At 62.4% G+C, this 57,671-nt stretch carries 48 protein-coding genes (1 of these 48 running past the window's edge); 35 read left to right on the top strand and 13 right to left on the bottom strand.

Annotated features, from left to right (window positions below):
• The 10 genes from PQR53_RS33785 to PQR53_RS33740 form a co-directional block, all read left to right on the top strand.
• Positions 1-25, top strand: the final stretch of a protein-coding gene (locus PQR53_RS33785) for a hypothetical protein (protein WP_408464099.1). 416 nt of this gene lie to the left of the window's left edge; 25 of the gene's 441 nt are visible here — the last part of the coding sequence; the start codon falls outside the window, past its left edge; the stop codon is at positions 23-25.
• A 204-nt stretch (positions 26-229) separates the two neighbouring features.
• A complete protein-coding gene (gene corA / locus PQR53_RS33780) occupies positions 230-1,207 on the top strand; it encodes a magnesium/cobalt transporter CorA (protein WP_408464096.1) in 978 nt (325 codons plus the stop codon).
• A gap of 180 nt (positions 1,208-1,387) precedes the next feature.
• A complete protein-coding gene (locus tag PQR53_RS33775; RefSeq protein ID WP_408464093.1) occupies positions 1,388-2,350 on the top strand; it encodes a sugar ABC transporter substrate-binding protein in 963 nt (320 codons plus the stop codon).
• 307 nt (positions 2,351-2,657) lie between these two features.
• Positions 2,658-3,698, top strand: a complete 1,041-nt coding sequence (locus PQR53_RS33770) for a LacI family DNA-binding transcriptional regulator (protein WP_408464090.1) — start codon at positions 2,658-2,660, stop codon at positions 3,696-3,698.
• A gap of 472 nt (positions 3,699-4,170) precedes the next feature.
• The gene (locus tag PQR53_RS33765; RefSeq protein ID WP_408464087.1) at positions 4,171-5,988 is read left to right on the top strand and encodes a methyl-accepting chemotaxis protein; all 1,818 of its coding nucleotides are present in this window, start codon (positions 4,171-4,173) and stop codon (positions 5,986-5,988) included.
• A gap of 476 nt (positions 5,989-6,464) precedes the next feature.
• Positions 6,465-7,226: a 2-keto-4-pentenoate hydratase gene (locus PQR53_RS33760; protein ID WP_408464084.1), complete on the top strand. Its 762-nt coding sequence runs from the start codon at positions 6,465-6,467 to the stop codon at positions 7,224-7,226.
• 860 nt (positions 7,227-8,086) lie between these two features.
• Entirely contained in the window at positions 8,087-10,009 is a 1,923-nt protein-coding gene (locus PQR53_RS33755) for a PrkA family serine protein kinase (RefSeq protein WP_179732384.1), read from the top strand.
• Positions 10,010-10,248: 239 nt separating this feature from the next.
• On the top strand, positions 10,249-11,520 hold the full coding sequence (locus PQR53_RS33750; RefSeq protein WP_408421825.1) for a YeaH/YhbH family protein: 1,272 nt from the start codon (positions 10,249-10,251) through the stop codon (positions 11,518-11,520).
• Entirely contained in the window at positions 11,517-13,232 is a 1,716-nt protein-coding gene (locus tag PQR53_RS33745; RefSeq protein ID WP_408464081.1) for a SpoVR family protein, read from the top strand. Before PQR53_RS33750 ends, PQR53_RS33745 begins: the two co-directional genes overlap by 4 nt.
• Before the next feature lie 1,180 nt (positions 13,233-14,412).
• On the top strand, positions 14,413-15,726 hold the full coding sequence (locus tag PQR53_RS33740) for an MFS family transporter (RefSeq protein ID WP_408464078.1): 1,314 nt from the start codon (positions 14,413-14,415) through the stop codon (positions 15,724-15,726).
• A gap of 130 nt (positions 15,727-15,856) precedes the next feature.
• On the opposite strand, the gene PQR53_RS33735 is transcribed toward PQR53_RS33740, so the two are convergent.
• Positions 15,857-16,078 carry a hypothetical protein gene (locus PQR53_RS33735; RefSeq protein WP_408334877.1) on the bottom strand — a complete coding sequence of 74 codons (222 nt, stop codon included), beginning with the start codon at positions 16,076-16,078 and terminating at the stop codon, positions 15,857-15,859.
• Between the two features lie 294 nt (positions 16,079-16,372).
• On the opposite strand from PQR53_RS33735, the gene PQR53_RS33730 reads away from it, so the two are divergent.
• The 3 genes from PQR53_RS33730 to PQR53_RS33720 all read left to right on the top strand — a co-directional run bounded on the left by PQR53_RS33730 (position 16,373) and on the right by PQR53_RS33720 (position 18,749).
• Entirely contained in the window at positions 16,373-17,194 is an 822-nt protein-coding gene (locus tag PQR53_RS33730) for an ABC transporter substrate-binding protein (protein ID WP_408464075.1), read from the top strand.
• A 98-nt stretch (positions 17,195-17,292) separates the two neighbouring features.
• Positions 17,293-18,018 carry an amino acid ABC transporter permease gene (locus PQR53_RS33725; protein ID WP_408464072.1) on the top strand — a complete coding sequence of 242 codons (726 nt, stop codon included), beginning with the start codon at positions 17,293-17,295 and terminating at the stop codon, positions 18,016-18,018.
• A 2-nt stretch (positions 18,019-18,020) separates the two neighbouring features.
• Entirely contained in the window at positions 18,021-18,749 is a 729-nt protein-coding gene (locus PQR53_RS33720; protein ID WP_408464069.1) for an amino acid ABC transporter permease, read from the top strand.
• 228 nt (positions 18,750-18,977) lie between these two features.
• On the opposite strand, the gene PQR53_RS33715 is transcribed toward PQR53_RS33720, so the two are convergent.
• Together PQR53_RS33715 and PQR53_RS33710 are read right to left on the bottom strand one after the other, a co-directional pair.
• Positions 18,978-19,973 (bottom strand): glycosyltransferase family 2 protein, encoded by a 996-nt coding sequence (locus PQR53_RS33715; protein ID WP_408464066.1) that lies wholly within the window; start codon positions 19,971-19,973, stop codon positions 18,978-18,980.
• Positions 19,974-20,274: 301 nt separating this feature from the next.
• Positions 20,275-20,454 (bottom strand): hypothetical protein, encoded by a 180-nt coding sequence (locus tag PQR53_RS33710; RefSeq protein WP_408464063.1) that lies wholly within the window; start codon positions 20,452-20,454, stop codon positions 20,275-20,277.
• Between the two features lie 501 nt (positions 20,455-20,955).
• Here PQR53_RS33710 and PQR53_RS33705 point away from each other — a divergent pair.
• From PQR53_RS33705 to PQR53_RS33690, 4 genes are all read left to right on the top strand, one after another.
• Positions 20,956-21,219 carry a hypothetical protein gene (locus PQR53_RS33705; protein ID WP_408464060.1) on the top strand — a complete coding sequence of 88 codons (264 nt, stop codon included), beginning with the start codon at positions 20,956-20,958 and terminating at the stop codon, positions 21,217-21,219.
• A gap of 461 nt (positions 21,220-21,680) precedes the next feature.
• Positions 21,681-21,932 carry a DUF1488 family protein gene (locus PQR53_RS33700; RefSeq protein WP_093644935.1) on the top strand — a complete coding sequence of 84 codons (252 nt, stop codon included), beginning with the start codon at positions 21,681-21,683 and terminating at the stop codon, positions 21,930-21,932.
• A 116-nt stretch (positions 21,933-22,048) separates the two neighbouring features.
• Entirely contained in the window at positions 22,049-22,312 is a 264-nt protein-coding gene (locus tag PQR53_RS33695) for a hypothetical protein (RefSeq protein WP_408464057.1), read from the top strand.
• A gap of 219 nt (positions 22,313-22,531) precedes the next feature.
• Positions 22,532-23,248, top strand: coding sequence for a Crp/Fnr family transcriptional regulator (locus PQR53_RS33690; RefSeq protein WP_408464054.1), 717 nt, complete (start codon positions 22,532-22,534; stop codon positions 23,246-23,248).
• 132 nt (positions 23,249-23,380) lie between these two features.
• Here the strand turns inward: PQR53_RS33690 and PQR53_RS33685 are convergent, their stop codons facing one another.
• Together PQR53_RS33685 and PQR53_RS33680 are read right to left on the bottom strand one after the other, a co-directional pair.
• A complete protein-coding gene (locus PQR53_RS33685; RefSeq protein ID WP_408464051.1) occupies positions 23,381-23,617 on the bottom strand; it encodes a hypothetical protein in 237 nt (78 codons plus the stop codon).
• A 160-nt stretch (positions 23,618-23,777) separates the two neighbouring features.
• Complete coding sequence (locus PQR53_RS33680) at positions 23,778-24,707, bottom strand: LysR family transcriptional regulator (RefSeq protein WP_408464048.1); 930 nt, start codon at positions 24,705-24,707, stop codon at positions 23,778-23,780.
• Positions 24,708-24,959: 252 nt separating this feature from the next.
• Between PQR53_RS33680 and PQR53_RS33675 the strand changes: the two genes are divergently transcribed.
• Positions 24,960-25,733, top strand: a complete 774-nt coding sequence (locus tag PQR53_RS33675) for an SDR family NAD(P)-dependent oxidoreductase (protein WP_408464045.1) — start codon at positions 24,960-24,962, stop codon at positions 25,731-25,733.
• Positions 25,734-25,839: 106 nt separating this feature from the next.
• Here the strand turns inward: PQR53_RS33675 and PQR53_RS33670 are convergent, their stop codons facing one another.
• Positions 25,840-27,240, bottom strand: coding sequence for a DHA2 family efflux MFS transporter permease subunit (locus PQR53_RS33670; RefSeq protein ID WP_408464042.1), 1,401 nt, complete (start codon positions 27,238-27,240; stop codon positions 25,840-25,842).
• A 162-nt stretch (positions 27,241-27,402) separates the two neighbouring features.
• Here PQR53_RS33670 and PQR53_RS33665 point away from each other — a divergent pair, with 162 nt between their 5' ends.
• Complete coding sequence (locus PQR53_RS33665; RefSeq protein WP_408464039.1) at positions 27,403-28,263, top strand: LysR family transcriptional regulator; 861 nt, start codon at positions 27,403-27,405, stop codon at positions 28,261-28,263.
• A 58-nt stretch (positions 28,264-28,321) separates the two neighbouring features.
• On the opposite strand, the gene add is transcribed toward PQR53_RS33665, so the two are convergent.
• Positions 28,322-29,419: an adenosine deaminase gene (gene add, locus PQR53_RS33660; protein WP_408464036.1), complete on the bottom strand. Its 1,098-nt coding sequence runs from the start codon at positions 29,417-29,419 to the stop codon at positions 28,322-28,324.
• 116 nt (positions 29,420-29,535) lie between these two features.
• Complete coding sequence (locus tag PQR53_RS33655) at positions 29,536-30,882, bottom strand: NCS2 family permease (RefSeq protein WP_408464033.1); 1,347 nt, start codon at positions 30,880-30,882, stop codon at positions 29,536-29,538.
• 83 nt (positions 30,883-30,965) lie between these two features.
• Between PQR53_RS33655 and PQR53_RS33650 the strand changes: the two genes are divergently transcribed.
• Complete coding sequence (locus tag PQR53_RS33650) at positions 30,966-31,892, top strand: LysR family transcriptional regulator (protein WP_408464030.1); 927 nt, start codon at positions 30,966-30,968, stop codon at positions 31,890-31,892.
• Between the two features lie 78 nt (positions 31,893-31,970).
• Here PQR53_RS33650 and PQR53_RS33645 read toward each other — a convergent pair whose 3' ends face one another.
• The gene (locus PQR53_RS33645; RefSeq protein WP_408464190.1) at positions 31,971-33,029 is read right to left on the bottom strand and encodes a nucleoside hydrolase; all 1,059 of its coding nucleotides are present in this window, start codon (positions 33,027-33,029) and stop codon (positions 31,971-31,973) included.
• A gap of 56 nt (positions 33,030-33,085) precedes the next feature.
• Entirely contained in the window at positions 33,086-34,195 is a 1,110-nt protein-coding gene (locus tag PQR53_RS33640) for a porin (RefSeq protein WP_408464027.1), read from the bottom strand.
• 253 nt (positions 34,196-34,448) lie between these two features.
• Between PQR53_RS33640 and PQR53_RS33635 the strand changes: the two genes are divergently transcribed.
• Positions 34,449-35,498: an NAD(P)/FAD-dependent oxidoreductase gene (locus PQR53_RS33635; protein ID WP_408464024.1), complete on the top strand. Its 1,050-nt coding sequence runs from the start codon at positions 34,449-34,451 to the stop codon at positions 35,496-35,498.
• A 91-nt stretch (positions 35,499-35,589) separates the two neighbouring features.
• Here PQR53_RS33635 and PQR53_RS33630 read toward each other — a convergent pair whose 3' ends face one another.
• Complete coding sequence (locus PQR53_RS33630; RefSeq protein WP_408464021.1) at positions 35,590-35,826, bottom strand: hypothetical protein; 237 nt, start codon at positions 35,824-35,826, stop codon at positions 35,590-35,592.
• A 226-nt stretch (positions 35,827-36,052) separates the two neighbouring features.
• Here PQR53_RS33630 and coxB point away from each other — a divergent pair, with 226 nt between their 5' ends.
• The 8 genes from coxB (at position 36,053) to PQR53_RS33590 (ending at position 46,160) form a co-directional block, all read left to right on the top strand.
• A complete protein-coding gene (gene coxB, locus PQR53_RS33625) occupies positions 36,053-37,108 on the top strand; it encodes a cytochrome c oxidase subunit II (protein WP_408464018.1) in 1,056 nt (351 codons plus the stop codon).
• Between the two features lie 236 nt (positions 37,109-37,344).
• Complete coding sequence (gene ctaD, locus PQR53_RS33620) at positions 37,345-39,279, top strand: cytochrome c oxidase subunit I (protein WP_408464015.1); 1,935 nt, start codon at positions 37,345-37,347, stop codon at positions 39,277-39,279.
• A 1-nt stretch (position 39,280) separates the two neighbouring features.
• Positions 39,281-39,919, top strand: a complete 639-nt coding sequence (locus PQR53_RS33615; RefSeq protein ID WP_408464012.1) for a cytochrome c oxidase subunit 3 — start codon at positions 39,281-39,283, stop codon at positions 39,917-39,919.
• Positions 39,919-41,364: a cytochrome c gene (locus tag PQR53_RS33610; protein WP_408464009.1), complete on the top strand. Its 1,446-nt coding sequence runs from the start codon at positions 39,919-39,921 to the stop codon at positions 41,362-41,364. Before PQR53_RS33615 ends, PQR53_RS33610 begins: the two co-directional genes overlap by 1 nt.
• Positions 41,365-41,502: 138 nt before the next feature.
• Positions 41,503-43,476 carry a PAS domain-containing hybrid sensor histidine kinase/response regulator gene (locus PQR53_RS33605; RefSeq protein ID WP_408464006.1) on the top strand — a complete coding sequence of 658 codons (1,974 nt, stop codon included), beginning with the start codon at positions 41,503-41,505 and terminating at the stop codon, positions 43,474-43,476.
• A 183-nt stretch (positions 43,477-43,659) separates the two neighbouring features.
• Positions 43,660-44,880, top strand: coding sequence for an acyl-CoA dehydrogenase family protein (locus PQR53_RS33600; protein WP_408464003.1), 1,221 nt, complete (start codon positions 43,660-43,662; stop codon positions 44,878-44,880).
• Between the two features lie 24 nt (positions 44,881-44,904).
• Positions 44,905-45,510 carry a class I SAM-dependent methyltransferase gene (locus PQR53_RS33595; protein ID WP_408464001.1) on the top strand — a complete coding sequence of 202 codons (606 nt, stop codon included), beginning with the start codon at positions 44,905-44,907 and terminating at the stop codon, positions 45,508-45,510.
• On the top strand, positions 45,507-46,160 hold the full coding sequence (locus PQR53_RS33590; protein WP_408463998.1) for a glycosyltransferase family 2 protein: 654 nt from the start codon (positions 45,507-45,509) through the stop codon (positions 46,158-46,160). Before PQR53_RS33595 ends, PQR53_RS33590 begins: the two co-directional genes overlap by 4 nt.
• Before the next feature lie 44 nt (positions 46,161-46,204).
• Here the strand turns inward: PQR53_RS33590 and PQR53_RS33585 are convergent, their stop codons facing one another.
• Positions 46,205-47,602 (bottom strand): MFS transporter, encoded by a 1,398-nt coding sequence (locus PQR53_RS33585; protein WP_408463996.1) that lies wholly within the window; start codon positions 47,600-47,602, stop codon positions 46,205-46,207.
• A gap of 235 nt (positions 47,603-47,837) precedes the next feature.
• Here PQR53_RS33585 and PQR53_RS33580 point away from each other — a divergent pair, with 235 nt between their 5' ends.
• Positions 47,838-47,993, top strand: a complete 156-nt coding sequence (locus tag PQR53_RS33580) for a hypothetical protein (RefSeq protein ID WP_408463993.1) — start codon at positions 47,838-47,840, stop codon at positions 47,991-47,993.
• A 23-nt stretch (positions 47,994-48,016) separates the two neighbouring features.
• Here the strand turns inward: PQR53_RS33580 and PQR53_RS33575 are convergent, their stop codons facing one another.
• The gene (locus tag PQR53_RS33575) at positions 48,017-48,559 is read right to left on the bottom strand and encodes a PaaI family thioesterase (protein ID WP_408463990.1); all 543 of its coding nucleotides are present in this window, start codon (positions 48,557-48,559) and stop codon (positions 48,017-48,019) included.
• A 593-nt stretch (positions 48,560-49,152) separates the two neighbouring features.
• On the opposite strand from PQR53_RS33575, the gene mprF reads away from it, so the two are divergent.
• The 5 genes from mprF (at position 49,153) to PQR53_RS33550 (ending at position 57,364) form a co-directional block, all read left to right on the top strand.
• On the top strand, positions 49,153-51,705 hold the full coding sequence (mprF, locus tag PQR53_RS33570; protein ID WP_408464188.1) for a bifunctional lysylphosphatidylglycerol flippase/synthetase MprF: 2,553 nt from the start codon (positions 49,153-49,155) through the stop codon (positions 51,703-51,705).
• On the top strand, positions 51,702-52,967 hold the full coding sequence (locus PQR53_RS33565) for a virulence factor family protein (protein ID WP_408463988.1): 1,266 nt from the start codon (positions 51,702-51,704) through the stop codon (positions 52,965-52,967). The genes mprF and PQR53_RS33565 overlap by 4 nt, the downstream gene beginning before the upstream one ends.
• 355 nt (positions 52,968-53,322) lie before the next feature.
• Positions 53,323-55,017, top strand: coding sequence for an AMP-binding protein (locus PQR53_RS33560; RefSeq protein WP_408463985.1), 1,695 nt, complete (start codon positions 53,323-53,325; stop codon positions 55,015-55,017).
• Positions 55,018-55,263: 246 nt separating this feature from the next.
• A complete protein-coding gene (locus PQR53_RS33555) occupies positions 55,264-55,524 on the top strand; it encodes an acyl carrier protein (RefSeq protein ID WP_408463982.1) in 261 nt (86 codons plus the stop codon).
• A 22-nt stretch (positions 55,525-55,546) separates the two neighbouring features.
• On the top strand, positions 55,547-57,364 hold the full coding sequence (locus PQR53_RS33550; protein ID WP_408463979.1) for an esterase: 1,818 nt from the start codon (positions 55,547-55,549) through the stop codon (positions 57,362-57,364).
• The last annotated feature ends 307 nt before the right edge of the window (positions 57,365-57,671 follow it).

Genomic DNA, 57,671 nt, shown 5'->3' with positions numbered 1-57,671 from the left:
CGGGTTGCGCAGGGTTGCCCAATAACGCAGGCAAGGTCCGACAACGCCGGTCCGTGCCGAACCGGGCTCACCGTCACCACACGTAAGCTTTAACAATTGGATACATGACATTCACACATAGCCCTTACCATGACGGCTGTCAGGGTGTTCACTTATGCAGAAGACCCGCCGGCGGTCATACGCAACGTGCGACGTCTGCCGGCTTGTTCCGTTTTCAAGGTAATCCAACATGCTGATCAATTGCGCCGCCTATCAGGACGGCCGGAAACTGGCTGACATCGATATCGATAGCATCAGCGACTACGTGGCACGGCCCGAGTGCTTCGTCTGGGTCGCGCTGAAAGACCCTGCGCCGGAGGAGTTGGCCGTGATGAAACACGAGTTCGGCCTGCACGAACTCGCCATCGAGGACGCGCAATACGGCCATCAGCGTCCAAAAATCGAGGAGTATGGCGAGTCCCTCTTCGCCGTGATGCATACGGTCGAAATGGACGAACAGGGCGAACTGCTGATCGGCGAGGTCGACGTCTTCGTGGGGCACAACTACGTGCTGTCGGTGCGTCGCGGCACGCGCACGGGGTTCCAGAACGTGCGCGCCCGTTGCGAGCGCGAGCCGCAATTGCTCAAGGAGGGTTCGGCGTTCGTGCTGTACGCGCTGGCCGATGACATCGTCGATCGTTATTTTCCGATTATCGAGGCGATGAACACCGAAATCGAAGCGCTCGAAGACCGTATCTTCGACCGCAACAATTCGTCGGCATCGCGCGCGATCATCGAGGATCTGTACTCGTTGAAACGGCGCCTCGTGATCCTGCAACACCACATTGCGCCGCTGCAGGAAGCGATCGGCAAACTCACGGGCGGCCGCATTCCGAGCATCTGCGAAGGCATGCAAGCCTATTTCCGCGACGTCTACGACCACCTCGAGCGGATTGTCAGAACCATCGACGGCCGGCGCGAAATGATCGTTACCGCGGTGCAGGTCAATCTGGGGATGATCTCGCTCGCCGAAAGCGAGGTGACCAAGCGGCTCGGCTCGTTCGCCGCCTTGTTCGCGGTGCCGACCATGATCGCCGGCATCTACGGGATGAACTTCCAGAGCATTCCCGAACTGCATTACAAATATGGTTATCCCATCTGTCTGGCTGTCATGCTGACCGTGGATCTGATTCTGTACTGGCGCTTCCGCAAGGTCGGCTGGCTTTGACCGGCGGTTAGCCAGCGCCCGGTGTTATTCCTGCCTGGACCGGGCGCAATAACCGATGCATCGCAACGCCGTGAATCGTTGACAGGGCGAACTCAGCACGCCGAGAATAGCGATCGCAAACGTTTGCGCACCACTAAAAATACGGCTCGGGCGCGAGCCTGACAAACCCTGGAGATATCCATGACCCTTCGCATTCGCCGCCGCATGCTGGCGGCCGCAGTTCTCGCCACCGCCACCGCCGCTTTGCCGTTTTCCTCCGCTTATGCGCAAACCGCGCCCGCCCATAAGCCGAGGGTCGCGCTGGTGATGAAGTCGCTCGCGAACGAGTTCTTCCTGACTATGGAAAACGGTGCCAAGGACTACCAGAAGCACAATTCCTCCCAGTTCGACCTGATCACCAACGGCATCAAGGACGAGACCGATACCGCGAACCAGATCCGCATCGTCGAACAGATGATCGTCTCGAAGGTCGATGCGATCGTGCTGGCCCCGGCCGATTCGAAGGCGCTGGTGGCGGTTGTCAAGAAGGCCGTCGACGCGGGCATCATCGTCGTGAACATCGACAACCGGCTCGACCCGGACGTGCTCAAGTCCAAAGACCTGAATGTGCCGTTCGTCGGCCCGGATAACCGCAAGGGCGCGCAGAAGGTCGGCGACTACCTTGCCAAAAAACTGAAGTCGGGCGATGAAGTCGGCATTATCGAGGGCGTGTCGACCACCACCAACGCGCAACAGCGCACCGCGGGCTTCAAGGACGCCATGCAGGGCGTCGGCGCCAAGGTCGTCTCGGTGCAATCGGGCGACTGGGAAATCGATAAGGGCAATGCGGTGGCATCGGCCATGCTCAACGAGTATCCGAACCTGAAGGCGCTGCTGGCCGGCAACGACAACATGGCGATCGGCGCGGTCTCGGCCGTGCGCGCGGCGGGCAAGCAGGGCAAGGTGCTGGTGGTCGGCTACGACAACATCAACGCGATCAGGCCGATGCTCAAGGACGGCCGCGTGCTCGCCACCGCCGATCAGTACGCCGCCAAGCAGGCCGTATTCGGTATTGATACCGCGCTGAAAGCGATCAGCGAGCACAAGAAGCAGTCGCAGTTGTCCGGCGTGGTGGAAACGCCGTGCGATCTGGTGACCAAGTAAGTTTTTGGCAGTCAGAACCGGGTACGAACTGTAAGAAACACCGCAACACGCGTGGCCACGTGGATTCGCGTCCACGCGGCTGTACCTGGGATGCATGGCGAAAAACGCGCGGATTTGCGTCAATTCAATAAACGCTCAAGAAATCTTCCGCGCCGCCGTTAATTCCAGAGGTAAGCGTCATTGCGGCGGCTACCGGCGGGAGGGTGCGGAGTCAGAAGCGCCTGCGCATTCCGCGCATCGGGCCCGTATGACACGGGGCTGCCGCTGGTTGCGGCCGGCGAGAACAACAGGCGGGGAGCAACAGGTTATGGCGACGATCAAGGATGTAGCGGCCGTGGCAGGCGTGTCGTTCACGACGGTATCGCACGTGGTGAACAACTCACGGCCGGTGTCGGCCGACGTGCGCGCGAAGGTCGAACACGCGATCCGTCAGCTTCACTACGTGCCGTCGGCGGTAGCCCGTTCGCTCAAGGCGCGGGCGACGGCGACGATCGGACTGGTGGTGCCGAACAGCACGAACCCGTATTTCGCGGAAATGGCGCGCGGCATCGAGGATGGTTGCTCGCGCAACGGCTACTGCCTGTTCTTCTGCAATTCCGACGACGATCCGGTCAAGCAGCGTAACTATCTGCGCGTGCTGCAGGAAAAGCGTATCGACGGACTGATCGTTGCCTCCGCAGGCGACGACGCCGTGCTGGCGCAGACCCTTGCGGATGCGCACGAGCCGCTGGTCGTGGTGGACCGCAATATTGAAGGCTTGAACGCCGATCTGGTGCAGATCGACCATGAGAAAGGCGGCTATCTCGCGACGCGGCATCTGCTCGAACTGGGGCACGTGCGGATCGGCTGCATCACCGGGCCGGTGAACACCGCGGTCAGCGCCATGCGGGTGCACGGCTTTATCCGCGCGATGGCCGAGCGCGGCATCGAGATTCCAGCCAACGCGATTGTCGAAAGTGATTTCTCGGGGACGGGCGGCCATCGCGCGGCCGGGCAGTTGTTCGACACGCTGAAGCCGTCGGCGATTTTTGCCGGCAACGACATGATGGGCATTGGCGCGCTGCGTGCCGCGGCCGAGCGCAATATCAGCGTGCCGCGCGATTGCTCGATCATCGGTTTCGACGATATCGAACTGGGCCGCTTCACCTATCCGTCGCTCTCGACGGTGGGGCAGTCGGTCCGCGCGCTCGGAGATATGGCCGCGCAGACCTTGATCGAACGTATCGCCGGGTCTTCGCCGGGCAGTCCGCGCGCGCCGGGCCGGCGGCGTGTCGTGTCGCCGCGTCTGATCGTGCGCGAATCCACCGCAACATGGGCCGGCGCCGCCAGGCGCGATCTGGCCGCCTGATATCGGGCACCGGGTTCCTCGCGCGAGTTCCAAGGCTTCGCGTCCGGTCTTCCGCGCAGCGCAGCCTGGGCTCCGACGGTCATCGTGCGCCAACCAAAGGTGAGCGCTAAAAGCTTTGCGCCTGTCCTCACGCGAGTCATGACTTTCGCGCAACCCAGCCGCTTGCCCGACCCCTCGCACCTCTGCGGTCAGCCGTCCGAGTCCCGTAACTTCTTCCGAGCCGCCCTGGCATCAATTGCCTGAACGCCCAAAATTCCGCGCGGCCTTTCCCGGATGCTGTCTGTCGGTAGTTTGTAATCCGGTCCAATTGCTTACGGTGTCTTCCCTCATACCATACAGAACCTTCAAGTATGCGGATGAAATGCCGTAAACGTGGCTATTAGAGCGGCATCCAACAGCGCCATCTACGCAGACGCCACACGCTAGCCGCGCTGCGCACGCAGCCTCTTATTTGTTAAGCACAGGAACAAGCATGTTGAACAAAGGCATCACGATCAAGGCGCGGATTGGCCTCACGATGGCTTTTCTCGCCGCCCTGCTGGTCACCATTGGCGTTTTCGGTTTGTTCGGCATGAGCAGCTCGAACGCCGCGTACGAGGACACATTCACTAACGACATGCCGAGCGCGGTCAATATCGGCAACGCCGAACTCTTTGCCGCGCGCGAACGGCTGGCGCTCGACCGGGCGGCGTTCATGGCCGGCACGCCGGAGGTTGCGCCGACGATCGAGCGCGCGCGTTCGATGCGCGCCACGTCCGACATGTGGTGGAAAAAGTACATGGACCTGCCGCGCGGCGCCGAGGAAGACCGTCTCGCCCAGGACGTGGTGGCCAAACGCGGCGCGCTGCATCAGCAATTGGACGCGTTTGCCGCGATCATTACGGCGAACGACCCGAGCAACCTCGTCGACGGCGCCAAGCGCGTGCAGGCGGCGTACAACGAGCTCGCCAACGCCGATGATGCGCTGCGCAAATTCCAGTTCACCTCGGCCAAGGAAGGTTTCGACGCCGCGCAAAGCAGCTATCAGGTGTTCCGCACGGTGAGCGCCGTTGCCTTGCTGGTCGGCGTGCTCGCCGCGGTGCTGTCCTACCTGACGCTCAGCCGCGCGATTGGACGTCCGCTCAACGAAGCCCTGGGGCATTTTGCCGCGATCGCCGCAGGCGATCTGCATCGCCCGGTGGTGGTCACCTCGCGCGACGAAATGGGGCAGTTGCTCGACGGCATCGCCAAAATGCAGCGCAGTCTCACCGAAACGGTGCGCTCGGTGCGCAGCGGCAGTGAGTCGATCGCGACGGCCACGCGCCAGATCGCGGCCGGCAATATCGACCTGTCCTCGCGCACGGAAGAGCAGGCGTCGGCCTTGCAGGAAACCGCGTCCAGCATGGAAGAGCTGACCGGCACGGTCAAGCAGAATGCCGACAATGCCCGCCAGGCGAGCTCACTGGCCGCCAATGCGTCCGAGATCGCCAACCGGGGCAGCGCGGTGGTCGGCCAGGTAGTCGGCACGATGGGCGAGATCAATCAGAGTTCGGCGAAGATCGCCGACATCATCTCGATCATTGAGGGGATAGCGTTCCAGACCAACATCCTGGCCCTGAATGCGGCCGTGGAGGCGGCGCGCGCCGGCGAAGAAGGGCGCGGGTTCGCGGTGGTGGCAGGCGAAGTGCGCAGCCTCGCGCAGCGCTCGTCGGCGGCGGCCAAGGAAATCAAGGGGCTGATCGACACCTCGGTGGAGCGCGTGCAGTCCGGCTCGGCGCTGGTCGAGGAAGCCGGCCGCACGATGACCGAGATCATCGGCGCGGTGCAGCGCGTGACCGACATCATGGGTGAGATCGCGGCGGCCTCGGAAGAGCAAAGCAGCGGCATCGACCAGGTGGCGCGCGCGGTCACGCAGATGGACGAGGTGACCCAACAGAATGCCGCGCTGGTCGAAGAAGCGGCCGCAGCAGCCTCGTCGCTTGAAGATCAGGCCGGCAAGCTGCGTACCGCGGTCGCCGTGTTCCAGCTCGACGAAAGCGGCTACAAGGCGCCGGTGAGCGCGGCGCCGAAGCGCGCGAGCGCGCCGGGCCGCCCGAGCGGGGCACGTAAGGTGTCCCAAGCCGCTTTGCAGAGTGCTTCGCAGGCCGTGCCGCACGCGGCTGCACAACCTGCTTCGCAACCGCGTGCGCAGGCCGCCTCGGCAGCCAGGGTACCTGCCGCAGCGGCCGCGCCAGCTGCCGCTGCGCCGGCAAGGGCGCCTGTCAAGGCAGTGGCAAGCGCCGGTAGCGATCAGGATTGGGAGACGTTCTAAGCGGCAACGTACGGGCAGCGCGGTCGACGGGACGCGGCAGTGAATGCGGGTGTGCTGCGTCAACCCCGCGCTTCGAACCAACAACCGCACACAGCCGCGTGCCGTCATTGCCACGCTTTGAACGCGACGCCGAATCCCAGCAGCGTTGATGCACCTGCCACGCCGTCGCAACATTCGTTCCCGATGAAGAGTTGGACGCGCCCACGCTTATTCAGATCTGCCGCATGACGACAAAGACCGCGATTGCGCATGCAACCGCGGTCTTTTTCCATGGTCTGCGGACTAAGTAACGTACACGAGCGCAGTCCACGCCCTGGTGAGCGTCGTGATCCGGTACATTGACGGGCGCGACTCTGACTTGCACGGCCACTCGCCGCTTCAGGCAGTCGACGCGCGGAACGTGAGCCCGCCATCTTCAACCGCTGCAACTCAACGCGGCAACCTGCCGCTCAACGCGCCAGCCATAAAGGACCGACATGACGCCATACGACCTCGCGCACCGCCTCGTCGAAGCCCGCCGGCAGCATCGGCCGATCGATGCGCCCCCACCCGACAGCCTCCCGCCCGACGCGGCAACCGCGTATGCGATCCAGCAGGCGGTCATCGCGGGCCTTGGCGACTCGACGGGCGGGTGGAAGATCGGCGCCAAAGCACCAGGCGGGGCCGCGGCCGGCGCGCCGATTCCGGCTTCGCTGGTGGTGCCGTCGCCCGCGCGGGTAGACCATGCCGGCTTTTTCCGGGTGTTGATCGAGCTGGAGATCGCCTTTCGTTTCGGCGAGGCGATCGAGCCGCGCGGCCGGGCCTATGCGCGCGACGAGGTGCTCTCCAAGGTCGGCGTCGTGCTGCCGACCATCGAGATCGTCGATAGCCGCTTTGCCGAGTGGCCCAATGTCGCGCCGCTCGCGCAACTGGCTGATGCGCAGAACAACGGCGCATTGGTCACCGGGCATCCGGTTGCCTATGTAGGCCTCGCACGCAGCTTCGATTTCGTATCGCCCGAACTGGAGCTGAGTCTCGACGGTACTTCGCTGCTGCGGGAAGCCACCGGTAATCCGGCCGGCGATCCGCGCGAACTGCTGGTGTGGTTCGTCAACCATTGCGCCGCCATGGGCATTGTCATCGAGCCGGAATGGACCATTACCACCGGTTCATATGTCGGTGCGCACAATGTGAACAAGCCGGGCATCGTGCGCGGTCACATCGACGGTCTGGGGGAAGTGGAGATTGAACTGACCTGAGCGTGTAACGCTGTACTTTGTAACGGCGCGCCGGGTGACGGTCCTTGCAACCGTCCTTGTAACTGTCCATTACGAGGCATTAAACAAACGGCTGCCTGCGGGCGGCCGTTTTTTATTCGTCGCATCCGCCTGGGGCGTTTTGCCGTATACACCTATGAAGCGTCCCATTGCGCTGCCGTGATCCAGCTTATGGGCGCGATATGTGCAGCTAACCATGCTGCTTACGCGGTTAATCCAGGCGGCCAGGCAGGAGCCGCAAGCGCGCCGATCATTGCGTTCGACGCGACACAGCGCGGAACAAAATCGCCGGTGCGATGACGAACCGCTTGACGATGCGCCGCTTAACAGCGGCTTGGGTGAGCAGGGCGAACGAACATGTAACACAGCGCTTGCTGTTGTAGACCAGATGACGATGCCGCGCGTTGATGAAAAATAGTCCCGGGCACGGAAAACGCATAACGTCCGCGTTCAATGCGACGAAGTGTGCGTGTGCAGACAGGCTGTCCGGTGTAGCAGTGAGATCGTTCGATGAACGAGACGATTCTTGTAACCGAGCATGCGAGTTGTGTTGAGCAGCGCAGCAGGCAGAGGTGCCGCCGAATTGTGACGGCAAATGACAGCATGGAGAGGCAGCAACGTGGGCCGGCAATCGCTGCGCATTCGCTGTGATGTGAGCGCAAGATTGTAGGTGAGCGAATCTGTGTTTCCAAGTGAGGAATGTTGGGAGGCGGGTACGGCGCGATTTTCGCAACGTAGTTCGTGAAAAAAAATTTAAAAGGGTTTAGGATGAATTCGAGCGATGTCGTTTCCGAATAGCGCGCCGCGCACGACATCGGTCTAGACTTCGGCGAGGAGGTAGCATGGATATCTACAGCAGTTTCGCGACCCGCTTCGAGAAAACGCGAGAAGATGAACTCTCGCTCGAGGAGTATCTCGCGCTCTGCAAAGACAATCCCGCCGCGTACGCCACGGCTGGCGAACGCATGTTGACGGCAATCGGTGAACCAGAACAGATCGACACTCGCAACGATCCGCGCATGTCGCGTATCTTCGCGAACAAGGTCATCAAGGTATACCCCGCATTCCGTGAGTTCTACGGAATGGAAGAGGTGATCGAGCAGGTGGTCGCCTACTTCCGGCACTCGGCCCAGGGGCTCGAAGAAAAGAAGCAGATTCTGTATCTGTTGGGGCCGGTCGGTGGCGGTAAATCGTCGATCGCGGAACGTTTGAAGCAACTGATGGAACGCGTGCCGTTCTACTCGATCAAGGGCTCGCCCGTGAACGAGTCGCCTCTGGGTCTGTTCGACTATGAAGAAGACGGTCCGATTCTCGAAGAACAATATGGCATTCCACGCCGCTACCTGAAAAGCATTCTGAGTCCGTGGGCCGTGAAACGCCTGCACGAATTCAATGGCGACATCCGCAAGTTTCGCGTGGTGCGTCGCTATCCGTCGATTCTTCGTCAGATCGGGATTGCCAAGACGGAACCGGGAGACGAAAACAATCAGGACATTTCGTCGCTGGTCGGCAAGGTCGACATCCGCAAGCTCGAACAGTATGCACAAGATGACGCGGACGCCTATAGCTACTCCGGTGGCCTGTGCCTCGCGAATCAGGGCTTGCTCGAGTTCGTGGAAATGTTCAAGGCGCCGATCAAGGTCTTGCACCCGCTCTTGACCGCAACTCAGGAAGGCAACTTCAAGGGTACGGAAGGGTTCGGCGCGATCCCGTTCGACGGCGTGATTCTGGCTCACTCGAACGAGTCGGAATGGAAGGCGTTCCGTAACAACCGCAACAACGAAGCACTGCTCGACCGGATCTTCGTCGTGAAGGTGCCGTACTGCCTGCGCTATGGCGAAGAGGTCAAGATCTACGAGAAGCTGCTGCGTAACTCGTCGCTGGCCGATGCGGTATGCGCGCCGGGTACGCTGAAGATGATGGCGCAGATGTCGGTGCTCACGCGCCTGCAGGAGCCGGAAAATTCGAGCCTCTTCTCGAAGATGCAGGTGTACGACGGCGAGAATCTCAAGGACACCGATCCGAAGGCCAAGTCGTATCAGGAGTACCGCGACTTCGCGGGCGTGGATGAGGGGATGACCGGCGTGTCGACCCGCTTCGCGTTCAAGATCATGTCGCGGGTCTTCAACTTCGATTCGACGGAGGTCGCCGCGAATCCGGTGCACCTGATGTACGTGCTCGAACAGCAGATCGAGCGCGAGCAATTCCCGCCGGAGACCGAACAGAAGTACCTGTCTTTCATTAAAGACGTACTGGCCTCGCGCTATGCTGAGTTCATCGGTAAGGAGATTCAGACCGCGTATCTGGAGTCGTATTCCGAGTACGGTCAGAATATCTTCGATCGCTATGTGACGTACGCGGACTTCTGGATTCAGGATCAGGAGTTCCGCGACCACGACACCGGCGAGAGTTTCGACCGCGCGTCGCTGAACGCCGAACTGGAGAAGATCGAGAAACCCGCGGGCATCAGCAACCCGAAGGACTTCCGCAACGAGATCGTGAACTTCGTGCTGCGTGCGCGTGCTGCCAATGGAGGGAAGAATCCTGCCTGGGTCAGCTACGAGAAGCTGCGTGTCGTGATCGAAAAGAAGATGTTCTCGAACACGGAGGAACTGTTGCCGGTGATCTCGTTCAACGCCAAGGGCTCGGCGGAAGAGCAACGCAAGCACGAAGACTTCGTCAACCGGATGGTCACGAAGGGCTATACGCCGAAGCAGGTGCGCTTGTTGTGTGACTGGTATCTGCGCGTGCGCAAATCGTCATGATACGCACTGCGTGCCGCCCGCGCGGTCCGACCGCGCGGGCACCTTGCGAGGCGCAAGCTGCATGGACATAGCGTCGTGTTGGCAGCCATGCGAATGCAACATGCGTCTCGCGCACCCGAAATTAGGGCAACTGCATGGGATCGGCGTAAGCGCTGAAGCGCCAACTCCGGTCGACATGCGGTGCATGGGACCAGAGTAAGCGCTCAAGCGCCAACTCTGGTCGACACGGGAGACCGGGCGTGCTTCATCAAATCATCGACCGCAGGTTAGCTGGTAAGAACAAGAGCATTGCGAATCGCGAGCGCTTTTTGCGCCGCGTCAAAAACTATATTCGTCGCGCCGTTTCGGAAGCGGTCCGCGATCGCAGCATCAAGGATATTCAGAACACCCAGAGCATCACCATCCCGCGCAAGGACATCGCGGAGCCGTCGTTCCGGCATGGTCCCGGCGGCAAGCGCGAAATGGTGCATCCGGGCAATTCCGACTACATCCGCGGCGACAAGATCCAGCGTCCGCAAGGGGGCGGCGGCGGAGGCGGCGGCAATCAGGCCAGCAACGAGGGCGACGGTCAGGACGACTTCGTGTTCGAGCTGAGCCGCGAAGAGTTCATGCAGTATTTCTTCGACGATCTCGAACTGCCGCGTCTCGTCAAAACCCATCTGATGGCCGTGCCCACGTGGAAAAGTATCCGCGCCGGCTGGGCGGCCGAAGGCACACCGAACAATATCGACGTGGTTCGCTCGTTGCGCAGCGCGCTCGGCCGCCGCATCGCGCTCGGTGCGCCGCTCGTCAACCAGTTGCACGAGATGGAACGGCAACTCGAGGTGATGAAGGCCGATCCCGACGACCGTCGCGAAGAGATCAAACTGCTCGAAGAGGAAATTCACCATTTGCGTGGGCGCATCTGGCGGATTCCGTTTATCGATCCGTTTGATCTGCGTTACGTGAACCGCGTGAAGCAGCCCACGCCATCGAGCCAGGCCGTGATGTTCTGTCTGATGGATGTGTCGGGTTCCATGGACGAGCAGCGCAAGGATCTGGCCAAACGCTTTTTCATCCTGCTGTATCTATTCCTCAAGCGTAACTACGAAAAGATCGAGGTGGTGTTCATCCGCCACCATACGCGCGCCGAAGAAGTCGACGAAGACACGTTCTTCCATTCGACGGAAAGCGGCGGTACGGTCGTGTCGAGCGCGCTCGAATTGATGCAGAAGGTGATGGACGAGCGCTATTCGCCCACTGAATGGAATATTTACGGCGCTCAGGCGTCCGACGGCGACAATTGGACCGACGATTCTCCGAAGTGCCGCAAGATACTTTCGGATGACATCCTGGAGAAGGTGCGCTATTTTGCATATATCCAGGTCACGCCGGAAGAACAGAACTTGTGGCTCGAATATGCGCAACTGGCGCTGAGCCAGCCGCATATGGCGATGAAGAAGGTCGAAACCGCGGCCGACATCTATCCGGTGTTTCGCGAGTTGTTTGAAAAGCAGGTGGCGTCTTCATGACAAAACACCTGCACAACGAAGCGCGCGGCTATCAGCCGGAGCGCGGGAAAGGCGTGCCGCAGCAGCAACAGTCGGGGCATGCCGAGGCGAAGGCGGACGATACGGGAGCCGCCGCAGCCGGAGCAGTCGACACCGCTGCAGCACGGGGACACACCGGAACGCCCACTGAGGGGCAAAGGGAAGTCCGTATGAACGTAGCCGATAGACGGCCTTTGCCGTGCCCGTCCGACTGGACCTTCGAATTGATCGAAGAGTACGACTCGCATATTGCCCGTGTTGCAGAGCAATATGAACTCGACGTGTATCCGATCCAGCTCGAACTCATTAGCGCCGAACAGATGATGGACGCTTACGCGTCCGTCGGCATGCCGGTGAATTACCGTCACTGGTCGTTCGGCAAACACTTTCTCTCCACCGAAAAGAGCTACCGTCGCGGGCAGATGGGGCTGGCGTATGAGATTGTGATCAATTCGAACCCTTGTATCGCGTATCTGATGGAAGAAAACACGATGACGATGCAGGCGCTCGTCATCGCGCATGCGGCCTATGGCCACAACTCGTTCTTCAAGGGCAACTATCTGTTCAGACTGTGGACGGATGCACATGCAATCATCGATTACCTTGTCTACGCGAAGAATTACATCGCGGAATGCGAGGAGCGTTTCGGCCTCGACCGGGTGGAGGAACTGCTCGATTCGTGCCACGCGTTGATGAATTACGGCGTGGACCGTTACAAACGTCCGCAGAAACTCTCGCTGGAAAAGGAATTTGCGGCGCGCCGCGAGCGTGAGGCGTATCTGCAATCGCAGGTAAACGAACTGTGGCGTACCTTGCCGACCCGACATACGCCGTTGCCCGAGGAAATCGAGGAGCGCTATCCGCCGGAGCCGCAGGAAAATCTGCTGTATTTCGCGGAAAAGAACGCGCCGCTACTCGAGCCGTGGGAGCGGGAAGTGATCCGCATCGTGCGCAAGGTCGGGCAGTATTTTTATCCGCAACGCCAGACTCAGGTGATGAACGAAGGCTGGGCGACGTTCTGGCACTACACGTTGCTTAACACGATGTACGCCCAGGGCAAGCTGGAAGACGGCTTCATGATGGAGTTTCTCCATTCGCACAGCAATGTGGTCTACCAGCCGCCGGTCACGAAACCGTACTACAGCGGGATCAATCCGTATGCGCTCGGTTTTTCGATGATGAGCGATATTCGCAGGATTTGCGAGGCGCCTACTGACGAGGACCGCAAGTGGTTCCCGGAACTGGCCGGCAGCCCGTGGTTACCGGCCATGCATTACGCGATGCGCAACTTCAAGGACGAGAGTTTCGTCGCGCAGTATTTGTCGCCGCATCTGATCCGGGAAATGCGTCTATTCTCGGTGCTGGATGACGACATGCGCGATGCGCTGGAGGTCTCGGCGATTCATGACGACAGCGGGTATCAGTACGTGCGGCAGGCGTTGTCGCGGCAGTACGACATGCATCATCGGGAGCCGAATATTCAGGTGTGGGCGGTGAACACGCGGGGTGACCGCAGTCTGACGCTGCGGCATTTCATGAGCGATAACCGGCATCTGTCCGGTGATAGCGAAGAGGTGCTCAAGCACATGGCGCGGTTGTGGCAGTTCGATGTTTATCTGGAAAGCGTTGATGAGAATGGGACCGTGCGGAAGCGGTATGAGTGTAAGTATGTGCCTCCGGCGGTTAGGGTTTGAGGTTTGTTTTTCCCCTGCGGGGTGGGGTGGCCGCTTCGCGGGGTTTTGCTTTTGATCTGTTTGCCTGCGCGGCGCTTATTGGTTGTTTGCCTACGGCGTTGGGCTTTTCCTTGAAGTGGCTCTTTGGCTTTACCTGGTCTGGCTTTTTGGCCTCTTCTTGAATTGATATTGGTCTATTAGTGTTGCCCCTGTGCGGGGCGGCACTTACTTTCTTTGCCGCGGCAAAGAAAGATAAGCAAAGAAAGCCGCTCACACCGCCAATTCTTAAGTGGGTCCCCCGCGCAGTCGCGGTAGTGGTGCATCTGGAATCCGTGCTCTCGCACATTCAGCGTGAGTGACAAAGCACTCATACTTCCCGCCTCGCCCTACGTGCTCGCCGGAAAGGTTCATCGAGAACCCACGGTTTCCTTGGCGCGTGATGGGGATCAGCGGCTTCGCCGGGGACTTGTGTCAGTCATTCGCCTTCGGAAAGCCGTCATTCTTCCGGCGACGCTGCGCGCGCCGAAGGGCACTTCTTAAACTAGATGCTGTGTTTTTGCGCTCACGCTCGATTGCGCGTAGCGGTGCGATATATGTATCGTCTCTATTCCCTGGCGTCCTGCATCTCTTTCGCCGAGGCGAAGCCGACGGCCCCCGCCGCGCCAAACGAAGCCACTGGTTTGGATGATCGCCCGTTCCGGCGAGCACGCAGTGCGAGGCGGGAAGAATGACTGCCTGGTCACCGGCGCTGAATGCGCGAGAGCACGGATTCCAGATGCACCACTACCGCGACTGTGCGGGGGACCCGCTTAAGAATTAGCGGTTTGAGCTGCTTTCTTTTGCCTACTTTTCTTTGCAGCAGGCAAAGAAAAGTAGGTGCCTGCCCCGCACAGGGGCGACGCTAATACACCAATAACAAATCAAGGAAAGGCCCACGCCGCAGGCAAACACCCAAACCTCCACGCCGCAGGCAAACACCCAAATCCCCACGCCGCAGGCATACAAAAAAAACCGCCCCGCAAGTAAAAAACATCAAACCGTTCGCGCCAGCGAACCTAACAAACTCCCATCTTCCCCTTGCAATTCTGTAAAATTCGCGCACGCGCGCTACAAGTGCCTCCCCAGTGGCACCCCGATGCGCGTGTAGTGAAGGCGGCGCCACGACCGTCATCTCCGTTTAAAGACAAGGAAAGAAATCAGCATGACCGACCTATCCGGCCAAACCGTGGCCACGGTTCCCGACGCCCACGACACCCGGCGCCGCATCTTCGCGATCGTTGGCGCTTCATCGGGCAATCTAGTCGAGTGGTTCGACTTCTACGTGTATTCGTTCTGCGCGCTGTATTTCGCGCCGGCCTTCTTCCCGAGCGGCAACACCACTACGCAGTTGCTCAATACCGCCGGCGTCTTCGCCGCGGGCTTCCTGATGCGCCCGATCGGCGGCTGGTTCTTCGGCCGGCTCGCCGACAAGCACGGGCGCAAGACCGCGATGATGGTGTCGGTGTTCATGATGTGCGGGGGCTCGCTCGTGATCGCGGTGCTTCCCACGTACGCCCAGATCGGCGCCCTGGCGCCCGCGCTGCTGCTGGTCGCACGCCTGTTCCAGGGCTTGTCGGTGGGCGGCGAGTACGGCACCAGCGCCACCTATATGAGTGAAGTCGCACTCAAGGGCCGCCGCGGTTTCTTCGCGTCGTTCCAGTACGTCACGCTGATCGGCGGCCAGTTATGCGCGCTGCTGGTGCTGGTGATCCTGCAGCAAACCCTCTCTACCGAAGAACTGAAAGCGTGGGGTTGGCGCGTGCCATTCGTGATCGGTGCATTGGCGGCGCTGGTCGCGCTGTATCTGCGCAAATCGCTCGAAGAAACCACCACGGCTGAAACACGCCAGCGCAAGGAGGCCGGCACGCTGCGCGGCTTGTGGCTGCACAAGAGCGCATTTGCGACAGTGCTCGGCTTCACGGCCGGCGGGTCGCTGATTTTCTACACGTTCACGACATACATGCAGAAGTATCTGGTCAACACGGCCGGCATGCATGCCAAGACGGCCAGTAGCGTGATGACCGCGGCGCTGTTCGTCTACATGCTGATGCAGCCGGCGTTCGGCGCCTTGTCGGACCGCATCGGCCGCCGTCGTTCGATGCTGTTCTTTGGCTTCTTCGCGACCATCGGCACGGTGCCGCTGCTGCACGCCTTGAAAGACGTGACGAGCCCCTATGCGGCGTTCGGCCTCGTCGTGGTGGCGCTGGCGATCGTCAGCTTCTATACGTCGATCAGCGGTCTGATCAAGGCCGAAATGTTCCCGCCGGAAGTGCGCGCGCTCGGCGTGGGATTGTCGTATGCGGTGGCCAATGCGATCTTCGGCGGCTCGGCGGAATACGTCGCGCTGTGGCTGAAGTCGGTGGGCAACGAGTCGATGTTCTACTGGTACGTGACCGTGCTGTGCGCGATCGCCGGCATCGTGTCGTTGCGCATGCGCGATCCTTCGAAAGAAGGGTATCTGCGTCACGAGCCTTGAGCACGGGCGACACGCTCGAACAGCGCGGATGAGCGCTGCGTGAGAACGGCGGCCAGGGGCAACCCGGCCGCCGTTTTTCTTGTCGCATTGGCACAAGCGAGGCACGGCAAGCCCGCTGCGAACCACGCCCTCAAGCCACCACGATCTCCGTTCCCAACACATGCAGCAGATCGCGCAGCGCCTCGGCTTGCGCCATCTTCGCATCGCTGCGTAAATGAATCTGCACGGCGCGCCCCGCAATGCCTTCGACGGGATGTGCAAGCCATAACTCCACGGCAAGCCCCAATCCTTCAGGCTGATTGACGACGACCGGCTCGATCACACGCGGCTTGAAACAGGCACTGTCGGACATGGCGGTTTGCCTCCGGGCTGATGACGGTTCGAGGTCCATCCTAATCAGCCGCACGCGCCAGACCAAACGACAAATACGCGTTTGCTAATCAGCCGGTGGTTAGCAGAAAACACGCTTATTACAGGAGCATTTCTTGGTTCAGTACGCGCCGGCCCACTGCTAATGTGGCGCCCATGCGTAGCCGTCGGTTGCACCTCGCGGTTGCGATGAGTGCCTGCGACGCATACCAGCCCATACGCATCTGTTGCTGAAACATTGCATCTGCACCGCATACGAACAAAGAGATCCATAAAAATGAAATCGAAAATACTCGCTGCCTGGTTAATGACAATCACGGGACTCTCGATGACGGTATCGGGGCTCGCCCATGCTGACCGTCTCGATGACATCAGGAAAGCCGGTGTGTTGCGCGTTGCGACCTTCGACAGCAACCCGCCGTTCGGCTACGTCGACGCAACCAGCAATCACATCGTCGGCCTCGACGTCGACTACGCGCAGGCGCTCGCCGACAAGCTCGGCGTGAAGCTCGAACTGCAACCGACCAATCCGGCCAACCGCATTCCGTTCCTCACGTCGAAGAAAGTGGACCTGGTGCTTGCCAACTTCACGATCACCGACGAGCGCGCGAAGCAGGTCGATTTCAGCATTCCGTATTTCTCGTCGGGCCAGCAGTTTCTGGCGAAGAAGGGTGTGCTGAAGTCGGCTGATCAGGTCAACAGCCTGCGAGTGGGCGCCGACAAGGGCACCACCAACGAGATCACGCTGCGCGAAAAATTCCCGCAAGCCACGATCGTTGCGTACGACGACACGCCGTTCGCGTTCGCGGCTTTGCGCGCGGGCAACGTGCAGGCGATCACGCAGGACGGTCCGAAGCTGGTCGGCCTGCTCGCCAACGTGCCGGACAAGCAGAACTACGAGATTCCGGCCTTCACGATTTCGAACGACTACATGGGCGTTGGGATCCCGAAGGGCGAGACGCGCCTCGTCGGCTTTGTGAACGACACGCTGAAGGGACTGGAAGCCGACGGCTCCGCCGCGAAGATCTACAACCGCTGGTTCGGTCCGCAAACGAAAACCCCGCTTGCGCGCATCTTCAGGATCGGCGACAAGACCTGATCGTCATGCTGGTGTAGCAGTCAGGAGTGAACGGGCACGTTGGCAACGTGCCCGTCGGCGTTTTCAAAAGTAGAAGGTTTAAAGAAGCAGGTTTAACGATGCAGGCGTGGCTCGCTCCAAAGTACCTGATGTGGCTGTGGCAAGGCTTCGGTGTCACTGTCGGTCTCGCGTTGGCGGTGGCGCTCACGGCGACCGCGTTCGGCTTCGTGCTGGCGATCGCACGTCATGCCCGATATCGTTGGCTGCGTCGCGCGACGGCCACGTATGTGCTTGCGTTTCGCAATACGCCGTTGCTGGTGCAACTGTTCTTCTGGTATTTCGGCGCGGCCACGCTGATGCCTGACGCGTTGATGCAATGGCTGAACACGCCACATGGCGTGCACATCGGTGCATATGCATTGCGTTGGCCGTCGTTCGAATTTGTCGCTGGGTGGATCGGACTCACGTGCTACACGGCGGCTTTCATCGCCGAGGAGTTCCAGGCGGGTTTGCGCGGCGTGCCGGCTGGTCAGCATGCCGCGGCCGCTGCGCTTGGTCTCACGCCGTTGCAGGCGTTCCGTTACGTCGTTTTGCCGCAAGCCGTGCGCATTTCTCTGCCGCCGCTCTTCGGTCAATACATGAATCTCGTGAAGAATTCGTCGCTGACCATGGCGATCGGTCTTGCCGAATTGTCGTATGCATCGCGTCAGGTCGAGACGGAGACCTTCAAGACGTTTGAGGCATTTGGTGTGGCAACCGTGTTGTATATCGTCGCCGTCGCGCTGATCGAGGCCGTCTCGCATACGGTGGCGCATACGCGTGACCGCGCATTCGCGAGGCGCTGAACATGACATGGACGCTGTTCACCCATAATCTGCCGTATCTGCTGGTCGGCGCATTTCCGCAAGGGCCGCTCGGCGGCGCGGCGCTTACGCTGATGCTTGCATTGTGTTCCGCGCTTGCGTCGGCGGTGCTCGGTGTCGCGGGTGGTATTGCGCTGGCCATGGCGGGGCGCATCGCCCGTGTGCCCTTGCTACTCGTGATCGGCTTCTTCCGTGCAATTCCCGTGTTGATGCTGATTTTCTGGACGTATTTCCTGTTGCCGATGCTCTTCCATGTCGATGTACCCGGACTCGCGACCGTCGTCTGCGCGCTCTCGCTGATCGGTGGCGCCTATCTCGCGCATTCGGTGCACGCGGGCATTCGCGCGGTCGGCGAAGGTCAATGGCAAGCCGGACTGTCGCTCGGCCTCACACGGATGCAAGCGCTGCGCTACGTGTTGCTGCCGCAGGCGATGCGCATCATGGCGCCTTCGTTCGTGAATCAATGGGTATCGCTGGTGAAGGACACCTCGCTTGCGTATATCGTCGGTGTCGGCGAGTTGTCGTTCGTCGCGACGCAGATCAGCAATCGCCTGATGGTGTATCCGGCGCAAATCTTTTTGTTCGTCGGCTTCATCTATCTGGTGTTGTGCACGGCGCTTGACCGCGTGGCTACTTATGCGTTGACGCGACGCAAGCGCAGCGTGCGGCCGCCGCTCGTGCCGGCCGCCACTGAGGCATGGTCCGGCGACTAACGACTAACGACTAACGACTAACGACTAACGACCAGCGACCGGCGACCAGCGACTAGCGACTAGCGAAAACGACCGGTGACAAACGACCAGCGCCAAACCGATATACCTTAAAACCGCAGCCATGCGAGTCCGGCGATCGGGCTCACGAAGCAGGCCGCGGCAAGGGAATGGGGGGGCGCGCGTCCGGGCGCTATCCAGCGAACTACGGCTGCATTCCCTACCGCGGCGCTAGATCAATTCGGATCGATCGGTGACAAGATCCGTGACGAGCTCTGTCACAGCCGCGGCCGGCTCGGCAATAACAGCGGGCGCTGCCGCGACCACCGCGGCCACCGCTCTGCGCTGCCGCATGCTGACGGCCGCCCGCGAGAGCATGAGCAGGTGGTAATAGAGCCGCATGCTGAAGCCATAGTCGTAGGCGAACAGATGGGTGAGCGCGATCTTCAAGCCGAGCAGCGGCTCATGATTCTTCGCGTAGACCGAAACGACGATCGGCACGAGCCGGTGCAATGCCAGCTTGCGTGACGGTTCCAGTTGCAGCGGCAGTTTCAGTGCTTGCACAAAGGCGTAGGCGCTAACGGTCGCCGCGACGGTCGTGCCCCGCGTGCTGTGCGAGATCGAGGTCGCGGTCTTGCGATAGACCGAGACGTATTCGTGGAGATAGAACACTTCGCGCGCGGCGAGACAGAGTTCCGTGCCGAACACGAAATCGCAGCACATGCCGTACTGTTCCTTGTAACCGATTCGTTTCACGAGCTCGGCATTCGCCATCCAGCCGTTGTTCGGGAACATCTGGATCAAGCCGGTTCTGCCCGGCAACGGTTGCAAACCTTCCGCGTCTCTCGTGCGTCGGAACGCGGTGTTCAGGCGAGTGCTGGCGTCGAAGTCGACGGCGCCGGTGTGGTCGGCCTCGTACTGATCGGCGAATGCCACTTCGAGCTGCGGATGAAGCTTCCATAGCGACACCAGTTTTTCGATGCCGTCGGTCGTGAGAAAGTCGTCATCGTGAATCAGCAGGATCTTGTCACCGCTTGCCCGCTCGAACAGGCTCGCGACATTACACGCCTGGCCGAGCGACGGCCGGTTCATTGCATAGCAGATACGTGGCTCGTTCGGATAGCGCTCTGCGATCAACTGCTGCGTGCGCTGATCTCTTGAATCGTCTCCGATAACGATCTCCAGGTTGCTGTACGTCTGCGCGAGGCACGAATCGATGCATTCCACGATCAGTTCAGGCCGATTGCAGGTCGGCAGACAAATGGAAACCTTGGGAGAAGAACGGGATTCGGAGGAGGGGATAGGCGAGGTAAACACGGCGTCTCCTTTCTTATCAGTTAAGGATGCAGCCGGTTCGCTTTGCGCACACATTGCTGCATGCAGCAAAATAGTCCATTACAAGAAAAAAATAATTCGTAAAAATTCGGAAAAAATGTCAACGTCGTGAAAGGGGTTCGAAGGGGAAAATTTGTGCGGCTTTGCGGCGAAAAACGCGGCAAAGCCGCTCGGGGCGGGCACCTGATATTTTTCAACTGACTGACGGTTCGCCCTCTCCCGGTTTCTTACCGGGACGGTCTGCCGGCGACTGATTGCGCCCTTCGTCCTTCCGTTCCGGCAGTTTGCTTTTCTCGTTGTCGCTGTGGGTGGCGGGCTGCGGATGTTCGATGTCGGCCGGCTTGCCAGTTTGGTTGTCTTTTGTTTCGGTCATGGCGTGCTCCTGGTTTGAGAACATCCATTACGGAGCAAGGCGCGGACCTGAGGGCTAATTCTCATGGCGTTGGGGTCGGCAGGTGCCGAAGGTGTGTCAGTTGCACTCGCGCGGTGTCGGGCACGATGGCCGTTCCTGGGCTTTCCTTGAAATGGCTCTTTGGCTTTGTTTGAGCTGGGTTTTTTGGCCTTTCCTTGAATTGATATTGGTCTATTAGTGTTGCCCCTGTGCGGGGGAGCACTTACTTTCTTTGCCGCGGCAAAGAAAGATAAGCAAAGAAAGCCGCTCAACCCGCTAATTCTTAAGTGGGTCCCCCGCGCAGTCGCGGTAGTGGTACATCTGGAATCCGTGTCCTCGCACATTCAACGTGAGTGACAAGGGTGTCATCAGCTCCCACTCCGCACCGCGTGCGTCGCGGATGGGTCTGCTTGGGAAACCAAGGACTTCGTTTGGGAACGGTTCGGCCGTTGACTTACCTCAGTGAGACCCTAACGTGTGCAAATGACAAAACCCCACATGCATTTGAGTGCAGGAACAATCGCCATATACAACATCTTTGCAGTTGCAGTTGCAGTTGCAGTTGCAGTTGCAGTTGCAGTTGCAGTTGCAGTTGCAGTTGCAGTTGCAGTTGCAGTTGCAGTTGCAGTTGCAGTTGCAGTTGCAGTTGCAGTTGCAGTGACATTGGCTTTGGGAATAATAGTAACCATTGAAGATACAGTTGCAGAGGGAATGGGACGGCGAGCCACAGCAGTATGTGGAATTTGAGTGTGGAAACGTAGTGATCGGTTTTATGAGGTAGATTTCGGCGCGCGCAGCGTCGCTGGAGGTATGACGGCTTTGTCACTAACGCGGAGTGTGCGAGAACGCGGATTCCAGATGCACCACTACCCCCTCCAAGCCAGGGGCCCTGCTTATGAGCTTGCGGGTTGAGCCGCTTTCTTTGCTTATCTTTCTTTGCGGCGGCAAAGAAAGTAAGTGCCGCCCCGCACAGGGGCGACACTAATAGACCAATAAGAATTCAAGGAAAGGCCAAAAAGCCAGATCAACAAAAAAGGCCAACGCCGTAGGCAGACAGCGACCATGCGCCGCACAGGCAAACGAAAACAAAGAAAAGCCCAACGCCGCAGGCAAAACCCACCCCGCACGGGGGCAAAATAAAAAAACCCCTTGACCGCGCCCCACATTCAGCGCACCGTGAAGAAGAAAAAGAACCCCGGGAGCCCAACATGTCCCTCAACTTCCCGAACCCTAGCCGCAGCTACGACGCCTTCCGTCATTGCGTCAATTTCTGGGGCTATGACAACGCACGCGAAATCGCCTTCACTGTCAACAATTCGGTCATTTCGAATCTGAGCCCAAGCGCGGGCTCTGACGAACCGGCAGTGCTGGCAGCCTTCGACCGTCATCGTGAGCAAATCCTCACACTTGCTCGTGGCCTGTATGTCGGCGGTCCGCAAAACCGCTACACGATTTCTTGATATAGACAGCGCGGCGCGGCACGTCCAACCGGACCTGCCGTGCGCCGCCTTGTTCCACAGCCGAAGCAGCGCGGCGCCCACCGGCGCTTGCCTTGCTTCGTCGCGGGAGTTTCAGCATGGATGATGACCAGGTCAATCTGGAAGAAATCGCCGATAGCAAACGACGCCGTGAAGCAGCACGCCTCGCCGAAATCGACAATTCGACCGCACACGCGGTGCCCACCGCACCCACCTCAATCGCACCACAGCCCGTTCAGCCGGGCGATGAAGCCGCACCGAAGCAATGGGTCAAGCACGTCACGAAGTGGCTGGGCGCAAAGAGCACCCTGATGCAAACGCGCCGCGTCTTGGCGCTGAGAAAGAAGCCCGCCGCACTTTAGACACTCGGAACGAAAATAACCGGCGTAAAGCCGGTTTTTCTATTTTGGCCGCGTCCATTGCAATGGCGGGTACCGGCAAACCGGGCGCTTTACCCGATTCCGCGCCCGCGGACCGCGGCTCATAATCACCTCTGCAACGAAACGGGTGCTTGCGCCGTTTCTCATGATCAATGCATCGCCGCGCCGCGAGCGCGTCCGCAACCCAGCAAGGAGCCACCAATGGACAAGGGTGACCCAAAAGAGAATCATCTGTTGGCGGTGTTGCCCTCGGTGGAATGGGCACGCATTGAACCATATCTGGTCGAAGTCGAATTGCCGCTCGGCGAGGTCATTTACGAATCGGGCGGCCAACTCGAGCACGTCTATTTCCCCACGACCTCGATCATTTCGCTGCTCTATGTGATGGAAGACGGTGCTTCGGCGGAAATCGCCATCGTGGGGCATGAGGGGATCGTCGGCGTGTCGCTATTCATGGGCGGAGAGACCACGCCGAGCCGCGCGATCGTGCAAAGCGCGGGCCGCGCCTGGCGCCTCAATGCACGCATGCTGAAAGACGAGTTCAATCGCGCGGGACCGATGCAACGGCTTCTGCTGCGCTACACGCAGGCGCTCATCACGCAAATGGCGCAGACCGCTGTATGCAATCGCCATCATTCGATCGACCAGCAGTTGTGCCGCTGGCTGCTGCTCAGCATCGACCGGCTGCCGTCGAATGAACTACGCATGACTCAGGAACTCATCGCCAATATGCTCGGCGTGCGCCGCTCCGGCGTCACCGCGGCAGCGCTGAAACTGCAAAACGCCGGCTTGATCCGCTATGCCCACGGCCATATCACCGTGCTTGACCGGCCCGGTCTGGAAACCCACGTGTGCGAATGCTACGCGGTGGTCAAACGCGAGTTCGACCGGCTGCTACCGGCGTTGCAAGCTATCTAACAAGCACGCTACCGTGCCATTGCCACAGCGCCAGCATGCGAGTGCCACACAGCTTCAGTGCCACACAGCGTCGGTGTCACACAGCGTCGGTGCCATCCAGCACGAGTGCCCCCCAGCGTGAGTGCCGCGCCGTCAACATATCGTTGCAGGGCTCCCAGCCTCCGGCGACGCCTTGCGTTCGATCGTTTCGAATGCGTCCATTAACCTGCCGATACGCTGCAAGGTGCCGGGCGGCAAGCGTGCTTCATCGGGCGACAAGGAGAGAATCCGGCGCCGCCAGTAGGGCAGGCCCAACGGCGGTGCAGTCATGAGAAACGGAATAATCTGTTCGAGATGAGCGAGCTCGCTCTCAAATGGGTAGTTCGACATAGGTTTCCCGTAGGTGCCGTGATCGCCTCCACGCAGCATGCGCGCGACGCGAGCCCCTGTCTGCACGCTACCGTACAGGATGCGAAGTCGCGCCCTACGCCGATCAACGCATGACTGCCGCCCGATTGTTACGAGGGCATTGCGAGTGTCGAGGCGCGACTCAAACGACCGTTTCGCGTGCCGAGCCTCCAGTCAGCGAAACGATAAAGTCGAAGAATGCCCGCACTTTAGCCGGCGGATGATGTCGGGAAGGATAGAGCGCATACAGCGGATAAACCTCGTCGCCCCAGTCGGGAAACAGTTCGATCAGTTTGCCGTTGGCAAGCAACGGCTCGGCGCCGAGCGCGAGAATCTGCGCGATGCCCTGGCCTGCGGCGCACACGCTATGCAAGGTGCCGACGTCGTTCACGGTCAGGCGGCCTTGCGGCGTGATCACTATCTTCTTGCGTCCGCGATGAAACTCCCAGCTGAACGGATAACCTGTCAGCGGATCACGGAACTTGATGCACACGTGCTTGCCGCTTTCGAGTTCGGCCGGGCTCGCCGGATGTCCATGTTTCTTCAGATACGACGGCGCGGCGACGGTCATGATCCGTGTGTCGAGCAGCTTGCGTGCGATCAGCGTCGAAACCGGCGGGTCGCCGAAGCGGATCGCCAGATCGAATCCGTCGGAGACCAGATCGCCTAACTGGTCGCGCGTGATCAATTCAAGTTGCAGATCGGTATGTTTATCGATGAAGCCGCCAAGCCTCGGCCCTAGCACGAGACGCGAAAAGAACGGGTCCATGTTCACGCGCAAACGTCCGCGAACCGCAGTCGCACCCTGAGCCGCCGAAGCGGCCGCTTCCTCTAGCCCACCGAGCAGCGGCACGATCTGTTCATAAAAACGCCGGCCTTCGTCGGTCAGTGTGACGGAGCGGGTGGTGCGGTCGAATAGCCGGATGCCCAGGCGTGCTTCGAGCCGCGCAACCGAGCGGCTGACCCCGGATTGCGACATGTCGAGCGCCTCGCCGGCCGCGGCAAAACTGCCGCAGTCGACGATCGCTGTCAGCACGCCCATGCCGTTCAGCATGCGCTCGTCAAATGGCATCTGATCTTCCCTTGTTCTGCATTAATGCGTGACATGCTAACGCGAAACAGCGTTTGAATTCACGTGCCGATGTCGGGAAACGCCTACCTGTCCGAACGAATCAATGACATCGAATCATGAGTGGAATGACAGCCACGCTATCGCGTCAAGCGCCCGTCTGGCGCTAATCTGTGCGGGTTCGCCTGAGGCACGATGAAACGCGGTTCTCACCATGCGTCAGGCATATTTGACTCATCCACGGAGAACGCCATCATGTCGCGAGTTTTTATTACCGGTTCCGCCGATGGCCTCGGTCAAATGGCCGCGCGTCTGCTCGTCGACGCCGGTCATCAAGTCGTTTTGCACGCGCGCAATGCGGCGCGCGCCGAGGACGCATTGAAGGCCGTGCCGGCAGCCGAAACTGCTTTAACAGGCGATTTGTCGAGCCTTGCAGCCATGGTCGCATTGGCGGAGCAGGTCAACGCACTCGGCTGCTTCGACGCGGTGATCCATAACGCGGCGGTGGGTTACCAGGAGCCGCGCCGGATCGCCACCGTGGATGGCCTGCCGCATGTATTCGCGGTCAACACGCTGGCTCCTTACGTATTGACCGCGCTGATCCGCCAGCCGAAGCGGCTCGTCTATCTGAGCTCGGGCCTGCATCGCAGCGGCGACGCGAGCCTCGACGATCTGGCATGGGAGCGGCGGCCGTGGCAGGGCACGGCGGCCTATTCCGACTCGAAACTGCATGACGCGCTGCTGGCGTTTGCGATGGCGCGCCGCTGGCCGGAGGTATTGTCGAACGCACTGGAGCCCGGCTGGGTGGCGACGAGAATGGGCGGGGCAGGCGCGCCGGACGATCTGCAAGCGGCGCCGAAAACCCAGGTGTGGCTCGCTGTCAGCGATGAACCGGCGGCCACCGTGAGCGGCGCCTACTTCTATCATTTGAAACCGCGCGAGACGCATCCGGCGGTACACGACGTCGCTGTGCAAGAGCGTTTGATCGCGGCGTGCGAGGGATTTTCCGGCATCCGTTTGCCGGACTGAGGGCCTCGACGGCAGAAAGTGCGCAGAGTCTGTCCAGGTCACACCTGTCTGATTCAGCGCACGCAAAGCCAGAAGCGCGTATCGGCATCCACCGCGCCGCTGGCGATCAGCGCCCCGCGCCTTGGGCCGTCTGTCCACGCACGCCGTGAGCGACAGGCGCTTCGTCGAGATGGCGAAAGATCCACGCCGACACCAGCGTAATGACGCCCACGCACACGAAGCTCAGGCGGAATCCGAGTGCCGCCGATCCCCATTGCGCCGAGAACAGATTCACCAGGCCGCCGCCGATCGAAACGCCCAGCCCGATCGCCAGCATCTGCACCATCGAAAAGAGGCTGTTGCCGCTCCCGGCGTCTTCATGCGTGAGGCCTTTAAGCGTGACGCTGTTCATCGCCGCGAATTGCATGGAGTTGGCCGCGCCGAACACGGCCAGAATCACGATCCCGACGATAATCGGCGTGCCCCGCGTAATCAATGCGAACGCAACGATCGAGGAGCCGACGATCACCGTATTGACGAGCAGGAACGTGTCATAGCCATAGCGGCGAATGAGCGGCGCGATCCAGCGTTTGGCGAATGTACCGGCGATCGCCGCGGGCAGCATCATCAAGCCGGAGTGCAGCGGTGAGTAACCTAGTTGCAGTTGCAGCAGCAATGGCACGAGAAACGGCACGGCGCTCGAGCCGATGCGGCACACCAGATTGCCGATCAGGCCAACGCTGAAATTCGGTTCGCTGAAGAGCGAGAGTTTGAAGAGCGGGATACTGCGGTGTCTTGCGTGCGGAATATAAGCGAGCGCGCTGACCACGGCGAGCGCGAACAGACCCGCCGACCATACTGCACGATGCGTTTCCACGGGCGCGTCGACCGCCAGCGAGAATGCGATCATGCACAGCGACAGCAGCCCGCACCCGACGAAGTCGAACGGCGGCGCCTTCGTTTGGCCATGCTCCGGCAAGAAACGCTGTACCGCGTAAAGGCCCACCGCGCCGATCGGCACGTTGATGAGAAAGATCCAGTGCCACGTAACGGCTTGCACGAACCAGCCGCCGAGCGTCGGCCCGGCGATCGGCCCCAACTGGCCGGCAATCGACGTGAACGCGAGCGCCGACACGTATTGCTCGCCCGACACGCTGCGCAGTACGGCAAGCCGCCCGATCGGCAGCAGCATCGAACCGCCGAAGCCTTGCAGGACCCGCGCCATCACCAGTTGGCCGAGCGTATGCGCGCTCGCGCAGCAGATCGAGCCGAGCACGAACACGAGAATCGCCGCGAAATAGACGCGCCGGGTGCCGAAGCGGTCGGCGAGCCAGCCCGAAGCGGGGGTGAGCATCGCCATTGTCAGCGTGTAGGCGACCACGATCGGCTGCATCGCGAGCGGCGCGACGTGCAGGCTGTGCGCAATCGACGGCAACGCAGTGTTGACGATCGTCGTGTCGAGCGATTGCATGAAAAAGCCGGCGGCGACGATCCAGAGCAGCGCGGTCTGGGCGGAATCCTTGTTCATATCCAATTGTGCGGCGGGGCGGCCGGACGGAAGGTCGGCGGGCCGTGCCCAAGGTCATTATTGCGGGATTCCGTCATCATATTGACATGCTCGTCAATCGGGAACCCCACTAGGGTTATTGACTGTTATCGACTTTGCCGATAACCAGGGCGACAATGACACATGCTCAATCCCGTCTGGCTCAAGACCTTCGCGACAGTCGCCGCCTGCCATAGTTTCACCGAGGCGGGGCGGCGACTCGATCTGACGCAGTCGAGCGTCAGCGAACATATCCGGCGCCTCGAACAGAGCGTCGGGCGGCGCCTGTTGGTGCGCGATACCCATTCGCTCGCGATGACCCCGGACGGCGAGGCCATGCTGGCGCACGCCAGCGTGATCCTGCAAGCGCTCGCGCGAGCCGAGTCGCAGTTTCGCGCCCCGCGCCTGAAAGGGCGGGTGCGGCTCGGTTCATCGGACGACGTCGCGCTGGGCCCGCTACCCACGGTGCTGGCAGCGTTTCGTGACGCGCATCCCGACGTCGAGCTGGAAATCACCATCGGCATGACCGGCAAGCTGTATGAGTTGCTGGAGGCGGGTTCGATCGATCTTCTCGTGGGCAAACGGCGCCTGGGCGACCGCCGCGGCGTACCGTTGTTCACGGGCCGCCTGGAGTGGCTGGCGCGCAGCGGCACGCTCGTCGATCTGAGCCAGCCGCTGCCGTTGATTCTGGTCGCCGAGCCGAGCGTGACGCGCGCAGTGGTGCTCGATGCGCTCGCCGAAGCCGGTTTCAGCTGGCAGGTGGTGTGCACGAGCAGCAGTCACTCGGGTTGTATCGCGGCCGCGCGCGGCGGGCTCGGCATTACGGTTCGCCCGCAATATCTGGCCGCGCGGGGACTGACGCCCCCTCTCAATGCCTCCAGTCTGCCGACGCTGCCCTCGGTGGAATTCATCGCGCTGGCGGCCAAACGGCTGAGCCGTCCGGCAGGCACGTTGCTGCAATTGCTGCACGACAGCGATCTGCGCGGTTCGTGGATTGGTGAGTGACACCGTGCGGAATGTGCGGCGCGTGCCACGGGTGACGTGACCCGCGGCGGGGTTACTCTCAAGCGGGCAAGGCCGCCGCCAACGCATCGAACTCAGCGCTCCACGCCGCGCGCCATGCGTGACGCGTTGCTTCGTCGGTCCATGCGCCGTCGATGCCGTTCAGCATGAAGCCCCGCAACTCGGCGATGCTGAAACCGAAGTGGCTGTACATCAATTGCCATGCTTCGCTCGGGGTCACTTTGTGCAGCGCCGGGTCGTCGGTATTGGGGTGAATTTTCAGGCCAAGGCCCGGCATGCGCCGCAGCGGATGCTGTTCGGCCCAGAGCGCCGGCGCGAGCGTGCGCAAGTAATAGGAGTTGGTCGGCACCACCGTGAACACGATGCCGCGCTCCGCGTATTGCGCCGCCAATTGCGGATTGTCGACGATCGTATAGCCATGATCGATCCGGTCGCATTGCAGCAGGTCGACCGCCGTCTCGACATTGCGCCACGGCGTGCCGAATTCGCCCGCGTGCGCGGTGGTTTTGAAACCGGCCTTGCGCGCCTGGCGGTACGCCTTCCAGAACAGCTCAGGCGGCCGGTCGTTTTCGCGGTAGTCGATGCCGAGGCCCGCCACTTCGTCCGCGCGATGCGCGCACATCCAGTCGACCAGCGCGACCGCCTCGTCGGGATCGGCTTCGCGGTCGATGCTCGGAATCAGCCGTGCGCTGATGCCGAAGTCCCGCGCGGCGTCACGAATCGCGGTGACGATGGCCGCTTGCGCATCCGCATAGGGAATCTTCGAGACGCGCACGGTGCCGGTAGGATTCCAGAAGAATTCGCTATGCCGCACCTGGTGCGCCGCGGCGTCGGCGAGATATTCGTAGGCGATGCGATGCAGGTCGTCGGCATGCGTGAGCAGATACTCGTCGAGCGCGCGCAGCACACGCAGCACGCCGACCGGCTTTTCGCCGCGCGTATAGAACGCGTCGATCTCCTGGCGCTCGATGGGCGCGTGGCTTTTTTCAGCAAGCGCGACGAAGGTCTCGTGACGCACTGCCCCCAGCAGGTGGCAATGCAACTCGACCTTCGGCAAGGCGGTAAAGAACGCGCGATGGGCATCGGTGAGCGTGATGCCGAGGCGCGATGCGGGCACATTGCCCAATGTCTCTTTCATGTCGGTATGGTTGTCGGTAGTGCGTAAAGCGTGGTGCGAATTCAGTTTGGTACGAGTACAGGATGAAGCATGCAGCCCGGCCGGCTTACCTGGGTAAGATGCCCGGGATAGAGAACTCAGTGCGGTTTGACCACGGTATAGAAGTAATAGCCGAGCGGCACGGCCAGCACATAGAGGCCCCACGGCACTTCACGGAAACGTCCGGCGAGCAGCTTGACGAGCACGTAGCACAGCAGGCCGCCCGCGATGCCGGTGCCGAAACTGTTCGACATGAGCGTGAGCAGAACCATTGAAAGAACCGGCAACGAATCGCTGAAGTCGTCGAAATGCGTATGGCGAATCGTGCTGAACATCGACAGCCCGATCAGGATCAGCGCCGGCGCGGTGGCTTCTTTCGGAATGGCGAGAGCAACCGGCACGAACAACAGCATCAACGCGAACATCGCGGCCGCGGCGAGCGAGGAGAGACCCGTACGACCACCGGCTTCGACGCCCGCGGCGGATTCCACCAGCGCAGTGAGCGCCGGAATGCCGAGTACCGGCCCAAGCGTTGCCGCGATCGAGTCGACCAGGAACGGCCGGTTGATGTTCGGCAGATTGGCGTTTTCGTCGAGCAGATCCGCTTTGGCGCCCACCGCGAGCGTGGTGCCGAGCGTCGAGAAAAACTCCGCCGCGAAAAACACGAACAGATACGGAATCGCGGCCACGCTCAGTGCGCTCGCAATGTCGAGCTTGAACGCAATCGGTGCGATGCCATGCGGCCAGGACAGAAACGACGCGGGCAGATGCGTGACCCCGAGCGGCACGCCGGCGCCGGCCGCAATCAGGATCGCCCACAAGATTGCGCCTGGCACGCGGCGGCCCTGCAGCACGACTGCCGCGCCGAGGCCGATCAATGCGACCAGCGTGCCGGGTCGCGAGAAATCGCCGAGCGCGAGTGCATTGGTCTTCGCGTTGGCGACCACCATGCCCGCATTGCGGAAGCCGAGCACCGCGATGAACAGGCCGATCGACGCCCCTAGCCCGAGTTTGATCTGGGCCGGAATCAGGCGCATCACGAGACTGCGCGCGCCCACCAGCGTCAGGATCAGGAACAGTACGCCGGACACGAACGCAATGCCGAGACCCGTTTGCCATGCGACGTGTTCGCTTGCGAGCGTAATGCCGAGAATCACCGAGCCGCCAATGCCGGGCCCCACCAGAAACGGCAGATTCGCATAGAGCGCCATCAAGACCGTGCTCAGCACGAACACGAGAATCGTGGCGGTTGTCGCCGCACCGCGATCCATGCCGCCGGCGGACAGCAGCGATGGAATCACAACCAGCAGATAGGCGGCCGCGAGAAACGACGTGATGCCGGCGATCGTTTCGATACGCACGCTGGTCTTGCGCTCGGCGAGCGCGAAACGCCGTTCGAGCCAGTCGCGCCGCGCCACGAGCGGCGGGGTGCGGGTCTTCGGCATTGAAGATTCGTTATTGATCAATTGATTCATCCTGTAACCCTGCCATTTATACTGCTGCGCATTGCGTCGATGCATTGCACTCCATGACCGACCGTTCGTCCCTGCTGCCCGCGCTCACGCTGCGGCAAATCCAGTACTTCGTCACGCTTGCGCATGCCCGCAGCTTCACCCAGGCCGCGAAGTCGCTCGCTTTGACGCAGCCTGCGCTCACCGCCGCGATCCGGCAGATCGAATTCCTGCTGGGCGGCCCGCTGTTCGCGCGCTCCGCGCATCGGCTGACGCTCACGCATGCGGGCGCCAGCGTGCTGCCGCTCGCCGAGCGCCTGCTCAATCAGGCGCGCGGCACCTTCGACGATATGGCGAGCACCTTCGCCGAACGCGTGCAGACGGTGCGCATCGGACTGATTCCTTCGGCTGCGGCGCGCCTGTTGCCCGCGCTCGCGTCGTTGCGGGCCAAACAGCCGTCGCTGCGCTTCACGTTGAACGATATGCCGAACACCGCGTTGCTCGACGCCGTGCGCCAGGGCGCGGCGGACTTCGGCGTGGGGGTGCACGAGCCCGATGCGGCCGCGGCGGACAGCGACGGCGAAGCCGGCTTGCGCTACCAGGATCTGTTCGAGGATCAGATCGTGGTGGTGGTGCGGCGCGACGACCCGCTCGCGCAGAAAAAGAGCCTTGCGTGGGCGCGGCTGGTGGGCCGCGATCTGGCGGTGTTCGTGCGCGGCAGCGTCAGCGATGCGTTGCAGCGCACCGGCGGCGCCGAAGGTTTGCACCTCACGGTGGCCTACCGCGTCGAGTACACCGAGCCTTTGTACGAACTCGTGCGCCACCGGCTGGCGATCGCGGTGCTGCCCAGCCTCTACACCATGCATCTGCATGACGCGGAACTGGTTGCGTTGCGTCTCGACAAGCCGCGCGTCACGCGCTCGATCGCGCTGATCTCGCTCGCCGGCGACGACCGTGGTCCGCACGTGCGTGCTTGCCGCGAATGGATCGCCGCGCATATCTGACGCACTGCGGGCGCCCCGCACGAGCGTTGTCGAGGCTGTCATGGGTTCATTCACCGGTTCATCCCGAGGCCGGCCGATTCACGGCAGGGTGGCAAGCCGTGCGCGCAAGGCGGCATAGAAACCGTCCGCGTCCACTTCGGTAATCCAGGTCGCGTTCGGCTTGCGGCCGCTGTGTCCGCTCCAATCCACCACGGTTTCACCGAGCGTCCATTCGCCGACGGTTTCGATCATCACGTTGACCTCGCGTCCTTTGAAGAGTGACGGCTCGATCAGGTAGCCCGTCGCGCAGGGGTCGTACATCGGCGCCTCTTCGATACCCCGGCGGCCCTTCTGATACGCGACTTCCGCGGCCATGATGTCGGCTGCCATGGTGCCGCAGCGATTGCCCAGCGCGCGAATCGGCGCGATCCGGGCCGGCGTGATGGGCGCTTTGACAGCGACGTCGCGCGGCAGCACGACGATCGGCACACCGCTCGCAAACACGACTTGCGCGGCCTGCGGATCGACGTAGATATTGAATTCGGCTGCGGGCGTGATATTGCCGCGTTCGAAGAAGGCGCCGCCCATCAGCACGATCTCCCGGATGCCGTTACGAATCTCCGGCGCTTCCGTGAAGGCGGTGGCGAGGTTGGTCAACGGTCCGAGCGCGCACAGTGTCACGCTATGCGGCGGCGCCGCGCGCAAGGTGTCGATCAGGAAGGCCACCGCATGTTGAGGCGCGAGCGGCGCGAGAGGTTCGTGCAACGGCACACCCTCGAGGCCGGTCTTGCCGTGCACGTTGGCCGCCGTGATCAGCTCGCGGGTGAGCGGCCGCGGACAGCCCGCATACACCGGCAGCGATTGGGAACGTTCGGCCCAGTCACGCACGATACGGGCATTGCGTTCGGTGAGATCGAGCGGGACGTTGCCCGCGACCGTGGTGATCGCGCGCACGTCGAGCCGCTCGCTCGCGCCGAGCGCGAACAGGATCGCAATCGCGTCGTCCTGGCCCGGATCGCAATCGATGATCACGCTGCGCCGCGCGCCGCTCTGGGAAGCGATGGAGTTCGAAGCGGACGTGCCAGTGGGCGCCGGAGCAACGCCGGAGGCTGCGCCGGCTAGCATCGGCCAGGCCGATGCACCGGCAGCCAGTCCCATTGCCGTGCGCAAAAATGCGCGCCGGTCCTGCTTTGAATCGAGGGCGTTCATCATGGTCAGAACACGTGGCGCATGCCGACCGTCGTGATCATCTGACGGATGCCGGTGGATTGCGCATACGCAAAAATCTGTGCGTGCTGCGCGTCGCCAGCGGCTTGCTGGGCGATCACCGTCAGCGCGACGTCGGTACGCTTCGAAAGGAAATAGTCGGCTTGCAGATTGACCTGATGCCATTTGGGGCTGGTGTTGATCACATCGTATTTGCCGTCAGTGAACGCATACGCTGCGCCCAGAATGAAGGCGGGGGTCACGTGGTAGTTCAGGTTCAAGTTGTAGTTCTGCAAACGCAGGTGCGAGCCGTCGAGATAATCGTAGCGGACATCGGTGAAAAGCGCTGCAAATTGCGCGGGACCAACGGTATAGAAACCGCCGGTGCCGAAGATGCGCTGCTTGCTCGCGTACGCGGCCGGATGCAGCGCGCTCTTCGCGAAGATCAGCAGCGAAGAGGCGTAGTCGTTCGAGATCGCGCCGTCGGGATTGGTCGCGCTGAACGGGTTGTTGTACTGCGCGTAGACCACGCTCCACTTCAGCGGGCCGTTCTCGTAGCCGGCGCCGAAGCTGTACGCATTGTTGTTGGCGAAGCCGGTGGCATTGCTAAAACCGTATTCGGCCGTCGCCTTCAGGCCGCGATAGTCGGGCGTCACGTATTTCACCGCGTTTTGCACGCGGATGTCGTTATAGCCGTTGTCGTTGTCGCCGATGTTCACGCCGTTACTCGCGATGATCACCGGGCCGACATAGTCGTGCACGGTGTCATACTGGCGCCCGAAGGTCAGCGTACCGAAGGTCTTGTTCGACAGCCCGACGAACGCTTGCCGGCCGAATTCGCGGCCGTTTTGCGACGCCGTGCCGGACATCACGTTAAAACCGTTTTCCAGCTGGAAGATGGCCGTGGTACCGCCGCCCAGATCTTCTATGCCTTTCAATCCCCAACGCGGATTCTGATTGGTACCCGAGAGGGCCTGCCACGCATTCTTGCCGCCCTGGTTCGTCGCATAGCCGACGCCCGCGGAAATCAGGCCGTACAGCGTGACGCTGCTTTGCGCATAGGCGGCGCTGGAGAGCGCGCCGGCAATCGCGAGAGGGGCGAACTTGAGTAGTTTCATCGTGGTCCAGTAGCGGGAAAGGAGGGGCCGAGCGGAGGGCGCGTTATTTGAACTGGGCTCGACTATACGAAGCCGACGGCTATAAAAATAATGTTGTTTTTTTATAGTTCCATAAATTGAATCTATTTAAACGCGTCGGTCGGAAGGGCGCTTGCTCCACGCCAAGCGTCCTTACCATGTGTAATGGCATCGTTGCCGGGCTCCCGGCGATTCTGTATGGTGGCTCATCGACCTATCGAAGACGAGACCCCGAATGACGCCCCACGCAGACCCGCTTGCGCAACCGATTCGCACCGATGTCCTGATCGTCGGCGCCGGCCCCGTGGGCCTCTTTGCCGCCTTCGAAGCCGGCGTGATCGGCCTGTCGTGCCAGATTGTCGATGCACTCGGCAAGGTCGGCGGACAGTGCACGGAGCTCTATCCGGACAAGCCGATCTACGACATTCCCGCGATCCCGTCGTGTACCGCGCGCGAGTTAGTCGAGCGTTTGATGGCGCAATGCAAGCCGTTCGATGTGCCGATCCATCTCGAACAACGGGTCGAGTCGGTCGAGCGGCGCGACGATGGACGCTGGACCGTGCATACCGACCGTGGCCTCGTATTCGATGTGGCGGCGCTTCTGCTTGCCGCCGGCAACGGCGCCTTCGTGCCGCAAAAACTGGCGCTTGCCGAAGCCGTGCCGCTGGAATCGCGGCACGTGCACTACAGCGTGCAACGTCTTGCCGATTTCGCCGACAAGACGGTGGTGGTGGCCGGCGGCGGCGATTCCGCGCTCGACTGGGCGCTGGCGCTGCGTAAGGTCGCGCGGCGCGTGACGCTGGTGCATCGTCGCAACGGCTTCAGTGCCGCGGATTCGAGCGTCGAGCTGATGCGGCGGGCGGTCGCGGCGGGCGAGATGGACTTTGTCGTCGGCGCGATTTCGGGGCTCAAGCTCGAGGGTGATGCGCTGAAGTCGATCGCGCTGCGGCATATCGAAGGCGAAACGCACCTCGACACGGAGCAGCTCGTCGTGCTGTACGGATTGGTCGCCGATCTGGGACCGATCGCGCGGTGGAATCTGTCGATTCACGGCGGTCGTGTGGACGTGGACACGTCCTACTATGAAAGTTCGCAGCCCGGCATTTTCGCGGTCGGCGACATTGCCAACTATCCCAACAAGCAGAAGCTGATTCTGTCCGGCTTTCATGAAGCGTCGCTGGCGCTGCGTAAAGCGTACGCATACGCCTATCCGGAGAAAAAGCGGGTGCACGTCCATTCCAGTTATGACGCGAAGCTGGCGGAAAAGGTCGGAGCGGCGGGGTGAGAGGCTGAGGCGCGTATCCGACGTGCCCGTTGCGAATTGATCGAGCCCGGCGGTGATCGAGAGGTCAGCGCCGGGCTCTTTTTACATGCGCTTATTTGCCTGCGGGTTGGCTGGCGGCTGCGGCCGCGCTCGCTGCCTTGTCTTTCTTTTTTGCCTCGTGGTGGCCGATTGCGCAGCCCGCAGCCGCGCCGGCCACGGCATGATCGCCGGCGACGTGACCGGTGACACCGCCTACCGCGGCGCCTTTAGTGCAGCCTTCGGCTTGCGCAACGGTGTGGGTCAGGGCGAATGCCGCAGCGAGGGCTAAGGTGGTTAATGCTCGTTTCAAGTCAGGCTCCTTGATTTTAGATAGAGGTGCGTTGACGAGAGAGCAATTGGGAGGCCCGATCAGGTCCGCGCCCCGCCTGATACGCATAAGTACCCAGAGGGTGGGCCCTCCCGCCAACTATCTCCTGACAGGTCCGTTTTTTGCTGCGCCCCCCAATTAGCAAGTCCCGGCGTGAGGTCGAAGCACCCACGACGGCGCAAACAAAAACGACGGGAGCAATGGCAGCATGCAACGAGCGGCGCGTACGCGAGCAACCGGCATTCACGCTGCGTGGGCGTGCATCGCCGTCGCGTTCGTAAGCGGATTCGATGTCCCGGAAGCTTACGCATCGCCGACGGCACCGCTCAATTACTTCCTTCATGCAGCAGGGCCGGCGGCCACGCCGACCATGCGTCTTGGCTGGACACTCACGGCCATTTGCGTCGCGGTGACGATCATCGTCGCCGGTTTGCTGATTGCGGCAATCGCGCGCAAACGCCCGGCTGCACGAAGCGATTCCCTCAACGCCGAAGCCGGCGGGATGCGCTGGATTTACATCGGCACCGGCGTGTCGTCGGCCGTGTTACTGGCGATGCTGGTCTATTTCCTGATCGTGCTTGCGTCGGTCGCTTCACCGGCCGCGCAGCCGCAACTGACCATCACCGTGACTGCCTATGACTGGTGGTGGAAAGTCGACTACGCCGACGACCCCAACCCGGCGCGCAACTTCAGCACAGCCAACGAGATCCACATTCCCGTCGGCGAGCCGGTCAAAGTTCAGCTTGAAAGCGCGGACGTCGTCCACGCGTTCTGGGTGCCGCGCCTCGCGGGGAAAACCCAGACGATCCCCGGACAAACCAACGAGCAGTGGATACAGGCGGACCAGCCCGGCGTCTATCGCGGGCAATGTTCGCAGTTCTGCGGCGCGCAGCACGCCCATATGGCCTTCGAAGTGGTCGCCCAGAAGCCCGCCGATTTCAACGCCTGGCGCGACGCGCAAGGGCAGGTGGCGGTGCCGGTCAACAACGCTGTCGTCGCTACGGGCCAGCATCTTTTTGCTGAGCGCTGTGCCGGCTGTCACACGATTCGCGGCACCGACGCCGGCGGCCTGCAAGCGCCCGATCTCACGCATCTGGGCTCGCGCCGCACGATCGCCGCGGGCGCGCTGACCAATACGCCGGACCATCTGCTCGACTGGATCCGGCACGCGCAGCAGATCAAACCTGAAGCGCTGATGCCGGATATCACGCTGAGCGTCGGCGATGCCGCCGCGCTGTCGGCTTATCTGGCGACGCTGCATTGACACCCGACTGCGAAATCACGGAGCGCCTTTCAATGTCCGATCACGCCGCGTCCGACTCAGCGCCAGAGGCGCCGCAAAGTGCAGGGCCAAGTGCTCCACCCGGCGTACCACCCGGCGCACCACCAAACGCACCACCAAACGCACCACCAAACGCACCACCAAAGGCACCACAAGGCGCTTCGCAAACGCCTTCACCCACGGCGGCGCCGCTCACGCGCACGCCGCAGCGTGGCCGCGTGGCGCCAGGCTCGGTCGAAGAGAAACGCCTGCGCGAGATCTGGGAGGCGCCGCCGGGCTGGCGCGGCTGGCTCTCGACGGTCGACCACAAAACCATCGGTCTGCGCTATCTGGTCACCGCCTTCGTCTTCCTGCTGATGGGTGGCGTCGAAGCGCTCATCATGCGCATCCAGCTCGCGCGTCCCAACGCCACGGTGCTCACGCCCGAACAGTACAACCAGCTCTTCACGATGCACGGCGTGACGATGATCTTTCTGTACGCGTTGCCCGTGCTATCGGGCTTCTCCAATTATCTGTGGCCGCTCATCCTCGGTTCGCGCGACATGGCGTTTCCGCGCCTGAATGCGCTTTCCTATTGGGTGTTTCTGTTTGCCGGCATCTTCCTGTATGCGAGTTTTCCGACCGGGCAGGCGCCGGACGCGGGCTGGTTCAATTACGCGCCGCTCTCCGGACTCGAATACAGCACCGGACCCAATATCGATATCTACGCACTAGGCATGGTGCTGCTGGGCATCTCGACGACGGTCGGTTCGATGAACTTCGTCGTGACATTGCTGCGCATGCGGGCGCCCGGCATGTCGCTCGAGCGCGTGCCGGTGCTGGTGTGGGGCACGCTCACGGCGTCGTGCGGCAATCTGCTGGCGGTGCCGTCGGTGAGCCTCGCATTCTTCCTGCTGTGGCTCGACCGGCGCATCGGTACGCATTTCTTCGACGTGCTGAACGGTGGGCGTCCGCTGCTCTGGCAGCATCTGTTCTGGATTTTCGCGCATCCGTGGGTCTACGCGGTCGTGCTGCCGGCCATGGGCATCGTCTCGGACGCATTGCCCGTGTTCTGCCGGCGGCCGCTGGTCGGTTATGGACCGGTCGCGCTCTCGACTGTCGGAACGATGGTGATCGGCTTTGTCGTGTGGATTCACCATATGTTCGCGACCGGAATTCCGGCACTCGCCTTGTCGTTTTTCGGCGCGGCGAGCATGGTTATCGCGATTCCGAGCGCGGTGGCTACGTTCGCGTGGATCGCGACGATCTGGACGGGCCGGCCGGTGTTTCGCGTGCCGTTCCTGTTCTTCGCGGGTTTCGTGTTGCTGTTCGTGGTGGGCGGCGTGTCCGGCGTGATGACCGCCGCGGTGCCACTCGACTGGCAGCTCACCGACACCTACTTCGTGGTCGCGCATCTGCATTACGTGCTGCTCGGCATCAACGTGTTTCCGGTGATCGGCGGCATCTACTTCTGGTTTCCGAAGTTCACCGGCAAGATGATGAGCGAGCGACTCGGCAAGATCGGCTTCTGGGTCCTGTTCGCAGGCTTCAACGTTGCGTTTTTTCCGATGCATATCGCGGGGCTGCTCGGCATGCCGCGCCGCATCTATACGTATCCCGCCGACATGGGCTGGAATACGGTGAATCTGGTCACGTCGCTGGGTTCGTTTCTGTTCGCCGCAGGCGTGCTGATCTTTCTGATCGATCTGCTGGTCAGCCTGAAAAACGGCAAGCCCGCGGGTAACAACCCGTGGGACGCCCCCACGCTCGAATGGGCGGTCAGCTCGCCGCCGCCACCGTATAACTTCGCCGTGGTGCCGTGGTTGGCGAGCCGTCATCCGTTGTGGGAAGGACGCATCGACGAACCGGGCGCGGCCGGCCACGCGCGTTCGCAACTCGACGAAGGCTATCTGCTCGCGCAAGGCCGGGAGGCGCTTGGTACGACCGTGCTCGAAGCCAACCCCGATGTGATCCTGAAGATGCCGGGCGATTCCTATGCGCCGTTCTGGCTCGCCGTGTTTGCTACGCTGGTATTCGCGGGACTCGCGATGAGCGCCTGGATTTTCGCGGGCGCGATGCTGGCCGGTTGTGCGGTGTCGATCATCGTCTGGTTGTGGCCTGAACGCGCGTTGATCCAGCGCGAGCCTGCCACCGTGCACGATGCGGGAGGGTGAGATGAGCGACGCCGTCGACCTGAATCCGTCGTCACGCCAACCCGCCGAGCCCGTGCGCCCCTTGCCGGTAGGCAGCGCGGGCGAGCGTTCGGGTGGCTGGTGGGGTTGCCTCACGTTGATCGTTACCGAAGGCGCACTGTTCGGTTATTTGATCTTTTCGTATCTGTATCTGGCCACGCTCAGTGCGCAACATTGGCCACCCGAGGGGCTCCCGAAAGTAGGGCTCGGCATCGCGAACACCGTCATTCTGCTGTCGAGCAGCGTGTTCGTCTGGCTATGCGAGCGTTGCGTGCGGCGCAGGCGTTTGCGCTGGGCGGTGGCGTCGATGGCGGTCGGGGTCGTGCTGGGCATCGTCTTCATGGGCATTCAGCTGGTCGAGTGGCACGATCATCCGTATGGCCTGACGACGCATCTTTATGGTTCGCTGTACTTCACGATCACCGGCTTTCATATGGCGCACGTGGCCGTCGGCATCGTCGTGTTGCTGTTTCTGCTGCTGTGGACCGCGCTCGGCTACTTCGACGAAAAACGCTGCGCCGCGCTGACGATCGGTGGGTTGTACTGGCATTTCGTCGACATCGTGTGGCTGTTCATTTTCAGCACGTTGTATCTGACGCCTTATCTGTTCAAGGAGCGGTGATGGCCGGGGAGATGGAACCGCGGCTCGGCGCGAAGGCACATGACGGACCCCATCCGGCGTGGTGGCGCGTGCTGATTGGCCTGCTGGCGAGCGGGCTGCTTGCAGCTAGCGTGGCGTTGGCGAGCAGTGTTACGAATGGCACCGCAAACAACAACACAAGCAACAACACAATCAACAACGTGAGCCCCGTCCCCAACGCCCCTGCTGGTCCCGATGCCGCCCAGATCGCCCGCGGCGCCTATCTTGCCAAGGCCGCGGACTGCGCCGGCTGCCACACGGCCGCACCGCGCGTGACCCAGCCGGGCGCCGCGCCGACGCTGGCCCCGCCATTCGCCGGCGGCCTCGGCATGGCCTCGCCGTTCGGCACCGTCTACTCGTCGAACATCACGCCAGACCCGCAGGCGGGCATTGGCCGCTATAGCTATGACGACTTCGCACGGGCCTTGCGCGACGGTGTTGCGCGTGGCGGCAAGCGTCTCTATCCGGCGATGCCGTACCCGTCCTTTGCGAAGATCGACGATGCGGACATGCACGCGCTCTACGCGTACTTCATGCACGGTGTGCAACCGGTGGCGACGCCCGCGCCGCCGACCAGACTGCCGTTCCCATTCAACCAGCGCTGGGCGCTCATGTTCTGGGACTGGCTGTTCGCGCCGAGTGGCCCATTCAAACCCGAAGCCGGGCGTGACGCGCAATGGAATCGCGGTGCGTACCTCGTGCAGTCGCTCGGCCATTGCGGCGCGTGTCACACGCCGCGTGGACCTGCCTATGAGGAACGCGGTTACACTGAAGCAAGCTCGCTCTATCTGACCGGCGGCACCAACGACCACTGGTTCGCGCCGAACCTCACCGCCGACCCGGGCTCAGGCCTTGGCCGAACTTCTGCCGCTGACCTTGCCGCCTTCCTGAAGCATGGCCATGGCGGCGGACTGGTGACATTCGGCAGCATGGTGCAAGTGGTGGAAGACAGCACGCAATATCTGAACGACGCCGACCTCGCGGCAATCGCCGCCTATCTGAAAAGCCTGCCGCCGCGTGCGCAGAGCGGCCACTTCAACGCCCGATCGCGCGCCGCCCAGCAGAGCGTGCAGGCCTTGAAAACCGGCAACGTCGAACGGCCCGGTGCGGGTATCTACGCGACTTACTGCGCGCGTTGTCACCAGGCCGACGGCGCTGGCGTGCCGCAAAAATATCCGCGCCTCGTGGGTAACCCGGCGGTGTTGTCGCCGTCTGCCACGTCGCTGGTACGTCTGCTGGTGGAGGGCGGCGGCAGTCCGCATACGGATGCAGGTCCCGAGCCGCGCAAGATGCCGCCGTTCGCCGACCAGCTGACCGATAGCGAAATGGCGCACGTGTTGACCTTTATTCGAAATGCCTGGGGTAATGCAGCCGAGCCGGTGACCACGCGTGACGTGTCCAGCGTGCGCAGTGCATTGCACAAATAGCGCCGCCCGGCTGGCACCAAGGGCGGCTGTCTCCCATGGCCGAAGCGACAAAAGCGACGAAAGCGACAATCCGGGCATTGGCGAATCGTGAAGGTGAGCCGGTGTATCCTTTGAGCAGACCCATCGATACTTCTTACTATGAACGAGCTTGACGTCCATTCAGCCGGCAAAAATGGCGAGGCCGCCCCCGAGCCGCCCGCGCTCAGTGCCGCCGCGCCTGTCAAAGTCGATTACTGGGCGCTGGTCCAGTCGATCGAAGACTACGCAATTTTTCTGCTGGATCCCACCGGGCGTATCGTCAGCTGGAATGGCGGTGCGCGCAAGCTGACGGGCTACGCGGCGCACGAAATCATCGGTGAGCACTTCTCGCGTTTCTACACAGCCGAAGCCGTGGCGCGCGCCTGGCCCGCTTACGAGTTGCAGCAGGCCGCGCTCACCGGCCGCTTCGAGGACGAAGGCTGGCGGGTTCGCAATGACGGCACGACCTTCTGGTCGAATGTGGTCATCACGGCGGTGCGCGACGAGGCGGGTGTGCTGACGGGCTTCGCCAAGATCACGCGCGATCTGACCGCGCAGCGCGATTACGTGGAAGCGTTGCGGCAAAGCGAGGAGCGCTTCCGCTTGCTGGTCGACAACGTGAAAGACTACGCGATTTTCATGCTCGATCCGGACGGTTGCATAGTGAGCTGGAATGCGGGCGCCGCGCGCATCAAAGGCTATACGCGCGACGAAATCGTCGGCCGGCATTTTTCGACTTTCTATACGCGCGAAGAAGCGGCCGCCGGCAAGCCCGCGCGCGAACTGGCGATCGCGAAGCAGCTCGGCCGGGTCGAAGACGAAGGCTGGCGGGTGCGCAAGGACGGCACGACCTTCTGGGCCAACGTCAACATCACCGCCGTGTACGACGAAACGAACCGCTTGCGTGGCTTCGCCAAGGTCACGCGCGATCTGACCGAGCGCCGTGAGCGCGAAGAGCTGGAGCGTTCCGGCGAGCGCATGCGCAAGTTTCTCGCGACCCTCGCCCACGAGTTGCGCAATCCGCTTGCACCGGTGCGCAACGCGATCGGCGTGATGCAACTCGAAGCGGGCGTGAGCCCCACATTGGCGCGCTCACGCGATCTGATCGACCGTCAGGTCACGCACCTCACACGTCTCGTCGACGATCTGCTCGACGTCGGCCGCATCATGTCGGACAAGGTCGAGCTGCGGCTTGCGCGCGTCGATCTGGCCGAAGTGGTGGCGCGCGCGATCGAATCGGCGCGGCCGTTTACCGATTCGCGAGAGCAGAGCGTGGCAACCCATATGCCGGCCAAGCCGCTGATCGTCGAGGGCGACATGACGCGGCTCGTGCAGGTGCTGCAAAACCTGTTGCACAACGCGTCGAAGTTTTCGCCAACCAGCAGCTGCATCGAGATCTTCGGGCGGGTCGAACACCAGATGGCTGTGCTGGAAGTGCGCGACCACGGCTGCGGCATTCCCGTGCGTGCGCTCGATTCGATCTTCGAATTGTTCGCGCAGGAAAAGCATGGGCAAAGCCTCGGCGAAGGCGGTCTCGGCATCGGCCTCACGTTGTGTAAATCGCTGGTCGAATTGCATGGCGGCAGTATTATCGCGACTAGCGAGGGAGAGGGCTGCGGTAGTGCGTTCACGCTCAGTTTGCCGTTTGCCGCGGCGCTTCCCGACGCGCAGACCAATCAGGACGGCATGGCGGGAAACGCGGTGGCGCCGCTGCGTATTCTGCTGGTGGACGACAATCGCGACTCCGCCGACAGCCTTGCCATGCTGCTCGAACTCAAAGGCCACGAAGTCCGCATTGCCTACGACGGCCCACAGGCCCTCGATGTTGCGCCGCGCCTCGTGCCGGACCTCGCCGTGATCGACCTCGCGATGCCCAAAATGGACGGTTACGCGACGCTCGCAGCATTGCAACAGATACCTGCGCTGGCTGACACGCTGTTCGCTGCGATGACCGGCTTCGGTCACGCCAGCGATCGCGAACGCACGCAAGCGGCTGGTTTTCACAGCCATCTCGTCAAGCCGGTGGAGCTCGCGCTGTTCGAAGCGTTGCTGGAGCAGGTGGAAGGGCGGCGCCGGGAGCGCAGTCACCGCTGACGGCGAGCTCGCGCTTCCTTCATACAGGAGCGCTGCGGGCCGTCTTCGATACGTCATAACCCCTGAATTATTGCGGCGTGTCCAGGTCTTCCAGACCTGCGGCACGCCGCTTGCTGTTTGTTTGCACGCGCTGCGGCTATCGAAAGTCCGCGCGCATAGATCGAACAGCTTCAGGGAGGCACGATGCTCGATACGCGTGATCGTGCGGCCGGCGTGAGTGCGCCGCCGCCGGAAGGAATTGGCAATACCCGCGGCAGTAACGGCGACAGTACCCGGGACAGTACCCGCACTCGCGATCCGTATGCGGCCCTCGCCGCGCAGCAGGCTATGCCTTCTGCGGGGTCGCTTGAAGATTTTCTGCACGGCACGCATTTCGATGCGGCTGACCCCGCCGTGCTGCGCGACGTGTTGCACGCGCTGATTCAACGCGGCTACGACCGTTCGCCCTTCGTGCCCTTGCCCGGGCACGGGCAGACGTTGGCGCGCTGGCGCGCTCTCGCCGCGGTTGCGGCGTGTGATCTGGGTCTCGTCAAACTGTTCGAAGGCCATACCGATGCGCTGGCGATTCTCGCCGAGCTGCGCGGTCCCACGCCTCCGGTGGAGAGCCGCTGGGGGGTGTGGGCCGCGGAGCCGCCTGATGCGCGTGTGCAGGCCAGCAAACGCTCGACGCGTAGCGACGCGACTCGCACGGACGATCCCGCGCAACTCTATCTGAGCGGCACAAAAGCCTGGTGCTCAGGCGCGGCCGTAGTGAGTCACGCGCTCATCACGGCATGGCTCGACGACGAACCCGTGCTTGCCGCCGTAGCGATGGATCACGCGTCTATTTCGGTCGATGCGTCGAAGTGGCAAGCAGTCGGCATGCAGGCCACCGCCAGCGCCGACGTCACCTTCACTCAGACGCCGGCCACCCTCGTGGGCGCGGCCCATGCCTATGTGCGCCGGCCGGGCTTCTGGCATGGCGGCGCCGGCATTGCCGCGTGCTGGTACGGCGCCGCCGCGCAAATCGGCCGGACGTTGCGCGAAGCATCCACGCAACGGGCCGACGCGCATCGCTTCGCGCACCTCGGCGCGGTCGAGGTCGCTTTAGCGGGCGCCGCCGCGGTGCTGCGCGAAACCGCCGCTCATATCGACGCGAATCCCCACGCCGACTCGCAGCGTGAAGCCATGCGCGCCCGTCTCATCGTTGAAGAAGCCGCCACGGCGGTGATGAATCACGCGACGCGCACACTTGGCGCCGGCCCGCTATGCCGCGATGCGCGCTTCGCGCGGGCGCTGGCGGATCTGCCGGTGTTCTTGCGGCAAAGCCATGCCGAACGCGATCTTGCCGCGCTCGGCGAATTGACCGTCAAGGTAAACGACGAGCGCGACGCCGCTGCCGGAGGTGCGCCTTGGATGCTCTGACACGATACAGGGAGGGCCGCTGACATGTCCTCCGCAGCGATGTACTTCGATGAACTCTACAAAAGCAGCGACGATCCGTGGAATCTGCGTGAAGGCTGGTACGAGCGCCGCAAGCGTTCGCTCACGCTTGCGCTGCTGCCACGTCCGCGCTATCGCAACGCGTTCGAGCCCGGCTGCGCGAACGGCGAACTGACGGCCGAACTGGCGACCCGCTGCGACGCGCTGCTCGCCGCCGATCTGCACGAGACAGCGGTGCGTCTTGCGCGCGAACGGGTTGCCGGCATGCCGCAGGTTCGCGTCGAACAGCGCACGGTGCCGCTGCAATGGCCGGTTGATACGGGACCGTTCGATCTGATCGTGATCAGCGAATTTGCCTATTACCTCGATTCAGCCGACCTCGAAACGCTGGCCGCGCGAATCGCCGCCTCGCTCACGACGGACGGCACGCTGCTCGCCTGCCACTGGCGCCGTCCGTTTGCCGAAGCGCTCGAATCCGCCGACACCGCCCACGCATTGTTCGACGCGCGCTGCGGTCTGTCGCGTCTCGCGCATCACGACGAAGCCGATCTGCTGATCGACGTATGGTCGCGCGATGCGCGTTCGGTGGCACAACGCGAGGGGCTTCTATGATCGGCGTGATCGTTCCGGCGCATAACGAAGAGGCGTTGCTGGCGCCTTGTCTGGCCGCGTTGATCGAAGCCTCGCGGCACGCCGATCTAGCCGGTGAAGCGGTGCGGATCGTCGTCGTGCTCGACGCCTGCAACGATTTTTCCGGGGCGATCGCGCGTGCTTACGGGGTCGAGACATTGACGCTGAAGGCGCGCAATGTCGGCATCGCGCGTGCGGCGGGCGCGGATTTCCTGCTGGCCGATGGCGCTCGCTGGCTTGCCTTCACCGATGCCGACAGCCGCGTGTCGCCGGGCTGGCTGGTCGCGCAGTTGTCGCTGGACGCGGACGCGGTATGCGGCTCGATTGCCGTCGACGATTGGACCGCGCATCCGCACAGCGTGCGCGAATATTTTCGCAAGACCTATGTGGACGCGGATGGCCACCGTCATGTGCACGGCGCGAATCTCGGCGTCTCAGCCGAGGCATATCGACGGGCGGGCGGTTTTCCACCGCTCACGTGCAGCGAAGACGTGGCCCTGGTGGACCGCCTGATCGCGATCGGCGCTCGCATTGCATGGAGCGCCGCGCCGCGCGTGATCACGAGCGCGCGCACGGCGACCCGCGCTCGCGGCGGTTTCGGCGACACGCTTGCCGCATGGGCGACGGGCTGACCACCCTCGGCCTATCCTTAGCCTATCCGTGGCCTATTCTCGACCTAGCCCCGGCCGCCTCGCGAAATTTCTTCACCGGCGCGATGCGGCATACGCAACGTGACCGGAATCGACGCGAACGAGCACAAACCCACCACCAGAAACGCGGGCCAGAAATCCGACCACATGATGCCCGGATGGCCTTGCAGCACGCGCGAAATCTGCAGCACGATACCGCCCACCGTCACACCCAGGCCGAGCGACATCTGTTGCACGACGCTGCCGAGACTCGTTGCGCGCCCCACGTCGCGGGTGGCGATTTCCGCGTAAGTCAGCGAGTTGAGACTCGTGAATTGCAGCGCGGGGAAGAAGCCGCCGAGCAACACGACGAACCAGATGATCCAGGTCGGCGTGCCAGGGAAAAACAGTCCGCACGCCGCAATCGAAATCCCCGACAGCGCCGCGTTCACCACCAGCACCGAACGGAAGCCGAAGCGATGCAGCACGCGCGAGGCGACCGTGCGCATGAACATGCCGCCGAACGCGGACCCGCAAGTGATCAGGCCGGACTCGAATGCGCTCATGCCGTGTCCCTCCTGCAACATCAGCGGCAGCAAAAACGGCAATGCGCCGAGACCGATACGAAACAGCGAGCCGCCGAGCACGCTCGCCTGAAACGTCGGTACCTTGAAAAAGCGCAGGTCGAGCAGCGGGAGTTTGACGCGTTGGGCGTACGCGACATAGCCCGCGAGCAGCACTGCGCCGCTCGCGCACATGCCGAACGCGTCCCGATTCGAAATGAGTTCCCCGCCGACCAGCGACAGTCCGAGGAGCAGCAATACCGCGCCGGCGGCCGACAGAAAAAAGCCGATCCAGTCGAGCGGCCCCGGGTCGGGCTCGCGTGTGTTGGCGATGTGCCGGTTGGTCAGATAGATACCGAGAATGCCGATCGGCACATTGATGAAAAAAATCAGACGCCAGTGCAGATAGGTGGTGATGAAGCCGCCAAGCAGCGGGCCGGCGGCCGGTCCGAGCATCGCGGGTACGCTCAGATAGTTCATCGCGCGGATGAAGTCCACTTTTTCGACCACGCGGAAGATGATGATCCGCCCGACCGGCACCATCATCGCGCCGCCGACGCCTTGCACGAAACGGGCGAGGGTAAAGGTAGCCAGCGAATTCGACGCGGCGCACAGGAGCGAGCCGGTCACGAAGATGCCGATCGCCGTGCGGAATACCGTGCGCGCGCCGAAACGGTCCGCGAGCCAGCCGCATACGGGGATAAAGACCCCGAGACCCAGCACGTAGCTCGTCACCGCGATTTTCAGCGTGACCGGATCGCGCCCAAAATCGCGTGCCATGGCGGGCAAGGCAGTGACGATCACATTGGCATCGACGCTTTCCATGAACATCGCGCAGGCGACGATGAGGGGGGCAATCAGGGCTTTCTGGACGACGGTCATGAGGGGCGGGGCAGTCCGCGGCGAATGGTCGCAGGCAAAGCGGTCATTATTGCACCTGTACGGTGCGGATGGTTAATAGTGCAGCGCCCGATGCAACCCCTTTTCGAGATTACATAGGTCGCGGATGTGGCCGTGACACAACACCCTGGCGCATTCTTGATATTTGTTGCAGTGCGGCGGGAGAAGGCTATAATCGGGTTATTGCCTAGGTATAAACCCTATAAAGGAGTCCGCCATGAACACCGCTTCCAACGCCGCTACTGCCCGCACCGCACCCGCCGCCGCTAACACCACGTGGCTGGGCAAGCTCCGCGCGCTGGCTTTGCACGCGCTGAACCTGCATCTGCAAAACTGCGCTGTGCTGGCTGAAGCACACCGCCGCCCGCAGTAAGCATTGCATCCCGGCCGCGTCCTTTAGCGGCCCGGAATCTCGAACACCAGGCAGGTCGTCGTCGCATGCGCGTAGAGCGTGCCGTCCGGGCCGACAAGGCGAGCTTCCGCCGTCGCCAGTTGCCGTCCGCAGTGAATCACTCTGCCTTCCGCGCGCACGCGCGGCACGCGCGGCGTCACCGCTTTGACGTAATTCACGCTGAGCTCGGCGGTGGTGTAGCCGCGGCCTGCCGGCATCATCGTGTGGACCGAGCAACCTAGCGCGGAATCGAGCAAGGTAGCCATCCAGCCGCCATGCACCGTGCCCAGCGGATTCAGATGCTGGGCGAGCGGCGTGCCCTGAAACACCGCATGCCCCGCGCTGACTTCGACGATTGTGAAGTCGAGTGTGCGTGCAATCGCGGCGTAGGGCAGTTCCGCGTTCATCATCGCCTGCATCACTTCCAGACCGGTCTTGCCCGCTACCTGTTCGGGGCTGGCGACACCGGGACCCGGCCCGGCGTTTAGTGCCGCCAATACTTCCTGCTCGCGTGCGAGCCAGCGTTCGAGTTGATTTTCGTTCGTCAATCCGTGTCTCCTGTCCTGAGGGAAGCGTGCTTCGAAATCGATGCATCGTCATCGATTAGAGCATCAAACCGCTTCAGGGCGCGTGGAGGGCGGCCTCTGGATCGCCGGCATGCGTAGCGCCGTCTCGCTCGCAATAAGGCTCGGATCGTCCGTGCGTCACTCGCCGATACGTGAGGCCTGCAGCCGCTGCACCCTGGTCGCTCGCGCGGACAACGCGCTCATCAGCAGCACGCTCGACACCCCGCCGACCCGATATCCCCATCTCGCTGCAATAAGCGTTTAGACTTCGACCCCCGGTCGGGCGCAGCAGTCCGCACCTGGCACGACCGTCCAGATCGGCAATATCGACCGTTTAATCCACGCGTATGGCTCTGTCAGGCCGCGAAGCGCATTAGCCGCCCATGGCGCTCCAGGTTAAAACCCGATGAATTGGCTGACACTGTCAACCTTTTCCACACATTGCCGTTATCTATTCGTAATCGCTGAAGTAAGGCGATGCCGTGGCAGACGATCCGTCGCCGCGACAGCTCCCTGCAAGGCCCGCATTGACCATGTTCCACCGATATAACAATAAATTCGACCGGCCAGGCGCGATGTTCGACCGTGTATCGAAGACGCCTGGCAAACGGAGCATCCTCTCGCCCGTACTCGCGCTCGTTATTTGCGGGTTGCTGCTGGTCGTCTTGCAACATCTCTCGCAAGCGGTCGACTATCGCTCGGTGATAGGCCAACTGCGGCGCCTGACGGCGGGCGAGTGGACCGCGGCGCTCGGCGCGACCGTGCTCAGCTATATCGCGCTGGTGGGCCGCGACGCAGTCGGCTTGCGTTATCTGGGCGCCGCGGTGCCGCGCGCGGCACTATGGATCGGCGCGACCGCGGGCTCCGCGCTCGGCAACGCGACCGGCTTCGGCGCCCTGACGGGCGGCGCCGTGCGCGCGCGCGTCTATGGCGTGTCGAACGTCACGCCCGCACAGGTCGGCCGCATGACCGTGTTCACAAGCGTTTCGCTGGCGCTCGCGCTGGTGTTGATGAGCGCGCTCGGCATGGTGTGCGTCGCCGGCCCGCTTGCGACGATGCTGCATCTGCCGCCGCTCACGTTGCGCTGGTGCGGCGCGGCGTTGCTCATCGTGCTTGGACTTGCGGCTGCCGCTTGCCGCCGCGACGCCCGCCCGATTCGCACGCGCTGGGAGTGGCTCGCGTTCGATATTCCGGCGCGCCGCGATCTGCTCGCGCAAGTGGCCCTCGCCGTACTCGACGTGGTGGCCGCGGGCCTCGCGTTATGGGCGCTGCTGCCGCATGCGAACGTCAGCTTCGTGACCTTCATCACCGTGTATGCCGCCGCCATGCTGCTCGGCATGATCGGCCACACGCCGGGCGGTGTCGGCGTGTTCGAAGCGGCCATGGTGTTCACGCTGAACGGCAGTGTACAGACCCATCAGATGGTGGCGGCGCTGCTCGCGTATCGCGCGATTTACTTCGGTGTCCCGCTGATCGTTTCGGCGGCGCTGCTTGCCGGCTTCGAAGGCCGCGCGCTGAAAAGCCGGCTGCCGCTGCGGCACGCGGCAGGCGCATATAAACTCGCCCCGCTGTTTCTGAGCCTCGTGACTTTCGTGGTCGGCGGCATGCTGGTGATTTCCAGCGCGACGCCCGCGTTCTGGCAACGCATTCTGATTTTGCGCGACATGCTGCCGCTGTGGGTGCTCGAAAGTTCGCAGATGCTGTGCAGCGTGCTCGGCGTGCTGCTGTTGTTCGTCGCGCGCGGCTTGCTGCGGCGTCTGGATGCGGCGTGGTGGATGACCTTGCTGCTGGCGGTGCTGAGCCTCGCGCTGTCGCTGACCAAAGGCCTGGCATTCGTGGAAGCGGGCGTACTCGGCATGCTGATCGCGTTGCTGCTGTCCACGCGGCGCCGTTTCAACCGTCATTCGTCGCTGTTTGCCGAGCGCTTTACGGCGAGCTGGCTGATCTCGGTGGCGATGGTTCTCGCGCTCGCCGTATGGGTGATGCTGTTTGCGTTCCGCGACGTGCCGTACACGCGCGACCTGTGGTGGCAATTCGCTTTCGACGAACGCGCACCGCGTGCATTGCGCGCGACGCTGGCCGCGAGCCTGTTCGCCGCGATTTTCTCGTTCTGGCAGTTGCTGCGCCCGGCGGCGGGCCGCTTCGTGATCCCGCCTCCGCAAGATCTGCAAGACGCGGCGCGTATCGTCCGCGCGCAGGAGCGCAGCGACGCCGGTCTCGCGCTGATGGGCGACAAGAGCTTCCTCTTTTCCGAGTCGCGTCAGGCCTTCCTGATGTATGCGAAAAACGGCCGCACGTGGGCCGCGCTGCACGATCCGGTCGGTCCGCGCGAAGAATGGGCCGGCTTGATCAGCAAGTTCGTCGCGCTCGCGCACGCGCACGGCGGCCGCGCCGCGTTCTATCAGGTGCGCGCCAACGCCTTGCCGCTCTATCTCGACGCCGGCCTCACGCTGATGAAGCTTGGCGAGGAAGCCCATGTCGTGCTCGACGATTTCGACCTGAAGGGCTCGCATCGCGCGCATCTTCGCTATGCGTTAAAGCGTGGCGAGCGTGACGGCTTTAGCGTCGAAGTGATCGATCAGGCCAATGTGCCGGCGTCGCTCGAAACGCTGCGTGAAATTTCGGACGGCTGGCTCGACAGCCGGGACGCGCGTGAAAAGAGTTTCTCGGTGGCCGCGTTTACCGACGAGTATCTCGCCGCGCAATCGGTGATGCTGGTGCGCCAGAACGGCGAGCCGGCCGCTTTCGTGACCTTCATGACAACCGATATGAACACCGAGGCGACGGTCGGCGTGATGCGGCATGTGGAAAGCGCGTCGCCGTATGCGATGGAATATCTGTTCACCCAACTCGCGCTGCATCTGAAGCAGGCGGGTTTTCGCTCGCTCAGTCTGGGCATCGCGCCGCTCTCCGGCATGCAGCCGACGCCGCTCGCGTCGCGCTGGCATCGGCTGGCGGGGATCGTGTGGCGCTTCGGCGGCCACTTCTATAACTTCCGCGGACTGCGCGCTTTCAAGAGCAAGTTCCAGCCGCATTGGGAGCCGCGCTATCTCGCGGCGTCGGGTTCGATGGGCGTGTTCTTCACGCTCGCGGACCTGTCATTGCTGGCGGGAGGCCGGCGTTCATGATATTGCATTCGTGTTTCAAGCTCGCCGTGGCGGCGAGCCTCGTGCTTGGCAGCGCCGCTGCTTTTGCCACGACGACTACCGTAGCGGGCGGCCGTTATGGCGACGTGACGGTGACGCAACCCACCGGCCCGTTGCGCGGCTTTGTGGTGCTTTACTCGGGGGCGACCGGCTGGAGTGCGGCCGATCAGCAAACTGCCGATGCGCTCGCCAAGGCCGGCGCGTTGACCGTCGGCGTGGATACGGCGCGCTACGCGGCCAATCTGGGCGCGAAAAAAGAAGCCTGCCATCAACTGGTGGGCGATGCTGAAGCCTTGAGCCATCAACTCGAACGGCAATCGCAATCGAGCCGCTATTTCGCACCGATCGTCGCGGGTACCGGCCAAGGCGCGACGCTCGCCATGCATGTGCTCGAACAGGCGCCGTCGAATACGGTGGCCGGCGCGGTCTCGGTGGATGCCGAGCGCAATCTGGACGCACGTTTTCAACCGTGCCCGCCGGACCCGACGATCATCCGCGACAAGGTGCCGGGCTTCGTCGAAAAGGCGGCGCCGGGCAATGGCGATCGCACGCGGCTCGTCGCGCTGGTCACGCCGCATTTGCAGACGGCCTCGACGAACGATGACGACGTCTCCGATCTGCCGCTGATCGAATTGCCGGCAGTGCATCCGAACGGCCTGATGGCCATCGTGATTTCCGGCGACGGCGGCTGGCGCGATCTCGACAAGACCATCTCGCTCGCGTTGCAGAAAGACGGCGTGTCGGTGATCGGCATCGACAGCCTGCGTTATTTCTGGAGCGAAAAAACCCCCGCGCAGACGAGCCGCGATCTCGCCCGCGTGATGCAGACCTACGGGGCGCGCTGGCATGCGGAGCACATTGCGCTGGTCGGCTATTCGTTCGGCGCCGACGTGATGCCGTTCGCCTATAACCGTCTGCCTGAAGCGCTGCGCGCGAAAGTGTCGCTGATCGCGCTGCTCGGCTTCGCGCCCGACGCCGATTTCCAGATCCGCGTGGGCGGCTGGCTTGGCATGCCGGCGAGCGATAAGGCCTTGAAGGTGCAGCCCGAATTAACGCGCGTGCCACCCGCGATCGTGCAGTGTTTCTACGGCGAGAACGAGAAAGACACCTTGTGTCCGGCGCTCACCCGGACCGGCATCACGGTGATTCGCACGTCGGGCGATCATCACTTCGGCGGCGACTACAACGCGCTGGAGCAGCGCATTCTCGGCGCTTTCAGGAAGGCAAGCGGCGTGCAGGATTGATACGCCGCATGGCGTGTGACGCGAAGGGCCATATCATCCCGCGCGCGGCGGGCGGCCCGGCGTCTTTTCATTCGTCTGTTGAGAGCGGTATCGCACATATATTGGTCTCACGGGCCTCTATGATTCTTACGAAGACCTGACGACAGTCTCCTCATACGTTTTGGGTGTGGAGGCGGTTTTGCTGGCGTGTCGTCCGTGAATCTCTCAAGTGAAATTTTCCTGCGATAACGCAGCGCGTCGCCGGGTAGCTCCGCTGCCTGGCCGTGTGCTCCCGGCATGACTGGCAACTGCTCGCGCGCCGTTCAGGGCACGCCGATGCGAGTCTGGTGCGATGCCCAACGGACCGAGGCCGTGAATGCTGGATTCCTTCTTCTTCGAAACTGCCGCGAGCGAGCCGGATAGTCCCGCGCTGTGGGTCGATGAACGACTCTATTGTTATGACGAAGTCGCCGTGCGGGCGCGCCGGATCGCCGCTGACGTAACGGCCGCGATGCCGGCCGGCCGGCCCGGGCGCTGCCTGCTGTTCGCGCATCGCAGCGTGGCCGCTTATGCGGGGCTGCTAGGGATTCTCAAGGCCGGCTTCGCCTATGTGCCGCTCAATCCGCTCGTACCCGCCGCGCGCATCGCCGCCGTGATCGAGCAGTCGGGCGCGCCGCTGTTGCTGGTCGATCGGCGTTGCGCCGCGTTGCTTGACGAAGTGTTGGCGCTGCTTGACGACTGTCCGCTGATTTTGCTGCTCGACGATGAAAGCGAGGCGGACGCCGGAGCTGCTCAGGGCGCTCAAGACACTCAAGACACTCAAGGCACTCAAAGCACTCAAAGCACTCAAGGCACTCAAGACACTCAGGAGACGAACGCCACGCGCACTGATTCAGCCTTCTGCGCGGACGGCCTGAAGAGTTTGCCTTCCGAGCCAGGCGTTACGGAATCACGAAGCCCTCGCGCACCGCGCGATCTCGCTTACATCCTTTTCACGTCGGGGTCGACCGGCGCGCCCAAAGGCGTGCCGATTTCGCACGCGAACGCTGACGCCTACGTAGCGGGGCAACTGCACACGCTGGGCAGGCTGCCTGGCGCGCGCTATGCGCAATTGTGCGAGCTCACTTTCGATCCGTCGGTACATGACATGTTCGTGTGCTGGGCAAACGGCGGCTGCCTGTATGTACCGAAGACCGTCGAGCCGATCTACAACTGGGCCTTCATCAAGCAGCACGCGATCACGCATTGGAGCAGCGTGCCCTCGGTGGCCGGTTTCATGCAGCAGTTTCGCAAACTGGGGCAGAACGAATTTCCGGGCATGCGGGTGACGATCTTCGGCGGCGAGCCGTTGCCGCGCTTACTGGTAGAGGCGTGGCGGCGCGCCGCGCCGAACAGCCGGGTGCTGAACATGTACGGGCCGACCGAAACCACGGTGGCCTGCGCGGCATTCGAAGTCACGGCGGAATTTCTCGACGGTTCCCAGCACGCGGTCATGCCGCTCGGCGGTGCATTGCCGGGGATGGAACTGCTGATCGTCGACGCCGCGTTAAAGCCGGTCGTGCCCGGCGCAAGCGGCGAACTGCTGATCGGCGGCCCTCAGGTGGCCGCGGGCTATCTGTCGGCGGACGAGCCCGGCAATCGCCGCTTTGTTTCGATGACGTATCCCGGCTATAGCTCGTCGCGCTGGTACCGAAGCTCGGACGCCGCGCGTGAAGCAGCCGGGCAGGGCATCGTGTTTCAAGGACGGCTGGACACGCAGCTCAAAATTCGCGGCAACCGGATCGAGCTCGAAGAAGTCGAGCACGTCGTCCGGACATGCAGCCAGACGGCGCTCTGCGCGGTGGTCGCCTGGCCCGTCGACGAAGCGGGCCAGGCTTGCGGCCTGATCGCCTTCGTGACGAACGCCCAAGGCAGCGCTGTGCAGATTCTGCAGGCGTGCCGTCAGCGGCTGCCTGCGTACGCCGTGCCGCAACGAGTCGTGACGCTCGACGTGTTGCCGCTCAACGCGAACGGCAAGATTGACAGGAAGGCGCTCGCCGAACGGTGTGCAAGCGGCGACCTGGTCACCTGACAGGCCGAACGACACGATGCTTTGGATGATTTAAGAGTTGCTTCAAACGCTGAAAATTTTTTGGAAGCAGGGACTATGGAGATCGGGCCAGGTAGGGGCCAGGACGGGCCAGGTACAAGCCAAGTACAAGCCAAGTACAAGCCAAGTAAAAGCACCAGGTAAAAGCACCAAGTAAAAGCGGCACATCCCTGCATGTTCTCGATGCATCGATGTCTTGCGTAAAAATTCAGGTATCGGGGGTATCAAATGAAAGATCATGTGCGCAGCATTCTTCGGGAGACCGCCTGTCTCGACGTGCCGGTCGACACGCTCGGCGACAATGACGATCTCTACGCGGCGGGGTTATCGTCGCTCGGCGCGGTCCGCGTGATGATGGCCATCGAAGAGAACTTCGTGATCGAAATTCCAGGCGCGCTGATTACGCACGATCTGTTTCTGAGCATCGATTCGCTCGCAAGCACGATTGCGCGAATCGTGCCGGAAGAGTCGCTCGCGTTGCGAACTTGACGTGGCGCCGCCGCGACCGATCATGACGAACCTTCCTACCATGAGGCCGGTTAGCTTCGACGGCTGTTTTGGATGGCTGCACCGGCCGTCGGGCGCTCAGTCCGCATTGGGGGTGGTGCTGTGCAACCCGTTCGGCTACGAGGCGCTGTGCGTTCATCGCGGCTGGCGCGAGTTCGCCGAGGCGCTCGCCGTGCGCGGCATGCCTGCTTTGCGCTTTGACTATCCCGGCACCGGCGACTCGAGCGGCTGCGAAGAAGATCCGCAGCGCCTGCGCGCATGGCTCGACAGCATCAAGGCGGCCGCGGCGTGGCTGCGTGCTGAAACCGGTGTGACGCGACTGAGTTTCTGTGGACTGCGTCTCGGCGCCACGCTCGCGGCGCTGGCCGCCGAAGAGCTCGGCGGTGTCGAAAATCTTGTGCTGCTGGCGCCGGTGAGTTCGGGCAAGAGCTACATCCGTGAGTTGGAGATGCAGCATCAAAGCTGGCTCAGTGCGCAAATCGGACTCGAAAGCAGCCAGGACGCCGAGGCCGGACACACGGTCGGCGCACACGGATTCCGCCTCTATCCCGACACGCTCGAGTCTCTCGTGAATGTCGATCTCCAACTGCGTATGCAGCGTCCTGCGCGGCGCGTACTGGTGCAGGATCTGGGTGAGGGCGCGCGTGTGAAGCGGCTGGTCGCGCATTATCAGGCTCAGGGCGCGCAGGCGGATCTGCAGGTGTTCAGCGAATACGGCAAGTTCCTGCTTGATCCGCGCTACAGCGTGCCGCCGCGCCGCGGCTTCGACAGCGTGCTGGAATGGCTGGGCGCGAGCGCGCTCAGCGCGGGCGAGCCCGCAGCGGCGATCGTCGATTCGGGGGGCGCCGCGCGGATCGATTTCGCGGACGGCTGCGAGACGCCCGTGGTGTTCGGCGGCGGCCGCTATGTCGGCATATTCTGCCAACCGCGGCGCGCGCTCGACGGTGCGCCCGCTGTGTTGTTCGTCAATACGGGCGGCGTGCACCGGGTTGGCGATAGCCGGATTGCCGTGCTGATGGCGCGGCGCCTCGCGGCGCTTGGGATCGCGTCGTTGCGGATGGATCTCGGCGGTCTCGGCGATAGCGTTCGCCGTGACGACTCGCTCACGCTCGATATGGTGTATGCCCGGCACGCGGTGGCGGACGCCAAAGCCGGGGTCGATTGCCTCGCGGCGGCGGGCCATCCGAAGACCGTCATGTTCGGCGTATGCACGGGCGCTTATGTGAGCATGCATACGGCGCTCGCGCATGCTGGCGTGATTGGCTGCGCGTTGGTCAATCTGCCGTTTTTCGAGTGGGACGGCGCGCAAACGAAGCTCGGTACCCGGCACGTTGCGTCGAGTGGCGTTTATCGGCTTTCCATGCGCAATCCGCGCAAATGGCTGCGCCTGCTCACCGGCCGCGCGAACGGCCGCGCCATCATGACCGAACTCGCGCGACGCCTGTGCGCGCGCATCAGCGTGCGTGCCAGTACCGCGATCGAACGCCTGCTCGGCCGGCCGACGGCGGGTGGCGCGATCCGCAGACTCGCGCTGGAACTGGAGCGCAAGGGCGTACAAACCTCACTGATGTATGGCCCACTCGACGAGGGGCTGGACGAGCTGGCGATTCATTTTGGACCGAACGGCAACCAGCTTGGCAAGCTGAAGAACGTCAACGCGAAAGTGGTCGGCAAAGTCGACCATGCGCTTTTTTCGCATGCTGCGCGCGATGCGGTGATGGCGCAGTTCGATCTGTTCTTGCGCGAAAGAGTGCTCGGTGCGCGGCCTGATGGTGTCGCGCCGAAGTCCGGCTTGCGCGTCGCCCAGGCGCGGCAGTCTTGAGTTTTCGCATGGTTTGTGGCGTGCAGACAGGGATTGACAAAGCCCGTCAAGTCAACGAAGATCAAACGCATGAACTGCCTCGACATCCGTATTGCGCTGATTATTAGCACCATTCATCGAATGGTGGGCTAGCGCGCGTCTGATAGCAGTGACATCAACCCGCCCCACGAGGCGGGTTTTTTTATGTCCGCTTTCTACCTGCCTCCTGGTGACTTTCTTGTTGACTTGTTCTTGCCGCACAGGAGATTGCCTTGCCGTTACACGAGCTCAAACGGGCGGCCGTTGCCGCCGATAGCGTGGCATTGCG

It is taken from the genome of Paraburkholderia fungorum, assembly GCF_046027605.1.
Taxonomy (GTDB): Bacteria; Pseudomonadota; Gammaproteobacteria; order Burkholderiales; family Burkholderiaceae; genus Paraburkholderia; species Paraburkholderia fungorum_F.
Note: the sequence above shows the minus strand (reverse complement) of the source record. Positions and strands in the feature narration are given on the sequence as shown.

What these genes read in the sequence shown, in the direction of transcription:
- corA (WP_408464096.1), top strand. Translation starts at nt 230, where the DNA reads ATGCTGATCAATTGCGCCGCCTATCAGGACGGCCGGAAACTGGCTGAC.
- PQR53_RS33775 (WP_408464093.1), top strand. Translation starts at nt 1,388, where the DNA reads ATGACCCTTCGCATTCGCCGCCGCATGCTGGCGGCCGCAGTTCTCGCC.
- PQR53_RS33770 (WP_408464090.1), top strand. Translation starts at nt 2,658, where the DNA reads ATGGCGACGATCAAGGATGTAGCGGCCGTGGCAGGCGTGTCGTTCACG.
- PQR53_RS33765 (WP_408464087.1), top strand. Translation starts at nt 4,171, where the DNA reads ATGTTGAACAAAGGCATCACGATCAAGGCGCGGATTGGCCTCACGATG.
- PQR53_RS33760 (WP_408464084.1), top strand. Translation starts at nt 6,465, where the DNA reads ATGACGCCATACGACCTCGCGCACCGCCTCGTCGAAGCCCGCCGGCAG.
- PQR53_RS33755 (WP_179732384.1), top strand. Translation starts at nt 8,087, where the DNA reads ATGGATATCTACAGCAGTTTCGCGACCCGCTTCGAGAAAACGCGAGAA.
- PQR53_RS33745 (WP_408464081.1), top strand. Translation starts at nt 11,517, where the DNA reads ATGACAAAACACCTGCACAACGAAGCGCGCGGCTATCAGCCGGAGCGC.
- PQR53_RS33740 (WP_408464078.1), top strand. Translation starts at nt 14,413, where the DNA reads ATGACCGACCTATCCGGCCAAACCGTGGCCACGGTTCCCGACGCCCAC.
- PQR53_RS33735 (WP_408334877.1), bottom strand. Translation starts at nt 16,078, where the DNA reads ATGTCCGACAGTGCCTGTTTCAAGCCGCGTGTGATCGAGCCGGTCGTC.
- PQR53_RS33730 (WP_408464075.1), top strand. Translation starts at nt 16,373, where the DNA reads ATGAAATCGAAAATACTCGCTGCCTGGTTAATGACAATCACGGGACTC.
- PQR53_RS33725 (WP_408464072.1), top strand. Translation starts at nt 17,293, where the DNA reads ATGCAGGCGTGGCTCGCTCCAAAGTACCTGATGTGGCTGTGGCAAGGC.
- PQR53_RS33720 (WP_408464069.1), top strand. Translation starts at nt 18,021, where the DNA reads ATGACATGGACGCTGTTCACCCATAATCTGCCGTATCTGCTGGTCGGC.
- PQR53_RS33710 (WP_408464063.1), bottom strand. Translation starts at nt 20,454, where the DNA reads ATGACCGAAACAAAAGACAACCAAACTGGCAAGCCGGCCGACATCGAA.
- PQR53_RS33705 (WP_408464060.1), top strand. Translation starts at nt 20,956, where the DNA reads ATGACAAAACCCCACATGCATTTGAGTGCAGGAACAATCGCCATATAC.
- PQR53_RS33700 (WP_093644935.1), top strand. Translation starts at nt 21,681, where the DNA reads ATGTCCCTCAACTTCCCGAACCCTAGCCGCAGCTACGACGCCTTCCGT.
- PQR53_RS33695 (WP_408464057.1), top strand. Translation starts at nt 22,049, where the DNA reads ATGGATGATGACCAGGTCAATCTGGAAGAAATCGCCGATAGCAAACGA.
- PQR53_RS33690 (WP_408464054.1), top strand. Translation starts at nt 22,532, where the DNA reads ATGGACAAGGGTGACCCAAAAGAGAATCATCTGTTGGCGGTGTTGCCC.
- PQR53_RS33685 (WP_408464051.1), bottom strand. Translation starts at nt 23,617, where the DNA reads ATGTCGAACTACCCATTTGAGAGCGAGCTCGCTCATCTCGAACAGATT.
- PQR53_RS33680 (WP_408464048.1), bottom strand. Translation starts at nt 24,707, where the DNA reads ATGCCATTTGACGAGCGCATGCTGAACGGCATGGGCGTGCTGACAGCG.
- PQR53_RS33675 (WP_408464045.1), top strand. Translation starts at nt 24,960, where the DNA reads ATGTCGCGAGTTTTTATTACCGGTTCCGCCGATGGCCTCGGTCAAATG.
- PQR53_RS33670 (WP_408464042.1), bottom strand. Translation starts at nt 27,240, where the DNA reads ATGAACAAGGATTCCGCCCAGACCGCGCTGCTCTGGATCGTCGCCGCC.
- PQR53_RS33665 (WP_408464039.1), top strand. Translation starts at nt 27,403, where the DNA reads ATGCTCAATCCCGTCTGGCTCAAGACCTTCGCGACAGTCGCCGCCTGC.
- add (WP_408464036.1), bottom strand. Translation starts at nt 29,419, where the DNA reads ATGAAAGAGACATTGGGCAATGTGCCCGCATCGCGCCTCGGCATCACG.
- PQR53_RS33655 (WP_408464033.1), bottom strand. Translation starts at nt 30,882, where the DNA reads ATGCCGAAGACCCGCACCCCGCCGCTCGTGGCGCGGCGCGACTGGCTC.
- PQR53_RS33650 (WP_408464030.1), top strand. Translation starts at nt 30,966, where the DNA reads ATGACCGACCGTTCGTCCCTGCTGCCCGCGCTCACGCTGCGGCAAATC.
- PQR53_RS33645 (WP_408464190.1), bottom strand. Translation starts at nt 33,029, where the DNA reads ATGGGACTGGCTGCCGGTGCATCGGCCTGGCCGATGCTAGCCGGCGCA.
- PQR53_RS33640 (WP_408464027.1), bottom strand. Translation starts at nt 34,195, where the DNA reads ATGAAACTACTCAAGTTCGCCCCTCTCGCGATTGCCGGCGCGCTCTCC.
- PQR53_RS33635 (WP_408464024.1), top strand. Translation starts at nt 34,449, where the DNA reads ATGACGCCCCACGCAGACCCGCTTGCGCAACCGATTCGCACCGATGTC.
- coxB (WP_408464018.1), top strand. Translation starts at nt 36,053, where the DNA reads ATGCAACGAGCGGCGCGTACGCGAGCAACCGGCATTCACGCTGCGTGG.
- PQR53_RS33615 (WP_408464012.1), top strand. Translation starts at nt 39,281, where the DNA reads ATGAGCGACGCCGTCGACCTGAATCCGTCGTCACGCCAACCCGCCGAG.
- PQR53_RS33610 (WP_408464009.1), top strand. Translation starts at nt 39,919, where the DNA reads ATGGCCGGGGAGATGGAACCGCGGCTCGGCGCGAAGGCACATGACGGA.
- PQR53_RS33605 (WP_408464006.1), top strand. Translation starts at nt 41,503, where the DNA reads ATGAACGAGCTTGACGTCCATTCAGCCGGCAAAAATGGCGAGGCCGCC.
- PQR53_RS33600 (WP_408464003.1), top strand. Translation starts at nt 43,660, where the DNA reads ATGCTCGATACGCGTGATCGTGCGGCCGGCGTGAGTGCGCCGCCGCCG.
- PQR53_RS33595 (WP_408464001.1), top strand. Translation starts at nt 44,905, where the DNA reads ATGTCCTCCGCAGCGATGTACTTCGATGAACTCTACAAAAGCAGCGAC.
- PQR53_RS33590 (WP_408463998.1), top strand. Translation starts at nt 45,507, where the DNA reads ATGATCGGCGTGATCGTTCCGGCGCATAACGAAGAGGCGTTGCTGGCG.
- PQR53_RS33585 (WP_408463996.1), bottom strand. Translation starts at nt 47,602, where the DNA reads ATGACCGTCGTCCAGAAAGCCCTGATTGCCCCCCTCATCGTCGCCTGC.
- PQR53_RS33580 (WP_408463993.1), top strand. Translation starts at nt 47,838, where the DNA reads ATGAACACCGCTTCCAACGCCGCTACTGCCCGCACCGCACCCGCCGCC.
- mprF (WP_408464188.1), top strand. Translation starts at nt 49,153, where the DNA reads ATGTTCGACCGTGTATCGAAGACGCCTGGCAAACGGAGCATCCTCTCG.
- PQR53_RS33565 (WP_408463988.1), top strand. Translation starts at nt 51,702, where the DNA reads ATGATATTGCATTCGTGTTTCAAGCTCGCCGTGGCGGCGAGCCTCGTG.
- PQR53_RS33560 (WP_408463985.1), top strand. Translation starts at nt 53,323, where the DNA reads ATGCTGGATTCCTTCTTCTTCGAAACTGCCGCGAGCGAGCCGGATAGT.
- PQR53_RS33555 (WP_408463982.1), top strand. Translation starts at nt 55,264, where the DNA reads ATGAAAGATCATGTGCGCAGCATTCTTCGGGAGACCGCCTGTCTCGAC.
- PQR53_RS33550 (WP_408463979.1), top strand. Translation starts at nt 55,547, where the DNA reads ATGACGAACCTTCCTACCATGAGGCCGGTTAGCTTCGACGGCTGTTTT.